The organism is Comamonas thiooxydans, assembly GCF_002157685.2.
Lineage (GTDB): Bacteria > Pseudomonadota > Gammaproteobacteria > Burkholderiales > Burkholderiaceae_C > Comamonas > Comamonas testosteroni_H.
In genome coordinates this window covers 3086932-3144602 of the sequence record NZ_AP026738.1, presented here as the reverse complement: position 1 = coordinate 3144602, position 57671 = coordinate 3086932, and the positions used below count along the sequence as shown (strand labels likewise).

The 57671-nt window shown below is 55.4% G+C and carries 53 protein-coding genes and 2 pseudogenes (2 of these 55 only partly in view); 30 read left to right on the top strand and 25 right to left on the bottom strand.

The window, feature by feature from the left end; translation table 11 throughout:
• Together CTR2_RS14420 and CTR2_RS14415 are read right to left on the bottom strand one after the other, a co-directional pair.
• Positions 1-485, bottom strand: the 5' end (the start) of a protein-coding gene (locus tag CTR2_RS14420; protein WP_087083214.1) for a DUF1329 domain-containing protein. 892 nt of this gene lie to the left of the window's left edge; only the first 485 of its 1377 coding nucleotides appear in the window; its start codon is at positions 483-485; the stop codon falls past the left edge of the window.
• A gap of 185 nt (positions 486-670) precedes the next feature.
• Positions 671-2146, bottom strand: coding sequence for an amino acid permease (locus tag CTR2_RS14415; RefSeq protein ID WP_087083215.1), 1476 nt, complete (start codon positions 2144-2146; stop codon positions 671-673).
• Positions 2147-2273: 127 nt separating this feature from the next.
• Here CTR2_RS14415 and CTR2_RS14410 point away from each other — a divergent pair, with 127 nt between their 5' ends.
• Together CTR2_RS14410 and CTR2_RS14405 are read left to right on the top strand one after the other, a co-directional pair.
• Positions 2274-2492 (top strand): hypothetical protein, encoded by a 219-nt coding sequence (locus tag CTR2_RS14410; RefSeq protein WP_087083216.1) that lies wholly within the window; start codon positions 2274-2276, stop codon positions 2490-2492.
• Between the two features lie 145 nt (positions 2493-2637).
• Positions 2638-3250: pseudogene (locus CTR2_RS14405) on the top strand (MFS transporter); the annotation flags it as partial.
• Here CTR2_RS14405 and CTR2_RS14400 read toward each other — a convergent pair.
• Positions 3222-4112, bottom strand: a complete 891-nt coding sequence (locus CTR2_RS14400) for a LysR family transcriptional regulator (protein ID WP_087083217.1) — start codon at positions 4110-4112, stop codon at positions 3222-3224. The pseudogene CTR2_RS14405 and the gene CTR2_RS14400 sit on opposite strands and share 29 nt — an antisense overlap.
• Before the next feature lie 198 nt (positions 4113-4310).
• Here CTR2_RS14400 and CTR2_RS14395 point away from each other — a divergent pair, with 198 nt between their 5' ends.
• Positions 4311-5777 carry an MFS transporter gene (locus CTR2_RS14395; RefSeq protein WP_087083218.1) on the top strand — a complete coding sequence of 489 codons (1467 nt, stop codon included), beginning with the start codon at positions 4311-4313 and terminating at the stop codon, positions 5775-5777.
• 74 nt (positions 5778-5851) lie between these two features.
• Here CTR2_RS14395 and CTR2_RS14390 read toward each other — a convergent pair whose 3' ends face one another.
• The 4 genes from CTR2_RS14390 to CTR2_RS14375 form a co-directional block, all read right to left on the bottom strand.
• On the bottom strand, positions 5852-6646 hold the full coding sequence (locus CTR2_RS14390; protein ID WP_003064901.1) for an ABC transporter ATP-binding protein: 795 nt from the start codon (positions 6644-6646) through the stop codon (positions 5852-5854).
• Positions 6647-6669: 23 nt separating this feature from the next.
• Positions 6670-7554 (bottom strand): ABC transporter permease, encoded by an 885-nt coding sequence (locus CTR2_RS14385; RefSeq protein ID WP_034366890.1) that lies wholly within the window; start codon positions 7552-7554, stop codon positions 6670-6672.
• Between the two features lie 117 nt (positions 7555-7671).
• Positions 7672-8640 carry an ABC transporter substrate-binding protein gene (locus tag CTR2_RS14380; RefSeq protein WP_087083219.1) on the bottom strand — a complete coding sequence of 323 codons (969 nt, stop codon included), beginning with the start codon at positions 8638-8640 and terminating at the stop codon, positions 7672-7674.
• Between the two features lie 542 nt (positions 8641-9182).
• The gene (locus CTR2_RS14375) at positions 9183-10886 is read right to left on the bottom strand and encodes an electron transfer flavoprotein-ubiquinone oxidoreductase (RefSeq protein WP_087083220.1); all 1704 of its coding nucleotides are present in this window, start codon (positions 10884-10886) and stop codon (positions 9183-9185) included.
• Positions 10887-11143: 257 nt separating this feature from the next.
• Between CTR2_RS14375 and CTR2_RS14370 the strand changes: the two genes are divergently transcribed.
• From CTR2_RS14370 to CTR2_RS14340, 7 genes are all read left to right on the top strand, one after another.
• Positions 11144-11566: an acyl-CoA thioesterase gene (locus CTR2_RS14370; RefSeq protein ID WP_087083221.1), complete on the top strand. Its 423-nt coding sequence runs from the start codon at positions 11144-11146 to the stop codon at positions 11564-11566.
• Positions 11567-11875: 309 nt separating this feature from the next.
• On the top strand, positions 11876-13171 hold the full coding sequence (locus CTR2_RS14365) for a dicarboxylate/amino acid:cation symporter (protein ID WP_087083222.1): 1296 nt from the start codon (positions 11876-11878) through the stop codon (positions 13169-13171).
• Between the two features lie 62 nt (positions 13172-13233).
• Entirely contained in the window at positions 13234-15102 is a 1869-nt protein-coding gene (locus CTR2_RS14360; RefSeq protein WP_254913330.1) for a sensor histidine kinase, read from the top strand.
• A gap of 13 nt (positions 15103-15115) precedes the next feature.
• Entirely contained in the window at positions 15116-16438 is a 1323-nt protein-coding gene (locus tag CTR2_RS14355) for a sigma-54-dependent transcriptional regulator (RefSeq protein WP_087083224.1), read from the top strand.
• Positions 16439-16532: 94 nt separating this feature from the next.
• The gene (locus tag CTR2_RS14350) at positions 16533-17645 is read left to right on the top strand and encodes a saccharopine dehydrogenase family protein (protein WP_087083225.1); all 1113 of its coding nucleotides are present in this window, start codon (positions 16533-16535) and stop codon (positions 17643-17645) included.
• Entirely contained in the window at positions 17645-18190 is a 546-nt protein-coding gene (locus CTR2_RS14345; RefSeq protein ID WP_087083226.1) for a DUF4166 domain-containing protein, read from the top strand. Before CTR2_RS14350 ends, CTR2_RS14345 begins: the two co-directional genes overlap by 1 nt.
• Positions 18187-18576 carry a thiol-disulfide oxidoreductase DCC family protein gene (locus tag CTR2_RS14340; RefSeq protein ID WP_087083227.1) on the top strand — a complete coding sequence of 130 codons (390 nt, stop codon included), beginning with the start codon at positions 18187-18189 and terminating at the stop codon, positions 18574-18576. Before CTR2_RS14345 ends, CTR2_RS14340 begins: the two co-directional genes overlap by 4 nt.
• A 64-nt stretch (positions 18577-18640) precedes the next feature.
• Here CTR2_RS14340 and CTR2_RS14335 read toward each other — a convergent pair whose 3' ends face one another.
• Positions 18641-19213, bottom strand: a complete 573-nt coding sequence (locus tag CTR2_RS14335) for a hypothetical protein (protein WP_087083228.1) — start codon at positions 19211-19213, stop codon at positions 18641-18643.
• 75 nt (positions 19214-19288) lie between these two features.
• Between CTR2_RS14335 and CTR2_RS14330 the strand changes: the two are divergent.
• A pseudogene (locus CTR2_RS14330) lies at positions 19289-19692 on the top strand (RtcB family protein); the annotation flags it as partial.
• Positions 19693-19739: 47 nt separating this feature from the next.
• Here the strand turns inward: CTR2_RS14330 and CTR2_RS14325 are convergent.
• Positions 19740-20548 (bottom strand): IS5 family transposase gene (locus CTR2_RS14325; RefSeq protein WP_085960112.1). Its coding sequence is split into 2 segments (ribosomal slippage): positions 19740-20218 and positions 20218-20548, totalling 810 coding nucleotides; the frame shifts between segments, so codons are not numbered across the junction.
• A 389-nt stretch (positions 20549-20937) separates the two neighbouring features.
• Between CTR2_RS14325 and CTR2_RS14320 the strand changes: the two genes are divergently transcribed.
• Genes CTR2_RS14320 through CTR2_RS14305 form a run of 4 tightly spaced genes read left to right on the top strand, consistent with a single transcriptional unit; the run spans position 20938 to position 26019 of the window.
• Positions 20938-22122, top strand: a complete 1185-nt coding sequence (locus CTR2_RS14320) for a tyrosine-type recombinase/integrase (protein ID WP_140401025.1) — start codon at positions 20938-20940, stop codon at positions 22120-22122.
• A gap of 9 nt (positions 22123-22131) precedes the next feature.
• Positions 22132-23748 (top strand): hypothetical protein, encoded by a 1617-nt coding sequence (locus tag CTR2_RS14315; RefSeq protein WP_140401026.1) that lies wholly within the window; start codon positions 22132-22134, stop codon positions 23746-23748.
• Entirely contained in the window at positions 23745-25625 is a 1881-nt protein-coding gene (locus tag CTR2_RS14310) for a tyrosine-type recombinase/integrase (RefSeq protein ID WP_080571260.1), read from the top strand. The genes CTR2_RS14315 and CTR2_RS14310 overlap by 4 nt, the downstream gene beginning before the upstream one ends.
• Positions 25618-26019, top strand: coding sequence for a TetR family transcriptional regulator (locus CTR2_RS14305; protein ID WP_140401028.1), 402 nt, complete (start codon positions 25618-25620; stop codon positions 26017-26019). The genes CTR2_RS14310 and CTR2_RS14305 overlap by 8 nt, the downstream gene beginning before the upstream one ends.
• A gap of 609 nt (positions 26020-26628) precedes the next feature.
• Here CTR2_RS14305 and CTR2_RS14300 read toward each other — a convergent pair.
• Positions 26629-26904, bottom strand: coding sequence for a helix-turn-helix domain-containing protein (locus CTR2_RS14300; RefSeq protein WP_019042577.1), 276 nt, complete (start codon positions 26902-26904; stop codon positions 26629-26631).
• Positions 26905-27209: 305 nt separating this feature from the next.
• Between CTR2_RS14300 and CTR2_RS14295 the strand changes: the two genes are divergently transcribed.
• The 5 genes from CTR2_RS14295 (at position 27210) to CTR2_RS14275 (ending at position 30021) form a co-directional block, all read left to right on the top strand.
• A complete protein-coding gene (locus tag CTR2_RS14295; RefSeq protein WP_140401029.1) occupies positions 27210-27635 on the top strand; it encodes a hypothetical protein in 426 nt (141 codons plus the stop codon).
• 63 nt (positions 27636-27698) lie between these two features.
• Complete coding sequence (locus tag CTR2_RS14290; protein ID WP_140401030.1) at positions 27699-28025, top strand: hypothetical protein; 327 nt, start codon at positions 27699-27701, stop codon at positions 28023-28025.
• Between the two features lie 81 nt (positions 28026-28106).
• Positions 28107-28649, top strand: a complete 543-nt coding sequence (locus CTR2_RS14285; RefSeq protein ID WP_310220555.1) for an HAD domain-containing protein — start codon at positions 28107-28109, stop codon at positions 28647-28649.
• 268 nt (positions 28650-28917) lie between these two features.
• On the top strand, positions 28918-29388 hold the full coding sequence (locus CTR2_RS14280; RefSeq protein WP_087083232.1) for a hypothetical protein: 471 nt from the start codon (positions 28918-28920) through the stop codon (positions 29386-29388).
• Positions 29389-29691: 303 nt separating this feature from the next.
• Entirely contained in the window at positions 29692-30021 is a 330-nt protein-coding gene (locus CTR2_RS14275; RefSeq protein ID WP_019042581.1) for a helix-turn-helix domain-containing protein, read from the top strand.
• Between the two features lie 145 nt (positions 30022-30166).
• Here the strand turns inward: CTR2_RS14275 and CTR2_RS14270 are convergent, their stop codons facing one another.
• The 13 genes from CTR2_RS14270 to CTR2_RS14210 all read right to left on the bottom strand — a co-directional run bounded on the left by CTR2_RS14270 (position 30167) and on the right by CTR2_RS14210 (position 44460).
• A complete protein-coding gene (locus CTR2_RS14270; RefSeq protein ID WP_254913332.1) occupies positions 30167-30346 on the bottom strand; it encodes a hypothetical protein in 180 nt (59 codons plus the stop codon).
• Positions 30347-30607: 261 nt separating this feature from the next.
• Complete coding sequence (locus tag CTR2_RS14265; protein WP_087083233.1) at positions 30608-31066, bottom strand: chromate resistance protein ChrB domain-containing protein; 459 nt, start codon at positions 31064-31066, stop codon at positions 30608-30610.
• Between the two features lie 22 nt (positions 31067-31088).
• Positions 31089-31703, bottom strand: coding sequence for a superoxide dismutase (locus CTR2_RS14260; protein ID WP_019042584.1), 615 nt, complete (start codon positions 31701-31703; stop codon positions 31089-31091).
• A gap of 63 nt (positions 31704-31766) precedes the next feature.
• Positions 31767-32960, bottom strand: coding sequence for a chromate transporter (locus CTR2_RS14255; protein ID WP_087083234.1), 1194 nt, complete (start codon positions 32958-32960; stop codon positions 31767-31769).
• A 24-nt stretch (positions 32961-32984) separates the two neighbouring features.
• Complete coding sequence (locus CTR2_RS14250; protein ID WP_087083235.1) at positions 32985-33947, bottom strand: chromate resistance protein ChrB domain-containing protein; 963 nt, start codon at positions 33945-33947, stop codon at positions 32985-32987.
• A 137-nt stretch (positions 33948-34084) separates the two neighbouring features.
• Entirely contained in the window at positions 34085-35128 is a 1044-nt protein-coding gene (locus tag CTR2_RS14245; RefSeq protein ID WP_087083236.1) for a DMT family transporter, read from the bottom strand.
• Positions 35129-35166: 38 nt separating this feature from the next.
• Positions 35167-35538, bottom strand: a complete 372-nt coding sequence (locus CTR2_RS14240; protein WP_019042592.1) for a hypothetical protein — start codon at positions 35536-35538, stop codon at positions 35167-35169.
• 59 nt (positions 35539-35597) lie between these two features.
• Complete coding sequence (locus CTR2_RS14235; protein WP_087083237.1) at positions 35598-38741, bottom strand: efflux RND transporter permease subunit; 3144 nt, start codon at positions 38739-38741, stop codon at positions 35598-35600.
• A 15-nt stretch (positions 38742-38756) separates the two neighbouring features.
• Positions 38757-39875, bottom strand: coding sequence for an efflux RND transporter periplasmic adaptor subunit (locus CTR2_RS14230; RefSeq protein ID WP_087083238.1), 1119 nt, complete (start codon positions 39873-39875; stop codon positions 38757-38759).
• Positions 39872-40255 carry a hypothetical protein gene (locus CTR2_RS14225; protein WP_254913333.1) on the bottom strand — a complete coding sequence of 128 codons (384 nt, stop codon included), beginning with the start codon at positions 40253-40255 and terminating at the stop codon, positions 39872-39874. The genes CTR2_RS14230 and CTR2_RS14225 overlap by 4 nt, the downstream gene beginning before the upstream one ends.
• Before the next feature lie 221 nt (positions 40256-40476).
• Positions 40477-41661 carry a TolC family protein gene (locus tag CTR2_RS14220; RefSeq protein WP_087083239.1) on the bottom strand — a complete coding sequence of 395 codons (1185 nt, stop codon included), beginning with the start codon at positions 41659-41661 and terminating at the stop codon, positions 40477-40479.
• Positions 41662-42436: 775 nt separating this feature from the next.
• A complete protein-coding gene (locus CTR2_RS14215) occupies positions 42437-43771 on the bottom strand; it encodes a heavy metal sensor histidine kinase (protein ID WP_087083240.1) in 1335 nt (444 codons plus the stop codon).
• Positions 43768-44460, bottom strand: coding sequence for a heavy metal response regulator transcription factor (locus tag CTR2_RS14210; protein WP_019042599.1), 693 nt, complete (start codon positions 44458-44460; stop codon positions 43768-43770). The genes CTR2_RS14215 and CTR2_RS14210 overlap by 4 nt, the downstream gene beginning before the upstream one ends.
• A gap of 278 nt (positions 44461-44738) precedes the next feature.
• Between CTR2_RS14210 and CTR2_RS14205 the strand changes: the two genes are divergently transcribed.
• Entirely contained in the window at positions 44739-45086 is a 348-nt protein-coding gene (locus CTR2_RS14205; protein WP_087083241.1) for a hypothetical protein, read from the top strand.
• Between the two features lie 70 nt (positions 45087-45156).
• Here the strand turns inward: CTR2_RS14205 and CTR2_RS14200 are convergent, their stop codons facing one another.
• Positions 45157-46800 carry a phosphoethanolamine transferase gene (locus tag CTR2_RS14200; protein WP_140401031.1) on the bottom strand — a complete coding sequence of 548 codons (1644 nt, stop codon included), beginning with the start codon at positions 46798-46800 and terminating at the stop codon, positions 45157-45159.
• Between the two features lie 727 nt (positions 46801-47527).
• Between CTR2_RS14200 and CTR2_RS14195 the strand changes: the two genes are divergently transcribed.
• From CTR2_RS14195 to CTR2_RS14165, 7 genes are all read left to right on the top strand, one after another.
• Positions 47528-47824, top strand: a complete 297-nt coding sequence (locus CTR2_RS14195; protein WP_019042601.1) for a CnrY/NccY family anti-sigma factor — start codon at positions 47528-47530, stop codon at positions 47822-47824.
• Positions 47770-48267 carry a periplasmic heavy metal sensor gene (locus tag CTR2_RS14190; RefSeq protein WP_303661112.1) on the top strand — a complete coding sequence of 166 codons (498 nt, stop codon included), beginning with the start codon at positions 47770-47772 and terminating at the stop codon, positions 48265-48267. The genes CTR2_RS14195 and CTR2_RS14190 overlap by 55 nt, the downstream gene beginning before the upstream one ends.
• Positions 48264-48836 carry an RNA polymerase sigma factor gene (locus CTR2_RS14185; protein WP_087083243.1) on the top strand — a complete coding sequence of 191 codons (573 nt, stop codon included), beginning with the start codon at positions 48264-48266 and terminating at the stop codon, positions 48834-48836. Before CTR2_RS14190 ends, CTR2_RS14185 begins: the two co-directional genes overlap by 4 nt.
• 110 nt (positions 48837-48946) lie before the next feature.
• Positions 48947-50242: a TolC family protein gene (locus tag CTR2_RS14180; protein ID WP_310220543.1), complete on the top strand. Its 1296-nt coding sequence runs from the start codon at positions 48947-48949 to the stop codon at positions 50240-50242.
• Positions 50239-51417, top strand: a complete 1179-nt coding sequence (locus tag CTR2_RS14175; protein WP_087083244.1) for an efflux RND transporter periplasmic adaptor subunit — start codon at positions 50239-50241, stop codon at positions 51415-51417. The genes CTR2_RS14180 and CTR2_RS14175 overlap by 4 nt, the downstream gene beginning before the upstream one ends.
• Positions 51414-54647: a CusA/CzcA family heavy metal efflux RND transporter gene (locus CTR2_RS14170; protein WP_019042607.1), complete on the top strand. Its 3234-nt coding sequence runs from the start codon at positions 51414-51416 to the stop codon at positions 54645-54647. The genes CTR2_RS14175 and CTR2_RS14170 overlap by 4 nt, the downstream gene beginning before the upstream one ends.
• 44 nt (positions 54648-54691) lie before the next feature.
• Positions 54692-56032, top strand: coding sequence for an MFS transporter (locus CTR2_RS14165; protein WP_029158417.1), 1341 nt, complete (start codon positions 54692-54694; stop codon positions 56030-56032).
• A gap of 54 nt (positions 56033-56086) precedes the next feature.
• Here the strand turns inward: CTR2_RS14165 and CTR2_RS14160 are convergent, their stop codons facing one another.
• Positions 56087-56512 (bottom strand): hypothetical protein, encoded by a 426-nt coding sequence (locus tag CTR2_RS14160; protein WP_140401033.1) that lies wholly within the window; start codon positions 56510-56512, stop codon positions 56087-56089.
• A gap of 155 nt (positions 56513-56667) precedes the next feature.
• Here CTR2_RS14160 and CTR2_RS14155 point away from each other — a divergent pair, with 155 nt between their 5' ends.
• On the top strand, positions 56668-57402 hold the full coding sequence (locus CTR2_RS14155; RefSeq protein ID WP_019042610.1) for a HupE/UreJ family protein: 735 nt from the start codon (positions 56668-56670) through the stop codon (positions 57400-57402).
• Between the two features lie 10 nt (positions 57403-57412).
• Positions 57413-57671, top strand: the 5' portion of a protein-coding gene (locus CTR2_RS14150; RefSeq protein WP_034399422.1) for a hypothetical protein. The gene runs 419 nt beyond the window's last position; 259 of the gene's 678 nt are visible here — the first part of the coding sequence; its start codon is at positions 57413-57415; the stop codon falls past the right edge of the window.

Sequence of the window (57671 nt, the reverse complement as noted above, 5' to 3'; positions counted from 1 at the left end):
GGCAGCGCGCCCATGAAGCCCTTGACCCCATTGCCGTCGTTGACTACCTCGGCCTCCAGTGCATTGCGCTTGATGACGGCGCAGATATCGTCGTCATAACGGAAGTCGCGGTGGCCCGGATAGACGGGAATGCGCATGGTGGTGGGGAACTTGCTCAGTAGTGCCTTCTGGCCGGCACTGAGCTTGTCGCCATATTGCGCCATATTGGCGGCCGTGATTTCGAACAGCGGCTTTTCGTTGGCGTAGATATCGGGCTGGAACTGTCCCACAGACTTGGTGAACTTCACGCCGGGCGGAACGCCGAGGATCTTGCCCGTGAATGGCGGGATGCTGCCGTCGGCATTGCCGGCTTTGATGGCGCCGGTGCAGGTCAGCTCCTTGCCCAGCTTGTCGGCTTCCGCGGCGGGAACCTTGGCACAGGCGGCACCTGCGCTCAGCAAACCTATGCACAGCATCAGTGCTGTGCTCATCGTCTTGTGTTGCATTGCTCTTGTTTTCCTAGTGAAAAAACCTTGCAGGCCGTTGCCTGTGAGCATTCATTCTTCAGATATTTGTCATGACATGAATCGTCTGTTGGGACTAATCGACAGCATTCGAGGCAAGCTCAGGACGCAAAAAAGGCAGCGCCGTTGCCGACGCTGCCTTGGGCGGGATCAAAAATGACTAGGTATTAACGCGAGCCGTTCAGATCCATTTCCGAGTATTTGACGATCTTGGTGCCCTTGACCCATTTGTAGCCAAACCAGATGGCCAGGAAGAGAGGCAGGCCGATGTAGGTGGCGATGGCACCGACCCAGTCGATCTGGTCCTTGATCAGATTCTCGTAGTTCTGGCCCAGGGTGATGATCAGGCACAGCACAAAGGCGAAGATGGGGCCGAAGGGGAAGGCCGCTGCCTTGTAGGGCAGCTGGTTCATATCGTAGTTCTGCACTTCGCAGCCCTTGCGGAAACGGTAGTGGCTGATGGCAATGCCCAGCCAGGCGACGAAGCCGCACATGCCGGACAGATTCAGCAGCCAGATGTAGACCACTTCGGGGCTGAAGATATTGGTCAGAAAGCACAGGGCGGCAATCACGGTGGTGGCGATCAATGCCAGCACGGGCACGCCACGCGTGTTGACCTGGGCGAACACCTTGGGCGCCATGCCTTGCTTGGCCAGCGCATACAGCATGCGGGTGGATGCATACATGCCGGAGTTGCCGGCCGACAGCACGGAGGTCAGCACCACGGCATTCATCACGGCGGCGGCGCCCAGCAGGCCGGCACGCTCGAACACCAGTGTGAAGGGGCTGACGGCGATATCGCCCAGATCGTTGCGCAGCAGCTTGGGATCGGTATAGGGAATCAGCAGACCGATGATGAGGATGGCAAAGACGTAGAACAGCAAAATGCGCCAGAACACCTTGCGCACGGCCTTGGGCACGTTCTTGGCGGGATCTTCGGACTCGCCGGCGGCGATGCCGATCAGCTCCGTGCCCTGGAAGGAAAAGCCCACCACCATGGCCACGCCGATCAAGGCTGCAAAACCACCAGCAAACGGCGCGTCGCCTGTGCTCAGGTTGGCGATATTGCCCCAGATACCGTCAGGCGCGCCACCTTGCAAAATACCGAAGATCATCAGCACGCCGATGGCGATGAAGACCAGCACCGTTGTGACCTTGATGGCAGCAAACCAGAACTCGGACTCGCCAAAGCCCCTGGCGGACAGTGCATTCAGGCCGAACATCAGCGCCAGAAACAATGCACTCCACAGCACGCCGTTGGTGCCCGGGAACCAGTACGCCATCACCAACTGGGCCGCAACCAGGTCCACGGCGATGGTCACGGCCCAGTTGTACCAGTAGTTCCAGCCCAGCGCGAAGCCGAAACCTTCGTCCACGTACTTGGCGCCATAAGTGGCGAAAGAGCCGGAGACGGGCATGTGTGCGGCCATCTCGCCCAGACTGGTCATCAGGAAATAGACCATCAGGCCCACGATCATGTAGGCCAGCAAGGCGCCGCCTGGGCCTGCTTGCGAGATGGTTGCGCCGGAGGCGACAAAAAGGCCGGTGCCGATGGAGCCGCCGATGGCGATCATCGACATATGTCGGGCCTTGAGGGAACGGTGCAACTGGCCGGTTGCTGCGGTGGATTCGCTGTCGCTCATGAATACGAGGTTTTCTGGCAGGCCATGACAGGGGTAGACAGGCTGGCTAAGGCCGTTGTCATGGCTTGCATTATTGTGGTTCTGCACGGCCGTCCCTGGGGTAACAACGCGGCGTGCGCGATCGGCGATGACACGCATTGCCGTTCAGTGGGTGCAGATTGTGAGCGATTTATGGCGGGTGCGCGCGCTTCGGGTTGTCATGAAGTACGGGGAATCGGCCGAGCTTTTTGCCAAGTATTTGTTTTGTATGGATTTATGCGCTGCTGCCGATGCGGCCGCTTGTGGGTGGCATGTGCTCTGCATCGACCTGAGGCGCGCAGATGGTGGCGAGGATGCAACGGATTGAGGCAAGGCGCGGTCCGGGAACGCTTTCATTTTTGAATTCAGTTCAAGAGAATTTGGTGAATAAATGGCTCCATCCGCAAAGATGGAGCGGGCATGCTGGTGTCGGCCTATGCCTTGGGTGTCATGCGGGGAGCTCGTTTCATGACGCTGCTGTTCACCTTGGGCAATCTATCGGCGGTGTGCCTGCGGCGACCTGGATCGGCCAGTAGGTGGACTGGCATCTAGCCTTTGGCGGCACGGCCGTTCAGGGCCTGATCACCATTGCCGCGCGGCCCCAGGGCGATCCGCGAACACGCCCCGACGTGCGCCGCGAGCGGAAGGTGCTGGCCTGCCCCGAAGTGCTGCTGTCGGTGCTGGGGGCCGGTGCCATGTCTGCGCTCCAAACCTGTGTGGCGCCTGTGCTGGCCGAGATCACGCATGCCAGTCCCGGCTTCGTGGCCTTCGCTCTGGTACTGATCGGCATAGGTTTCACATTGGCCGATTGGTCGCTGGACGGTGCTACCAAGATCATTTTGGCGTTGCTGGCCATCGTCACGGCCCTGCTGCCGCTGCTCATGACCACGCACCCGGCGCAGCCATCGGTCTGGTGGTCTGGGCGCGGCGGCCTTTGGCCTCGTGCTGCCCGTGCAGATGCGGGTCATGCAGGCTGCGGGCTTCATCGGTCAATGTGGGGCATTCAATCAGGGCAATGCGGTGGGTGCTGCCTCTCTGCGCGGTGTCGGCTTGCCGCTTACCAGCGCGCCTGCTCCAGCAGCATCTGGGCCAGCGCCTTGACCTTGGGCGAGGCATGGCGGGTGCGGGGGTAGACCAGGGACAGTTCGCGGCTGCGGCCTTCGAGTTGCGTCAGCACGGGGATGAGCCGTGCGCTGGCAATATGCTCACGCACGGCAAACTCCATGACCTGGGCCACACCCAGACCGGCCAGCGAGCCTTCGATCAAAGGATCGCCGCTGTCGAAACTGATGGACTGCGGAGGCATCCAGTCCAGCGGTTCTTCGTCTTCGGCCTTGAATTGCCAGGGCACCTGAAACCCTTGGTAGTGGTTGTAGACCGAGAGGCAGCGGTGCCGGGCCAGCTCTTGCAGCGTACGCGGTGCGCCATGGGCTTGCAGATAGCTGGGGGCGACCACGGTCACCCAGCGCAGCGGCGGCAGGCTGCGTGCAATCATGCGGCTGTCGGCCAGAGGGCCTATGCGCACGGCAGCGTCAAAACCTTCGTCCACCATGTCCACCACCCGGTCGGTAAAGCTGGCGTCGATCTGCAGATCCGGGTAGCGGTCCATCAGCGGCCCCAGCAACGGCGTGAGCACTACCCGTCCCAGCACCGAGGGCGCGGTCATGCGCAGCACGCCACTGGGTTCGCAGCGCCGGTCCAGCATCAGCCGGCGCGCTTCATCAAGCCCGGCAATCAGCGCGGCGCTGCGGTCCACCAGGGTGCAGCCATCAGGCGTGAGCGAGACATTGCGCGTATTGCGATGCAGCAGCCGGGTGCCCAGGTCGGCTTCCAGCTGGGCAATCGCCCGTGAGATGCGGGACTGCGTGGTTCCCAGGCTGTGCGCGGCCTGCGTGAAGCTCTTGCACTCGGCCACCTTGACCAGCATGTGTACGGCGTTCAGATCCATGGTGATCAGGCTTGATTGATGCGTATATGCATAAGTTAAACATGATTTTCATATTTATCTACATCCTTGAATTAAATACGATGCCTGCCTGACCGGTCATTCACGCTGTACCTGCAATGCAGCACGCTTTGGAGCACTCACGCCCGCCGCGGCGGCGAGGCGAGCAGCCGCTCCTTTTCGAGAATGAGGACCGATGTGATGGATCAAGAGAAAGACAAGTTGCCAGCCCTGCCCAGTCTGCGCTATCCGCGTGCCGCGCTGGCCCTGTTGTCGCTGGCGCAGCTGATGATTGCGCTGGATGCGACGATCGTGTTTGTGGCGCTGGACGCCATGGGCATGCATCTGCAGCTGCCTGCGCACCATCTGCAATGGGTGATCAGTGGCTATAGCGTGGCTTTCGGCGGCTGTCTGCTGCTGGGCGGGCGCTGCGCCGATCTGCTGGGCCAGCGCCGCATGTATATAGCAGCCATGGCCTTGTTCGGACTGGCGTCGCTGGCCGGCGGCTTTGCCACGGAGGCCTGGCTGCTGATCGCGGCGCGTGCGGCGCAGGGCGTTGGGGCGGCACTGCTGTTCCCGGCCACGCTGGCCATGATCAACACCTTGTATCGCCCCGGTGCCGAGCGCAATCGGGCGCTGGCCGTGTGGAGCATGGCAAGTGCCGCAGGGCTGGCGGCGGGGGCCTTGCTGGGCGGTGTGCTGACCCAGTTGCTGGGGTGGAACTGGGTGCTGTGGGTGCTGGTTCCGGTTGCCTGGCCTTGCGCGCTGGCGGCACTGCGCTATCTGCCCGCCATGCCCAGCGTGCCGCGTCATCAGCGCCGCTTTGATGTGGCCGGTTGCATCAGCGTGACGCTGGGCAGTTGTCTGCTGGTCACGGCCCTGGTGCAAGGTCCGCAATGGGGCTGGCTGGACGGGCGCACCCTGGCCGTGATGCTGGCGGCCTTGCTGGCGCTGGCGACATTTCTAGCCATTGAAAGACAGGTGGCCGCGCCGCTGATGCCGCTGACCATGCTGAGGATGCGCGGACTGCAGCACGCCATGCTGCTGACACTGCTGTTCATGAGCTGCTATGGCGTGCAGTACTACTTCCTGGGTCTGTACTTTCAGCAGGTGCTGGGCTGGAGCCCGTTGCAGGCCGGGCTGGCCTTTGTGCTGCCCACCATTGTCTGCACCGTCGGTATTCGCTGGGCCGAACGAGGTCTGGCGCGTCACAGCGCCCGCATTGTGCTGATGGCCGGCTGGACGGCCGGCCTGGCGGGCCTGGTCTGGACCGCCGCCCTGCTGCCGTTGGCCGGCAATTACTGGTGGCTGGTGCCGGGCTTCATCGTGATGAGCATAGGCCAGGGCGCCAGCTGGACCGGAATGTGGGTATTGGTGGGCGAGGGCATCGAGCCGCTGCAGCAGGGGGTGGCCTCCGGTGTGGCTGCCACGGCCCAGCAGGTGGGGGCGGCACTGGGGCTGGCCGTGCTGGTGATGGTGGCAGCTCGGCCTGTGGCGCAGTTGCAGGCCACAGGCTCTGCAAGTGCCCAGGCTCTGCAGCAGGCCAATGCCCAGGGTCTGCAGAATGCGGAATGGGGCACGGCGCTGATTGCCCTGCTGGCCGTGCTGGTGTGCGCGGCCATGGGGCGCAGGCCGCCGGTTCAGGTGCTGAAGCCTCAGGCTGGCTGAGTTGATTTGATATGAAATAGCTGCCAACGCTTATGTATAAAGCGTTAGCAGCTATTGTTTTGATGATTTCTGGCTTAGCTCAGCAGCAATGCATCATCGGCCAGCTTCTCGCCACGTACTTTCTCGAACATATGCAGCAGGTCGGGCACATCCATTTTGGAGCGTTCTTCGCCGCTGACGTCCAGCACCACATTGCCCTGGTGCAGCATGACGGTACGCGTGCCCACGTCCAGAGCCTGGCGCATGCTGTGCGTGACCATCATGGTGGTGAGATTGGCTTCCTGCACGATGCGTGCGGTCAGTTGCAGCACAAAGTCCGCGGTGCGCGGGTCAAGAGCGGCCGTGTGTTCGTCCAGCAGCAGAATGCGTGAAGGCTGCAGCGCTGCCATCAGCAGGCTCACGGCCTGGCGCTGTCCGCCAGAGAGCAGGCCGATACGGTCGGTCAGGCGATTTTCCAGACCCAGGCCCAGCGTGGCCAGGCGGTCGCGGTACAGCTCGCGATTGCTGGCCTTGACTGCCTTGGACAGGCCGCGGAGATTGCCGCGTTCGTGAGCCAGCGCCATGTTCTCTTCGATGGAAAGGTCTTCACAGGTGCCGGCCATGGGGTCCTGAAACACGCGGGCCACCTGCTTGGAGCGGGACCATACCGGCATGCGCGTCATGTCGATGCCGGCAATTTCGATCTTGCCCTTGTCCACGCTCTGGTCGCCCGAGACGCAGTTCAGAAATGTGGACTTGCCTGCGCCGTTGGAGCCGATGACGGTCACAAACTGACCGTCGGGGATGGACAGCGACAGGCCGCGCAGGGCGCGGGTTTCGATCGGCGTGCCGGGATTGAAGGTGAGTTCGAGGTTTTGTGCGTTCAGCATGGTGTTCTCCGCCGTCCTTCTTCTTACTTGCGCTTGCTCAGCTTTTTCTTGATTTGCGGAATCACCAGTGCGATGGTCACCAGCACTGCCGTCACCAGATTCAAGTCCTGTGCCTTGAGGCCGATGGCATCGATATTGAGGGCCGCTGCGATGAAGAAGCGGTAGACCACGGCGCCAAGCACCACGGCCAGCGTGGCCCAGATGATCTTGCGCGAGGGCAGGATGGTCTCGCCCACGATCACGGCCGCCAGACCGATGACGATGGTGCCGATGCCCATGGAGATGTCGGAGCCGCCCTGCGTCTGCACGAACAGCGCTCCGGCCAGGCCGACCAGGCCGTTGGAAATTGCCATGCCCAGCAGAATCATGGCGCCGGTGTTGACGCCCTGAGCGCGGGCCATGCGGGCGTTGGAGCCCGTGGAGCGGATGGCCAGACCGCGTTCGGTGGCAAAGAACCAGTCCAGAGCCAGCTTGGCCACGATGACGAAGCCCAGCATGATCAGCGGACGCATCACATAGTCTTCAATGTTCGCCGGCTGCAGCATGGTGAACAGTGTGGGCTCGTTGATCAGCGGCACATTGGGGCCGCCCATGATGCGCAGGTTGACCGAGTACAGGCCGATCATCATCAGGATGGAAGCCAGCAGGTCCATGATCTTGAGCTTGACGTTGAGCCAGCCTGTGATGAAGCCGGCCACGGCTCCGGCTGCCGTGCCGGCCAGCGTGGCCAGCCAGGGGTTGGTGCCCGTGGAAATCAGAATGGCGCACACCGCACCGCCAAGGGGGAAGCTGCCGTCGACCGTCAGATCGGGGAAACGCAGCAAGCGAAAGGAGATGAAGACGCCCAGCGCCACCAGGCTGAATATCAGGCCAATTTCAATGGCACCGAGGATGGAAAATAGAGACATAGAGAGAGCGACAGGCGCGGCAAACGTCTAAAAAAATCGGCAGGGCCATGTTGCCACGGCACCTGCCGCTGTGCTGGCACCGCCTGAGAGCGGCGGTGCTGGCGACAGGGAGTGGGATTACTTGACCACGGTCGCGGCGGACTTGATCAGCGCGTCGGACAGCTTCACGCCTTGCTTTTCAGCCGCAGCGGGATTCACGAACAGCTCCATCTTGGTAGAGACTTCGGGCTTGATGTCGCCAGGCTTTTCGCCCTTGAGAATGCGCACAACCATGCGGCCTGTCTGTTCGCCCAGATCGCGGTAGTTGATGCCGTAGGCAGCCACAGCGCCGCGCTTGACGGAGTCGGTGTCAGAAGCCACCAGAGGAATCTTGGCGTCCTGGCCCACCTTGACCAGCGATTCGTAGGCCGACACCACGTTGTTGTCTGTGTTGGTGTAGATCACGTCCACCTTGCCCACCAGCGAGCGAGCGGCGCTGGAGACGTCCACCGAGCGGGGAGCCGCAGCCGTTACCAGAGTCCAGCCCATCTTGGGCAGCAGGGCCTGAAGTTCCTTCACGACTACGGCGGAGTTGGCTTCACCGGGGTTGTAGACCATGCCGATGCGCTTGGCATTGGGCACGACCTGCTTGACCAGATCCATTTGCTTGTCCAGGGCCAGCAGGTCGGAAACGCCGGTCACATTGTTCTTGGAGGGTTCCCAGCTGGCGACCAGCTTGGCGGCAACGGGGTCGGTCACGGCAGAGAACACGACGGGCACGGTCTTGGTCGACGCGATCACGGCCTGCGCGGAAGGAGTGGCAATGGCGACGATGGCATCGGGCTTGTCACCCACGAACTTGCGCGCGATCTGGGCGGCCGTACCGGTATTGCCCTGTGCACTCTGGTATTGCCACTTCAGGGACTTGCCGTCTTCGTAGCCGGCTGCCTTCAGGGCGTCCTTGACGCCGTCGCGCACCGCATCCAGGGCGGGGTGTTCAACAATGGCGGTCACGGCCACGGACTTGGTGTCGGCGGCATAGGCACCCGACATGGCGGAAATTGCCAGGGCCAGTGCGCCCATGCGGGCCAAGGACAGCTGCTTCATGTGTATCTCCAGCGTTTGTTGTGTGTTGCAGGTGAATTAAGACGGCAGTGCGTGATGCGCGTCGCCTCGCGGCAAAGTCTACTGCACCGATCTGGCTGTCTTCGCGATTGAGATAACCTTGTTTATCCCTATACGATGATTGCGAAAAAATGGCATGAAAGCTGCGCAAAGCGCTAATTGGCAGGAGTTAGTGTGTGTGGAAGCCGGGCAATGGCGCGCAATATTGCGTTGAGTGAGGCCCGATTTCGGTTTTGCGCCGCATTTTTCCTGCGCCTTATGCGATATGAGCAGGCATATTGATGCAATTGCCTGTTTTTTGAAAATTGCCCTTTCTGCGCTGGCAAGCGATCTTCATTGAGTGATTCGCGGCGATTGCGGTGGCATGCGTTTTTTCTGTGATGCTGCAAATTTGTGGGCATTTGGCAGCCTGCGTTGCTAAAAACATTCAGTCCATGAAAAAAGCCTGCGCAGCAGTGGCTGGCGCAGGCTTTGTGGCGCAGCATCCGGAGCAGTTGCCGCCGCCGAATGCAATCGTGGACGGATTACATACCTGAGTAGTTGGGGCCGCCGCCGCCTTCGGGTGTCACCCAGACGATGTTCTGTGTCGGGTCCTTGATGTCGCAGGTCTTGCAGTGCACGCAGTTCTGTGCGTTGATCTGCAGGCGCTGCTTGCCGGCATTGACTTCGTCCTCCACGAATTCGTAGACGCCTGCGGGGCAGTAGCGCTGCTCGGGACCGGCGAACTTGGTCAGGTTCACGTCGACGGGAACGCTGGCGTCCTTGAGCGTCAGGTGAGCTGGTTGGTTCTCTGCATGATTGGTGCTGCTGATGAACACGCTGGAGAGGCGGTCGAAGGTCAGCTTGCCGTCGGGCCTGGGGTACTCGATGGGCGCGCAATCGGCTGCAGGCTTCAGATAGGCATGGTCGGGTTTGTTGCGATGCAGTGTCCAGGGGATGTTGCCGCGCAGCACGAACTGCTCCAGGCCGTTCATCACTGTGGCCGTAGTCAGACCCTTCTTGAACCAGGCCTTGAAGTTGCGCGCCTTCCACAGCTCCTCATAGAGCCAGCTGTTCTCGAACGCATAGGTATAGGCCGTCAACTCATCGCCCTGGCGACCGGCGACGATGGCGGCGTAGGCAGCTTCGGCGGCCAGCATGCCGGTCTTGATCGCGGCATGGCTGCCCTTGATGCGGCTGACGTTGAGGAAGCCGGCTTCGCAGCCCACCAGCGCGCCGCCGGGGAAGACAAAGCGGGGCAGGCTGGAGATGCCGCCAGCCGTGATGGCACGGGCACCGTAGCTGATGCGCTTGGCGGGCTTGATGCCGTTGGCTTCGTCGCCTTCCAGGTAGTAGCGGATATTGGGATGGGTCTTCCAGCGCTGCATCTCCTCGAATGGAGACAGATAGGGGTTGGAATAGTCCAGACCGGTGATGAAGCCCAGCGTGACCAGATTGTCTTCCAGGTGATAGAGGAAGGCTCCGCCGTAGGTGTCGCTCTTCATGGGCCAGCCTGCGGTGTGCAGCACCATGCCGGGTTTGTGACGCTTGGGGTCGATCTCCCAGAGTTCCTTGATGCCCAGACCGTAAGTCTGCGGGTCGCGGTTGGCGTCCAGGGAGTACTTGGCGATGATCTGCTTGCCGAGGTGGCCGCGCGCACCCTCGGCAAAGATGGTGTACTTGCCGTGCAGTTCCATGCCCAGTTGGAAGTCGCCCGTGGGCTCGCCTTCCTTGCTGATGCCCATATTGCCGGTGGCTACGCCCTTGACGGAGCCGTCTTCGTTGTAGAGCACTTCGGCGGCCGTGAAGCCAGGGAAGATTTCCACGCCCAGGGCTTCGGCCTGTTCCGCCAGCCATTTGGTGACAAAGCCCAGGCGAACAATGTAGTTGCCTTCGTTATGGAAGCACTTGGGCAGCAGCCAGTTGGGCGTGCGCAAGGAACTCTTCTCGCCAAGGAAGACCATGGCGTCTTCGGTCACCGGCTGGTTCAGGGGAGCCCCCTTTTCCTTCCAGTCGGGGATCAACTCGGTCAGCGCGCGAGGATCCATGATTGCGCCAGACAGCGTGTGCGCGCCGGGCTCGGAGCCTTTTTCCAGCACGACTACGGAGACATCCTGACCTTTTTCGGCCGCCAGCTGCTTGAGGCGAATGGCAGTGGCTAGGCCACCGGGGCCACCGCCCACCACCACCACGTCATATTCCATGGCCTCTCGCGGGCCGTACTGGGCCAGGATCTCTTCGTTTGTCATCGGGAAAGTCTCGCTTGATATTGGATTGGGAAAACTGGCGTGCGCGGCCTTGGCAGGTGCGTCTGCAAAAACCGCGATGCGGGCGATTCTATGCTGACAGCCCGGCACGACCGTGCAGATTTGGCGACAGCGCATCAATCGGTGTTGCGGCAAAGTCCATAGGCTAGTGATCGCCCCAGGGCGTGCCATCCCTCAAAGAAACTAGAACAAGGTGATGATGCAGTTGCAAACCTTGTTCAATCAGGAGACATACCGGCATGAAAATCGAGCTGCCCGAGCTGAAGAAGCAGGTCTATGAAACGCGCTTTCCCATACGCTGGGGCGATATGGATGCCATGGGGCATGTCAACAACGCCCAGTACTTTCGCTACCTGGAAACTGCCCGTATCGACTGGATGCATGGCATGGGCCTGAATCCGGACCCTGCGGGGCAAGGGCCGGTCATCGTCAACGCCTTCTGCAATTTCTATCAGCAGCTTGCGTATCCGGACGAGGTGCTGCTCAAGATGTTTGTCAGCGATCCCGCGCGCACCACCTTTGAGACCTGGGCCACCATGGAGCGTGTGGCACAGCCGGGAGTCATTTGTGCAGCCGGCGGAGGCACCGTGATCTGGGTGGATTTTCCCCGGCAGAAAGCCGCTGCGCTGCCGGACTGGATACGTTCAGCAGTAACTGCCTGAGTCATGTTCGGAATTCCGTACATCAATCCGGATGGCGTCCGGAAATCCGATTGTGGTTATGCGGAAAAGTATTTTGAATATAAGCAAATCAAAGACTTGGACGTGATTTTTTGACTGGCACGGTATGTGCTTAAAGGACGGCACGCCGCTTCACTGCGGCTGACCAAGTGAGACTGGGGCTGGACCTTGCTGACGAAACCTCGGTTGCGTCGGCGGTCCGTCTCGGTTTGTTGTCGCTGCCAGAACCCGGTGCCTGCATGGCCTAGAGTCAGGCAGCGGCTCAAACAACGCATACCAAGATTCCAAGAAATGAAATCCAACCGCCTGACCATCATGGTTCTGCTGGCCATGGTTCTGGGTGTGGTTGTGGGCTATCTCGTCCACGCCAACGCCGCGACACCGGAGACAGCCAAAGACATTGCCGGCTATTTCGGCATTCTCACCGACGTATTTCTGCGCATGATCAAGATGATCATCGCGCCCCTGGTGTTTGCCACGCTGGTGGCGGGGCTGGCCAATATGGGCGATGCCGGCTCTGTGGGCCGAGTGGGTGGTCGTGCGCTGGGCTGGTTTATCGCGGCATCGTTCTGCTCGCTGTTTCTGGGGCTGGTTTTTGCCAATGTGTTGCAGCCCGGCCATGGCCTGACGGTGGAGCTTCCCACCAATGCCGAGAGCCTGGGTCTGAAGACCGGTGCGCTGAATTTCAAGGATTTCATCACCCATGTCTTCCCCAAGAACATCTTCGAGGCCATGGCCACCAATGAGGTGTTGCAGATCCTTGTGTTTGCGCTGTTCTTCGGTATCGCTCTGGGCTACCTGAACCATCAGAAAAAGCACATGCTGGTTGATCTGATGGAAGAGACCTCGCATGTAATGCTGCGCGTGACCGAATATGTGATGCGCTTTGCACCCGTGGGCGTGTTCGGCTCTGTCGCCGGCACCATTGCCACCCATGGCTTGGGCATGCTGCTGGTGTTCGGCAAGTTCCTGTTGGGCTTCTATATTGCGCTGGCCGCGCTGTGGGTGCTGCTCATCGGCGCCGGCTATCTGGTGCTGGGCAAGGATGTCTTCCGCCTTCTGTCGCTGATTCGCGGTCCGGTACTGGTGGGCTTTTTCACGGCCAGCAGCGAATCCACGCTGCCCAAGCTCATGGAGCAGCTGGAAAAATTCGGCATCAAGCCGCGTATCACAGGCTTTGTGCTGCCTCTGGGTTACTCGTTCAACCTCGATGGCTCCATGATCTACACCACCTTCCTGGCCATCTTCATCTCTCAGGCCTACGGCATCGAGATGACATTGACTGCTCAGCTGACCATGCTGCTGGTGCTGATGATCTCCAGCAAGGGCATTGCCGGCGTGCCTCGTGCCTCGCTGGTGGTGGTGGCCGCCGTGCTGCCCATGTTCGGTTTGCCGGAAGCGGGCATCCTGCTGATTCTGGGCATCGACCACTTCCTGGACATGGGCCGTACATTGACCAATGTGCTGGGTAACGCCATTGCCACGGCCGTGGTTGCCAAATGGGAAGGCAACGAAGAGCCGGAGTCGTGCGCAGATCTGGCTGTCGAGCCACAGCTGATGCCCGAGCCCATTCGCGTTCGAGCCTGATCTTCCCGTTGCCCGGATTCCTGTCCCCTGCGGTGCCGGGCGCTGCTACCATGGTTCGCACCATGTTAGCTTTCCTGCCCCCGCGCCTGCGTGCTGTTTTGCTGATCCTGCTCTGGCTGGCTGCAAGCAGCCTGGGCGGCTGGCTGGGCTATCAGGGCTTCGTCAAGATCGGTCTCGAGACCGTCGTGGCTGCCGGCAACAACCGCCTCGATCTCTATGCTGCCAGCCTGCGGCGCGAGATCGAGAAATTTGCCTTTCTGCCCGATGTCGTGGCCTTGCAGCCCGAGATCCTGTCGCTGCTGCAATCGCCGGGCGACGAAAGACTGCAGTCTCGCGCCAATCTCTATCTGGAGGAGCTGAGCCGTCGTGCGGGCACCCTCAGCGTCTACATGCTCGATCACGACGGTCATGTGCTGGCTGCCAGCAATTGGCGCCGCGCCGACAGTTTTGTGGGCGAGAGTCTCGGTTTCAGGCCCTATGTCCAGCAGGCATTGCGAGAAGGGCGCGGGCGCTACTTCGGCGTGGGCACCACTCGCGGCGAGCCCGGCTATTACCTGACCACTACCTTGGGGCAGGGCGAGATGCATGGCGTGGTGGTGGTCAAGGTCGGGCTGGCGCAGCTCGAGCAATCCTGGGCCAGTGCGGAGTCTCCGGTACTGGTCAGCGATGAAAATACCGTGGTCATTCTCAGCAACATGCCTGCCTGGCGCTTTGCCACCTTGCTGCCGTTGGATGAGGCAAGACGTGCCGAGCTGGAAGCTTCGCAGAAATACAACCGCCTGAGCCTGCGGCCTCTGGGGTGGCGTGGCATGAGCAGTGGCAGTGTCACGGGCGTCAGGCAGGTGAGCATTCCCGATGTCAAGGACGCTGCGGCAGACCAGAGCGCTGGCCGCTTTCTGGCCCAGTCCAGACCTATGGCCGGCACACCCTGGCAGATTACCGTGCTTTCCCCCTTGAGCGTTGCATTGCAGTTGGCGGCCAGTCGCGCCTGGGTGACGGGGGCGTTGATTGCGTTGATGCTTTTGCTGGGAGCTTTGCTGTATCAGCGGCGCAGACATGTGCGTGAGCAACTGGCGGCCCAGCAGGCGCTGAAACAAGCCAACGAGGTGCTGGAAAACAAGGTGCAGCAGCGCACGGCCGATCTGCAGAGTGCCAATGTGGCGCTGCAGCAGGAGGTGATGGAGCGCATGCAGGCCGAGACCACGCTGCGCGCGGCGCAGGACGAGTTGGTACAGGCAGGCAAACTAGCCGTCATCGGTCAGCTTTCCACGGAAGTGGCCCATGAGTTGAATCAGCCCCTGGCGGCCTTGCGGGCGCTGGCCGGCAACAGTCAGCGCTTTCTGGAACGCGGTCAGAGCGAGATGGTGCAAAGCAATCTGCAGCGCATGGCCGAGCTGACCGAGCGTATGGGGCGTATTACCGGGCAGTTGCGCAACTTTGCCCGCAAGTCCGCCGGCCAGCCCGAGCCGGTTGAACTGGCCAAGGTGGTCGATGGCGCTCTGTCCCTCATGGAGCCGCGTATTGCCCAAAGCGGCGTCATGGTCGTGCGACAGCCCTCGGATCTTGAGTTGAGCGCCTGGTGCGATGCCAATCGCGTACAGCAGGTGTTGATCAATCTGTTGAGCAACGCGCTGGACGCTGTGCAGGGCGGCAACACGCGGTGCGTGGAAATTGCCTGCAACCGTTCCGGTGCCTGGGCGCAGATCACGGTGCGCGACCATGGTCCGGGACTCAGCGATCAGGCGCAAGCGCGACTGTTTGAGCCTTTTTTCACGACCAAGCCCGAGGGACTGGGCCTGGGTCTGGGCCTACCTTTGTCGGCCGAGATCGCCCAGGCCGCAGGCGGCAGCCTGACGGGCGGCAACCATCCGGAAGGCGGGGCCATCTTCACGCTGAGCCTGCCCTTGGTGGATACTCGGCCGCTGTCCTGATTGCCTGCAGCCCATGAACCCTTCCCTCAAAGTCCTGATCGTTGAAGACGATGCCGATGTCGCCATGGCCTGCGAGCAGACCATGCGCCTCGAAGGTCTGGACTGCATCTGCGTGAGCAGTGCCGAGCAGGCGCAAAAGCACCTGTCCCCGGATTTTGCCGGCATCGTGGTCAGCGACATCCGCTTGCCGCAGATGAGCGGCCTTGGGCTGCTGGCCGCCGTCCGCGTGCTGGACGCCGAACTGCCCGTGATTCTCATTACCGGGCATGGCGATATCTCCATGGCCGTGCAGGCCATGAAGGATGGTGCGGCCGATTTTCTGGAAAAGCCGTTTGCGCCCGAGCGCCTTGTGGAAGCCGTGCGCCGTGCGCTGGAGCGCCGTCGCCTGGTGCTGGAGGTGCGCAGCCTGCGCCAGCAGCTACAAAGTCGGGATGTGTTGCAGCACCAGTTGCTGGGGCGCTCGCTGCCCATGCAGCAGCTGCGCAGCACATTGCAAAGCCTGGCGGCCAGCGAGGCTGATGTGCTGATCTGGGGGGAAACGGGCACCGGCAAGGAAAGAGTCGCGCGCAGCCTGCATGAATCCAGCCGGCGCAAGAGCGGCAATTTTGTCGCCATCAACTGCGGCGGCCTGCCGGAGACGCTGTTTGACAGCGAAATGTTCGGCAGCGAGGCCGGGGCCTTTACCGGCGCGGGCAAGAAGCGCATCGGCAAGATCGAACATGCCAGCGGCGGCACCTTGTTTCTCGACGAGATCGAAAGCATGCCCCTGCCCATGCAGGCCAAGCTGCTGCGCGTGCTGCAGGAAAGAGTGCTGGAGCGTCTGGGCTCGAACACGCTCATTGCCGTCGACTGCCGTGTGATTGCTGCAACCAAGGTCGATTTGCTGGAACTCAGCCGTCAGGGCCTGTTTCGCTCCGATCTCTACTATCGTCTCAATGTGGTCGCCGTGAACCTGCCCCCGCTGCGCGAGCGCCGCGAGGATGTTGCACTGCTGTTCGAGCATTTCGCGTTGCAGGCCGCCGCCCGCCACCAGCGGCCCGTGGCAGAGCTGACGCCGCAGCGTCTGCAGGCGCTGCTTGCCCACGACTGGCCAGGCAATGTGCGCGAGCTACGCAACACGGCCGAGCGCATCACGCTGGGGCTGGATGCCGGCCTGTCCCCACCCGGTACGGCGCCCGAGGCAGCGGCTTCGTTGGCGGCAACCATGGAGTCCATAGAGCGTTCCCTGATTTCCGAAGCCTTGCGCAACAACGAAGGTAGCCTGACGCGCACGGCACAGGCGCTGCACACCCCCAAGACAACGCTGCACGACAAGATTCGCAAGTACGGGCTTTGACCCTGCTGTGACCGAGCCATGAACGCGGCTGAGCAGGCTCGCCGCTGCCGGGCTTGCGCTCCAGAGCGAAACCCGCGTCCCGCTACACTGCGGCATGCGTGAATTCAAGGTCATGGTCGTCGGTGCTTACGGCTTCTTCGGCAGCCGGCTGGTTGCCAGGCTGGCCAGGCAAAGCGGTTTGCACATCGTGGTGGCAGGGCGCTCGGCCTCTGCGGCGCAGGCGCTGGTTGGAAGTCTGGCTCCGGGCGCTTGCTCAAGCCTGAGCCACGCGGTGCTGGACGTGATGGTGCCCGGTCTGGAGGACAGGCTCAAGACGCTGGAGGTGGATGCGCTCATTCACACCTCGGGCCCGTTTCAGGGGCAGGACTACCGCGTGGCCCGAGCCTGTACCCACGCCGGCGTCCACTATGTGGATCTGGCCGATGGGCGTGACTTTGTCGGCGGCATCGATGTGCTCGACCCGCAGGCCAAAGCTGCGGGCGTGCTGTTGCTCAGCGGTGCCAGCTCGGTGCCTGCGCTGTCCTCGGCGGTCGTGGATGCGCTAGCTTCGGCCATGGCTCGCGTCAGCCGTATCGACATAGGCATCAGCCCGGGCAATCGTACGGATAGAGGCCTGTCCACCGTCGCTGCCATCCTCAGCTATTGTGGCAAGCCGCTGCCTGGCTCCCGGCAGCAAGCCGTGATTGGCTGGCTGCGCAGCTATCGGCATGACTATCCGGCACCTGTTGGACGGCGGCTGCTGTCGGCCTGCGATGTACCGGATCTCGCACTGCTACCGCTTCGCTATGAAGGCAGTCCTTCCATCAGATTCGGTGCTGGGCTTGAGTTGTCGTTTTTGCAGCGCGGGATGAATGCCATGGCCTGGCTGGCTCACAGAGGGCTGGTGCAGGACTGGTCTGCACATGCGCGCAGGCTCAAGCACATGGCGGACTGGTTCAGGAACTGGGGCAGCGATGCAGGAGCCATGCATGTCACGGTCAGTGGCCTGGATGCAAAGGGGCAAGCCTACCAGCGCCGCTGGGTGCTTATGGCGGGCTCGGGCGACGGGCCTTATGTTCCCACGCTGGCTGCCAGTGCGCTGGTACGCAAGCTGGCTGCGGGTGCACCGCTGGAGCCAGGCGCTAGGCCTTGCGTGGGGCTGCTGACGCTGCAGGACTTTGCGGACGAAGCGCAGGGACTGGATATTCAGATGCGGGAGCTTGCTTGATGATGCGGAGTGCCTCTTTGTTTCAGCAGGCCATGGGCGATGAGTTCTGCAAGCTCGATGTCGCCCTGCAGCGCTTTCACGGCCTGCAGGGTGAGCATGAGCTTCAGGGCAGGGTACAGACCGGCGCCCCCCGGACTCTGGCGGCCAAGCTGTTGGCGCTGGCTCTGGGCACGCCACGCACCGCCAGCGAGGGGACGATTCATTTCGAACTGCAGGCCAGTCCCGAGGTGGAAACCTGGATTCGCATCTTCCCCTCGCAGCTCATGCGCTCAACCATGCAGTTGAACAATGGCCACCTGACCGAGCGCCTTGGCCTGGCGCGACTGTGCTTTGCCTTGCAGGCGGTGGATGGACGGCTTCTCATGCGACTGCGGCGTCTGTATTTTCTGGGCTTCCCATGCCCGGGCTGGCTGGCACCGCGCATCGTGGCCGAAGAAACCGGAGCCGGCGAGCATATGCAATTTCATGTCGAAGCGGCCGTACCCCTCATTGGTGTAGTGGCCAGCTATCGTGGCTATCTGTTGCTGCCCGAGGAAAAAGAATGATTGTGGTCTTTGATGCGCAATGTCTGTTGTGCAATGGCTGGGTGCAGTTCTTGCTCAAGCACGACCAGCAGGGCATTTTTCAGTTCGCCGCCATACAGGGCGAGGTCGGCGGCAAGCTGTTGGCCGATGCAGGCTTGCGCATAGAAGGTCTGCAGACCCTGCTGCTGGTGGACGGCTCACGCTCCTGGCAGCACACGGATGCCATCCTGCGCGTGCTGCACGCACTGGGCTGGCCCTGGCGACTGACAGCGGTGATCAGGTTGATACCCGCTGCATTGCGCGATGCGCTCTACCGCATGATCGCCAGGAACCGCTATCACTGGTTTGGCAAAAGCGAGCAGTGCATGATGCCGGATCCCGCTGTGGCTGCCCGATTTCTGGATTGAATTTCGGATGAAAAGCGGTATCGCTCAGCGAATATGGGGATCGAGGCGATGGATGGATACGCAATCAGGCATGCTCTGCCGGCATGGGCGGAATATTCAATAAGGCCTGGTACTTGTTCTGCAGATCGCCAAAGCGTTGCAGCGTCGGCAGCACAGCCTGCATATTCAACGCCTTGTGCAGCAGCGGCAGCTGCTGCATGCCGAGATTGCTCAATGACTGGCTTGCCTCGTGAAAGCAGGCTTCGCCTTTTTCATCTTCGTAGTACAGCTGCTCCAGTTCGCGCCAGCCCACGTAGTAGCCGTAGTCAAAGAATTCCTGAAAGTTCTCGGCAATCACCCAGCTCAATTCGTTCACGCAGGGCAGTGTCATGACGATGGGGCTGACGCTATCGGGCAGGCGCTCATCGACCAGATAGCTGTAATGAACGCTGTCGCAGCCCGTGGTCGCAAACGTCATCACATTGCGCGGCGTGCACCAATCGATGTAGCTGGGCACGGGAGGGATCTCCAGCCGCAGGCCGCAGTCTCCAAAAACGGTTTCGGGCGACAGGCCGAACTGCGGGCCTAGGGCCGCGGCTGCGTCATACAAAGTCTGCAGTGGTACGGGAATCTGAAAGGACCGAATTGCATTGCGCATTGCAGCATATTAGCAACGCCGGTTAGGCGGCCCGGCGCTTACTCATTAGAATAAGCCTCTTATCAGTCCTTCTTGATGCTGCTGCTCGAAGGTGCGTTGCATCTCCCAGATTCGGAGATGCGCTGTTGCGTACCTGTTTTTTCAGCATCATGCCGCACTCTTCCGGGAAGCTTTCCCGACTGCAAAAAGCTCTGTCACGTCAGGGCATCCAGGTCTCCTACCGAGACAATATCTATCAAATCCATAACGAGCAGGCAGCAGCCACCATTTTGTTGCCCGACAGCCTGCCGCTGGAGCACAAAGCCGTTAGTCAACTGCTGGACTTCGCCTCGGTTGCCGACCCGCAAGGCCATGGCGAGGTCTGCAAAGCCTGTGCCACGCCGGACTTTCACCCCGGCAGCATTGCGCCCGTGGGGGCGGTGGTGGCCACGTCGCCAGACTTCGTGATTCCTGCGGCCATCGGCACGGACATCAACTGTTCTTCCGACATAGACTTGTTACTCAGCCGATCTCACACTTAGACTGGCTAACACCACCTATCCACGAAGCGTGCGCAGATGATCGCTGCCGCCAACTTCAAGAGCGCTTCGTGGATATTCAGCCGTCGTTCAAAGCGGATTCGCAGCTTGCCAAAGCCTGCAAACCAGCTGTGCGTCCTCTCCACCACCCAGCGGTGCTTGCCCAGCCGCTGGCTGCTCTCAACGCCTCGTCTGGCAATCCGGCCGATGATGCCCCGCTGCCTCAGGTGGGTTCGGCATCGCTTGAAGTCGTAGCCTTTGTCGGCGTGCAGCTTGGCTGGTCTTTTACGGGGATGCCCTGACAAGCCTGCAATCGCAGGAATCGCGTCCACGCACCTCTCGAACATCTTAGAGTCGTGCCGGTTCGCGCCGCTGACCAAGATCACCAGCGGGATGCCTCTGGCATCTACGACGATGTGTCGTTTGGAGCCGAGCTTGCCTCTATCCGTGGGGTTGGGGCCCGTTTCCTGGCCCCCCGGGGGCTTGGTACCGAGGAGCCATCAATGCTGGTCCGGCTCCAATCGATCTGGTCGTGTTCACGCAAGCGCGTCAGCATGGCCTGGTGCAACTGCTTCCAGACACCAGCGGCATTCCAGTCACGCAGGCGCCGCCAGCAAGTCATGCCGCTGCCGTACCCAAGAGATTGGGGAAGGTCCTCCCATGGAATGCCTGTTTGCAGCACGAACAGGATGCCGTTGAGGGCGGCTTCGTCGCTGACCGCGAGCTTGCGCGCACCGCCTTTGGCAGAAGGCACGAAGGCTGGGATCAGGGGTTGTAGCTGTCGCCACAGTTCTTTGCTAACGGGTCGTCTTGCCATGAGGGCCGCAAGCATAACTGCTCTGCGAGGGGCTATGACGAAGTGATGTTAGCCCCTCTTAGGGCATCCCATGCGTTTGCAGGCGAGGGCTTAGCTGTTTGGTTGATTCAAAGCCGGCATTCTAGAAGGCAAAACGTAAGCCCTTATCAAGGTCGTTCGCATAAGACTTCATTTCATCATCAGATTCTCTTGCCTTATTCGATACATGGATTCCCGCCGTGCAAGAGCGACTTAGCCTTTCAGTGGCCCTCCTGTAAGAACGATCGTTCTATAAATTATGGCGTGCTCGCTGACTTCAATTTGCGCGAAAGGCGTGCAAAGCAAAGTGTAGACGACCTTGTAGACTTCCAAAGGACTTATTGTGGTCTGGGTTCGGTGGCAGGAATCAAGTGGCAAATGGAGAAAAATCTGTGAGGCTTTATCTCAGTGACTCCAGCTTTGAGGTTGGCGGGCAATCCTATGAAGGATTCCCGATTCTTGTTGACTCCAAAGGACACATAGTCGAGGTAGCGCTCCGGTTTTTTGTGGATTACCTGATTGGCCGGGTTGGAGCAGAAGACTTAAAGACCTGGGAGGCCTATGGCCGCCACCTCTATGATTATTTCGGTTATCTGGAACCTAGAAAGAATCTAAGCTGGGATCGAATTCCTGTCGAAGGAAGTGGTGACGTATCATCACTTGCCCACTATGTACATTGGTGCAAAAAGAGCGTGGGTAATAAGGGGCGCTACATCAATGAAAAAAGAGCAACGGTAGAGCGCTTCTATACATGGGCACTTCAAGTCGGGTTAGTTACCGAGATGCCTAGTATGCGTATTGATATACGAGCACATAAAAATCGTGGAATATTCTCCCATAATTCAGCAGAGGGCGAGATACGGAAGATTTCTAGTTTGAGTTTACCTGAGCCAGATGAGCCATTATTGGTTTTGACTAGAGGCCAAATTGAAACTGTTTTGTCGGGTGCTAATAATCCTACTCACAGGGCGGTGCTCTATCTCGGATTGAATACTGGCTTGCGTGCGGAGGAGCTTGTTTCATTTCCCAAGAAATACGTTGTTGATTGCAGTAAATTTTCATCGAAAGTAAAGACTGTCTCTGTAAATCTCGATCCTTCCGATATGAATGTAAAGAATAACAAGAGGAGGACTGTTCGAGTATCTGTGGGTTGTATGAATATACTCTGGCAATATCGGGAGGGAATCCGGCCAAGATTGCAACGTCTAGCTCCTGATAGTAATAATTTATTTCTCAATAGGTTCGGAAAACCATTTGTTGATGATGGGTTAGTTGCGCCTCTTGATCGGCTTGGTCGGCGAATAGGATTTCATATTCACCCTCATATGCTTCGTCACACTTTTGCGACACACACTCTTTCTTCGCTTCAAGATTTAAAAAGTGCCGGAAAAATTCGTAGTTCGCCGTTGATTATTTTGAAAAACTTACTTGGACATTCGTCAATCACCACAACATCGCGCTATGTGGATCACCTCGATGCGATTGATGATAGTTATGGGACAAACTATCAGTCAGAAATTGATGCCCTAGTGCTCGGATATCTTAACGAGAAGTGAGGTGTTAAGATGGCCAAAAAGAAAGACTTCAAAGTAAATGGGGAAGATCTCATTCCTATTACGCCAATTTTTCCGAATGCCAAGCCCGATTTGAAAAGTAAGTATGCGACATTGTCGCTTGAGCTTCCTAACGGACGTGAAGTCAACTATGATTATGGAGAGTATTTTGGATTTGGTTTCGATGATAGTATTTCTGCAATTGTGCAGGAATTGAGGCTGATGTCGCTTCAAGGCGTTCCGGAGCCTTATGCACTTAACACCATCGCAAGTTCTGGAATTAGATGTTGGTTTCGGTTTTGCATTGAATCCGCGCAGTATGGCAATCCGCCAACCTTGGGGAACATTAACTCAGAGTTGATTGAGGTTTTCTGCGGATGGCTTAATACGCGAGTGAAAAAAAATGGAGAGGTCTGGTCAAGGAACACCTCGCGTACGGTATATCAGAAAGTCAAGACAGTGCTTGAAGCGCTCGTGGATCGTCGACTCATTTTGGCGAAAGATTTGTTTCGTAGAAATCCATTCCCTGGTGCTACAGATCCGAAAAATCGTCGTCACTACATCCAGCCACTCTCTGATTCCGAGCGGGAACGTATTCTCAGGCCACTGTCGATCGAGGTTGCACAGGTTTTCGACGGAACACATCCTGCATGGGCAGAATCTACTCGCCTTGGGTTATGCATTTTTGCAATTTTTCTAAAAACAGGCATCAATCCAACTCCCCTTCTTGAAATGTCCAGGAACCTAGAAAGGTGCTTCATTAATCATCCACGGGTGAATCGGAAAATTTTGATTACTTTCAAGCGACGCGCTGATGCTTTCAGCAAGACTCCAATTGAGCCTTCTGAAACAAGGATTGTCTCATTAGATGTCTTTAAGCTCTGTGAACGCGTGGTTCATCTTTCTGCAGCCGCTGCAAAGCGTGCTATTGGAACTTCTCTCGAAGACAAACTTTGGGTTTATGAGCGCGATCAACGGGTTTTGGGTTTGGACACTGGGACACTCAGTTCCATTGCAGATCAATTTACCGACCGGCACTGCTTACTTCGGGATGATGGAACTCGATTAAAGATGACTAGTCAGTTGTTCCGCAATACCAAAATAAACAGGATATGGAGGGCATCGCGCGGAGACCTACTTGCCACGGCAAGGAGCGCATCCAGTACCCCAGGTTCAGTTGAGAGGTATCTTGCCGTGACACCTGAAATGCTTAAAGAACACCGACTAGCGGGCGAGGTTCTTGTTGAAACTCTTTCTGGGGCCTCAGTTAAGCGTGATGCTACACCACACTCAGGTTGTCGAGATGCGTTGAACGGTGAGTTGGCTCCTGGAAACGGTGAGCCGTGTGTAGACTTTCTGTCATGTTTTCGATGTAAATCTCAAGTAATCGTCCAAGATGATTTATATAAGCTTTTCAGCTTTTATTGGGCTCTATTTTCGCTGAGAAGCCGCATTGGACCTGATGCTTGGAATAAGTTGTTCGGGTGGGTTGTAAGAGTTATTGATCGCGATATTGCACCTAGGTTTGATGCCAGTGTTGTTGCGCAAGCGAAGGATTTTTCTCGATTGGAGCCCCATCCTATGTGGCGTTCCCCAAGCGTGCTGGAGGCATTGAGGTCCATCCTATGATTAGCCAATCCTATCAAGCATGTTCGGAGCCTATGCACTTGGCTCCTGAAAAATTAGATAAACTTGTTGTTTCATATATACGCCTCTCTAATGGCGACGAAGTGCCCCTTTCATTTTACGGAGATAAAATCTGGAACTACACGCCTTTTATGCCACATCCAGATAGATCCAGGGTTGAGAAAGAAATCGATTGGAACAAGACGCCAGTCGAATGGCTATCCTGCATGAAGAGTGCTATAGCAGCTTTTACATTTAGGAAACCTCTGGGAGGAATCCAACTTGATCCGGCTACTATCCCAAAAAAAAGTATTAATCTCAATTCGTTTGCAAAATGGTGTAATGCAGCTGGAGTAAATGGATTTAGCCGTGTCACCGCGTTTGATTTGTCTAGATATATCCAGTTTTTGCGAGATAGCGGTGTCCGTGATCGAACATTAGCAACTCATATTTCACTGCTACGTAAAGTCTATGATTTAAGGCATGCAATGATTGAGAGCTTTTCAGCTGACGCAGTTACTGCGCTTAGATTTGAAATAATAGGACCAACCTGGGAGCCAGGAGCGAATGAAGAACGTAAAACTGAGCTAATTCCCCTGGGCGAGGCCGCTAGATTGTTTGGTGCCGCCATATTACAACTTGAAGATGCACCCCGCTTGCTGAAACTCAGAGATGAATTGGAATCGAAGTGGGGATTGGCCGAGGGAGATATTACCAGAAAGCAATGGGGGGCAACTGTTAAGCGTCGTGCTGTGCGCGCCGCTGGGTTCAGTTCTTCATTTAAATTTGAAACGGCGTTAGCTGACATTCGGACTGCTGCTTACATTATATTGGCAATGACGACTGGCTGCAGAGTACACGAGCTTGGAGATCTGCGTGTTGGATGCATCTATCCTGAAGTAAAAGACGGAGAGACCTATTGGTGGCTAAAATCGACAACTCGGAAAATTGGTGATGGCCCAGCACGATGGCTTGCTCCCGAAATTGCAAAGATGGCCGTGGATATTCTGGAGCATCATTCACTACCTATTCGTCAAGACTTAGCTAACCAACTAATCACGACACGAAGGAAGCTCTCCGAATCGACGGATTTGATTTCTCGTGGGCAACTAGCAGCGGAAGTCCTTGAGCTTGAACGCAATGTCGATAGACTATTTTTATTAGAGTCTCCTGTTGAAAATTTCTCCGTCACAACTCGGTCGCACAATAAACAGTTAAATGCCTTTGCTGTTCGTAAGGGAATACTATTGAAGTCGCCATTGAGCACGCATCGGTTTCGGAGAACGTATGCGGTAATCGTAGTGCATCTTAATAAACGAGTACGTATTGATTTGGTCACTTTGCAGCATCATTTTAAGCATGCTAGTGTGCTGATGACCGATTGGTATGCATCTCTTTCGGATACGGATCGCGAACTTTATGAGCTCATTGAAGCCGAAGAAGATTATTTTGACCTTGCGCTAGTGGACCATTGGATGGAGGCTTCTACGCCTCTTGCTGGTGGCCTTGGTAAGCGCATTCGTAGTTATGCGGGAAAGCATCATCAACCCATTTTCTTCAAAAGTAGGCGTGATTTTGTTGATAGCATCAGAGAAGGCTTGCATATTCGTAGCACCGGCCATAGTTGGTGTCTTGCAGAAGCACAAGACTGCGGAGGCTATGGACTATTTGACGCGCCTACGTGTGCGAACTGTGGAAATGCAGTTATTGATAATAGTTTCACGGAAGTATGGGGCGGGCTTCGTGCACAGCATAATGAGCTTCTAAATGCTACAGACATTGGTCCAGGAGGATTGGCAAAAGCTGCAAAAGGGCTTGCTTTGGCAGAGGAAGTCTTATCGCAACTTATAGACGCAGAAGGAGGGTTGCACAATGCCTGAGTCACGTACTACGCGGGAGCGCCTACAGTTGGCTTTCAAAAAGCTTAAACGCGATGCTGATCGGGTAGGAAAAAATGGACCATCTATTAGCGCTGTTGCACGTGAAGTAGGTGTAAGTCACACCCTCATACACACTAAATATTCGGATATTGCTGATGAGATTCGAAACGCCAGTGGGCGGGGGCCGAAACAGCAGCTTGAGGTTAAACGGTCCGCAATTAAGAAAGCACAAAATCGGGCTGATGAACTTCGCACAGAAGTAAAAGAGCTACGTGTGCAAAACAGAGGTCTAGCAAGTGAGAATGCTCGTCTTGTTCTCTTGGTCGCTAAACTTGAGGGAGTAGTGGCTTCATTTGGGGCAGGAGTCAATATTTTAAGGCCCTCAAAAAAATAATTAATCAGACCAGCTAGTTTTCATGCATGTGGATTAGAAAATGAGTTTAAGTCGGTCTAGCTAGATAGTTATCAACTTCTAAGATCCGGGTCAGGTATCTTAGGTCGTGCGGAAAGCTACGTACTCGCAATCGGTGGGTCTGTGCTTGGTGAGACAACAAGGTTCGTGGCTCAAGGAAGCTCACTGCTAGGCAAGGCTGGTGACACGTGATAGGTCATTGCAAGCACATCGCAGGCCGTCGTGGGAGGTCCGATGTTTACGGACTTTGCGCTTGTTGTGGCCGACCAGGTTCTACATGCCCGGCCGTTCCAGGTTGGCGACAGCGTAGTCCTGCCTAAGAAAAGTCCCAAGCTGGCATCTTCGAACGACTCGTGATCACCGTCGATCTCTCCCCTGATATCAAGTGAGACAGCTATGACAGCGACTTGGCCGACGTCATTAGAGCGATGAACGAGGCCCTGTAGATTCATCCCTGTGCGCCAGGGATAACCTAAGAATCGCTTTGCTGACAAAGCTGAAATTGGGTGGCGTAGCTAAGGCAAGCTTGTTTCAAGCTGTAGAGATGGCGGCTCCAAATAGACGCTAAAGCCTCTGTCGAACCGGGGGCCATCATTCTTTGGCTGGCGGCAATTGATTCGGAATGGATTCCTCGAGCAGATCACGAACAGGGACGTTGAGGGCCGCTGCAAGAGCCTCTAAAGTTTCGAGGGTCACGTTGCGTTGTTTGCGTTCAATGTGGCTAACAACTGTTCTGCTTAGTCCCGCCAGGTAGCTGAGATCCTCTTGGGACATCTTACGTTCAGCACGCAGATACACAAGATTCTTGGCGAGTAGCTCCTTCGTAGAGACAGTCGTTTTTTGCTTTGGGAGCTTCGGAACATACATGATCACATGTTCCTGTAACACCTCTTGCACGTCGACTTCTTATGTGACTACTTCTTATATGGCACTGACATATATGGCACAATTTGACTAAAGCTATCGTTGTGCCTCCTCAGTGCACTAGCTGCATTGAGTAGCATTGGCCTTGGCGTGCCAGCTCAATGACAGAAGCTGAAGAAGCTATTTAACGAAGCAGATCATGGATTGTTGAGAGAGGTTGAAGCCAGCTTGCTGCTGGCAGAGCTGTGCCGCAGGCTCGGCATCTCCGAAGCTATCTACTACCTTTGAGTTCATAGAGAAATACAGCGATGTCAACGACAGCAGAGCACTCGGTTGGTCTAACTTACTCAGAGGCTCTAAGCAAAATGCAGGCGAAAAATTGGCTGCATCAGCCCCTTGCAAACTTCACGTTGGATGAACTTGCTGCGCTTGCTAAATGCCTTCCAAATTTGCAAGGGTTCGACAGCGTCTCATTGTTGAGAGGTAACCTAGGACGAAATGCCCTTGCCCCAGTAGCAATGGTTTTCGCGCTCTTATGGAGACACCCGTCTCTAGCAAATCTTCGTCCTGCATCGCCGAAATTACTTGAGGAGCGGTATATCGACGAAGGGCTGAAGTTGTTCCATGCATATGTGGATGCAGAAATCTTGTCTCGTCGTCAAGGAATTCCTAATCACTCTGGTTATGCAACGCTTATTGAGAAGTTCGAAAATATTCTTAGAAGTGGCGTGTGAGGCGTGACTTCAGGCGCTATGCACGTTGAATTCAGAAGCTCCACTTACAGACAGATCTAAATCATGAACAAAGTACCCTCAGATTTTCCGAGGCAGCATAGTTTCAGCGCACTCTCTGGCGCACAGCCAAAATTAAGTGTTGTCAAAATTGATGGTCGTTACTATCTTGATCAGCCTGATGAAGATGAGATTTATCAACGTTATGATGTCTGCAAAGATCTTGTAGATCAGCTTGTGACCTATTGTGAGCGGAAAAAAGAACCATCGCATTCTTGGGAGGCGCTTCTTAAAGCAGTTGCACAATCGTTGTCCCAAAAGCCTTGGGGTCTAACTGCAGACGAAAATTTGTGGATTATGGGTAAGTTAAAAGATCACTTTAGATCTCTGTAGGTCAGCTGGAGAGCCTGAAGTATTGAGGGCCTGATTGTCGGCTGCTACTGAAAAATTGCACTTTTCCGAAGAAGATCTGCCATGACGAACATGTACATCAATAGGTCAGAGTCTTTAGGTTTGTCTGGTTGCGGGCCGGTACTGTACCTCGATTTCGACGGGGTTTTACATCACCATAATGTGCTTTGGTCAGCGTCAAAAGGGCCCTACCTAGACGCATCTTCTAGAGACAGGTTATTCGAACATGCTCCTCTGCTTGTCGAGCTCTTGGAGCCTCATCCCGCAGTCCGCATCGTCCTGTCTACTTCCTGGGCCATGAAGTACGGTTGTCATGGTGCCGCGCGTCGTCTGCCTCTTGAGCTTCGCACTAGGGTCGTCGGGGCAACCTTTCACAGTCAAATGAATCGGGCCGAATTCGAATCAGCTTACCGAGGTATGCAGGTCTGGGCTGATGTGTTTCGTCGTCGTCCATCTGATTGGCTTGCGATTGACGATGACTATTTGCAGTGGCCCGCTTGGTGTCGTAACAAGCTTGTCAGATCACATCCTGAAAAAGGTCTGGCGGATCCGGCAGTTGTAGAGCAGGTTCGACTTGGTCTGCAGCGGATCACCTTCGCCCTATGACGCTGTGATCTCAAGCCGCCTTCAGGCTCACCAGGTGCCAACGACGCAGCGTCTCAGGGGCGGCGTCAGCTGTCCATGAGCTGCTTAAACGGGCTCCACTAACCTTCGGCTTTCCATCGCGACTCGGCTCTTGATATGAGCGAGCCGCTGATCTTCAGTAGATGGTATGGATCTATCGATCCAGAAGGGATCACGTAGCGACAGGAGAGCGCTTCGGGATATGCGTAAATAAGTGTGCCCTGGATGCACGCTGCAAGGGGGATGAAAAGTGGGTCAGTCGCTGAAGGAAGTCATAGGTCTTCTATATAAACCACCATCAGGCGTTCGCCAGGCAATTGCTGTTTCAAGACAGGTGGCAGAACAACTTCCACCGCTCGGTACAGTGGCGATGATTTCGATCACTGCTCCTGAGCGAGCCCTTGCTGAAGTACATGGATTTACCCAGCTTTTGCGGCTGAGCTTTGCCGACGTCGATTTTTTGGACACGGAGATTTCTGCGCGAGCGAAGGCAAAAATCAAGGACGGTTTTACGCTCCAGCAGGCGAAGGATATCCATGCATTCGTGCAGGCTCTGGCGCCGGAGATCAGGACCGTGGTTGTCCATTGTGAGGGCGGCTATTCGCGATCATGCGGCGTTGTCTTGGCTTTACACAATATCTACGGCTTTGCTGTGAGCGCGAGCAGTCTCAATCAAGCCAATCGGTCTGTTGTGACGACCATGGAGGTTAGTAAGCGTTGATTTGATGCTGCAGTCAAGTGAAGTTAAAGCTCAGCGTTGAATCGCACCTGGTTTCGCAGAGGCTGTTTGGTTTAAGCCTTGCCCCGAAGACGCATCTGCCGCTTACTGTGTATGTAAATTTGCCTTTAATTGTTATTTATATGGTTTGCATATCATTTAAAGGGAAATTTGGTGCAGCCTCCCTTCCAGCCAAGATGCGAGCACAAGGCAGGTTTCTGCCTAAATTGAATCAATAAACTTTCCTTTAAGTGGTAAAAATTAGACTTAATTACTATTTAAAAGGTAATTTTTTCCACATAGCTTATGAAAAAGTCCTCCGACACCGCGATGCTGCCCCTTGAGTCAGAAGATGCCGCACTGCTTATGGGAAAAAAGATCAGAATGGCTCGTCGTATTCGAGAGATGACCCAGCAACATCTCGCCGATGCCACTCAGATGTCTTTGAACACCGTCGTAAAGATGGAGGCCGGCCACCCAGGGGTGCAATTTGGGTTTTACCTAAAGGCACTATGGGCTTTAGAGCTCGTTGACGACTTCATCAACCAGTTGGGGAAGGTAGGCATTAACGAAACTGAGTTCTCTCTAGTGGAGTCGAACCTACCAAAAAGAGTCCGCCAAAGATCAACGCGATGAGCAAGATGACGAAACCAGTGGATCTCGCTACCCGGTCAAGCCGCCCCGTTGGCGCCACTCGACCTCCCGTAGAAAACGACCACGATAGTAGCGATTTCCTGTAACGGAGGATATGGAGAGAGCGCATGCATGCCCTCATTCAGCCTTACTCACTTTTGGGCATGGGCTTCACCACGCCACGGAACGCCACATAGTCGCTGTCATCTAAGTATTGCAACTCTTGCCCGTCGCGCACCACGCGGTAGCAGATCGGCTCGACCTTGCTGATCTCAGGTTGAAGCAAGCACAGCCGGTCGTTTTTTATGGACCAGCGTGCTGACTTCAATCGCTCGTTCTCCAACCGCTCAACGCGTCCATTGGGAAAGTATTTGTGACACCCAATGGTGTTCGTCGGTCACGTACTTGCCGACGATTGCTGCGTGGATCTGCGAGCCGGTGAGCTCGCCATGTCCAACTGATGGTGAAGCAGCGGCCAAGCTCATGGCCTGGACACATGTGGCGAGGACGAGTCGGGAGCTCCAGGCGTTATGACGGACCTGGGACCGTAGGGAGAAGGCAAACATTTTGATAGTCACGGTCCAGGTGGTCAGTCGGTCAGGGTTGGCGGCCAACGGTGTGTCTCGGTCTGGCAAGAGCGGCACCATGTATAGAGCGCGTCGTACATCACGAGCCCATGCTTGAGCATTTCGTGATCGTCATCGAAGTTATGGGATAGACCCAGCGATAGCGCATAGAGCCCGGCCGACTGCGGTGTTAGGTCGAGTCGAGATGTGTCGGCACCGCGCACGATCTCAGCCAGCTGGCGCAATGCTGGTGAATCCAGGCCGTACTTCGCCATAAAGGCATCAAAGCTGCACAGCTCCCCCACATGGCTTAGCTCGACATTTGGGATGTCATAGGGGATGGCACCCGTGGCTCTGGCGGAGTTCAATACCTCGCTAGCCGGCACATAGAGAAACTCGGGCTCTTTATCGATAAAGCGCGCAATCAGCCAGGGGCAGGCGATGCGATCGATCTTCGGGCGTTCTCGGGTTATCCATTTCATGGTGCTACTCCTTTGCTTCCCACTAGACGCCAGTGGTACGAGAGACCTCTGTTGCGGCTCTGAAGTTACGTATCACCGCTTCCCAGTGGATGTTCTGCATGAATGCGTCTACATAGGCTGCAGCCTTGGCGCCGAAATCCATGTGATACGCATGCTCGTACATGTCCAGGGCCAATATGGGCGTGGCGCCAGCCACTAGATGCGTGTGGTCTGGAGCCCAATGGGTGATTAGCTGGCCCTCCCGGGAAGACCACGACAACAGCGCCCAGCCCGAGCCTCCCCCCATCGCCTTGGCCAGCGCGGAAAACTCTGCCCGCCAACGGTCAACACTGCCGAAATCACGTGCTATGGCGGCTGAGAGCTCTGAATCCGGCAGCACTCCGTTTCCACCCAGGATGTCGAAATACAACTCATGCAACCAGGCCGAGTTGGCGGCGATAAGCTCCTCGCGCTTCAAGCCGTTAATCGTGAACACGGGCGCCGATGGCCAGTCCAGCTGCGACAACTGCTGGCGGATGGCATTCAAGCGTTTGACAGCGCCGGTGTAGTTGTTCGCATGATGGCTAACGATCAACTTTTCAGACAGACCATTGAGCGAAGCTGGATCGATGGTGAGCGGGCGCAGTTGAAGAACCATGGGAATGCTCCTCGGAGGTTGGCGGATGTGGGGTGGCAAATTCAGCTGAGATCCAGGTGAGCATTAGCCGTGTGCGACCAGCGGATGGATGACCAAGCCTATAAGTGCTGCCGCAACCACGATGACGGGTTCAGGGAGTTTCTTGAAGCGCCACAGGATGGCTGCGGTGGCAATTGCCAATGCGGCGGTGATCCAGTCGGAGATAGAGCGCTGGCCAATGACGATTACAGCGCCCCCGATGGAGCCGATGGCGGCGGCAGTGACGCCATCCACAAAGGCGATAACGTCAGGGCGTTTGCCGTATTTCTTGAAGTACGGCGCAGGGATCACCGTGAACAAGTAGCAAGGCACGAACGTAGCTGCAGCTGCTGCTACAGCACCCCAAAAGCCCGTGACCAGATAGCCGATGAAGCCAGTGGTGATGACCACAGGACCGGGCGTGATCATGGCCACGGCCACGGCATCTACGAATTGCTGATCTGTTAGCCAGCCATACTCCTTGACGACGCCACCATAGAGGAAGGGAACGATCGCCAGGCCGCTACCAAAAACGAAGCTACCGGCATAGGCGAAGTAAAGGATGATCTGTTTGAGCTTGGTCCAGTCGACGGTGCTGAGTGCGAACATTCCGACCAACGGCATAGCAACGCCATTGAGGCCGCTTTTACGGGTCAGCCAGGAGGGAGGTGCTCTCCAGAGCCATACGAGTACACCCGCACCAAGAAAGAGCCAAATTTCTTCCGACTTATTGATCACTGTGACGGCGGCGCTGATCAGGAAGATGACCCAAAGCAATTTGTCCTTGCCAACGCTCTTTGTCGTCAGCTTGTAGGCACTCATGGCGATGATGCCGATCACCGCAGCCCCTACGCCATAGAAAACCGACTGCATCCAGCCAATGCCACCGTAGGCCACGTAGGCTGCACCAAGAGCTACGACCATGAAGAAAGATGGCAGGACGAACGCGATCCCTACCAGAGAGGCACCTAGAAACCGAAAGTGGACATAGCCTAGGTAGATCGCCAACTGTGCGGCCAGCGGACCGGGCATCAACTGGGCCAGGGCCAAGCCTTCCTTGTAGTCGGCATCGGTGATCCACTGGCGCTTTTCGACCAGATCGCGGTACATATAACCCGCTAAGGCCACGGGGCCTCCAAAGCCCCAGGTTCCTAGAGCCAGCATGTAGCGCACGAGCTGCCAGAGTGTGTAGCCAGGGGGGCTGGTATCGGCTAATACCGTTGTGTTGAGGTTGTTCATGTTCGTTTCTGAAGTGCTTGAGTGCTACGGCTTGCGTGGGCTGGAAAAATGGGCGTGAAGCGAGTCCAGTACCCCGCCTATGTCTGCAAGGAGTGAGTCGTCGTCGGGCCAACGTTTGCGGGCACCTGCAAGCACAGCCTCGAAGCCCGCAGCCTCGGCCGTGGATGTGCCTCCCACATCAAGTGCATGCACCATGGCGCCCAGTTGGGAAAGTCCTCGATCACTGTCGAGGCCAAAGCTCGACAGCAGCACCTCAAAGGTCACCCGGTCGCCAACGTGCGAAAAGGTCGCGCCATCAAAGTCGAAACCCAGCGCATCAGGTGGGCAGTCAGCCGGGGTGTCCAGCCATTGAAAGCGTGCGTGGGGATCAATGAAGCGCTGGATCAGCCAGGCACTGGCCACGCGGTCTACCCAGAGATTGCGGCGTGTTGCCCAGAGACGCCCCTGGTGCTGCATGCGATCACGTCGGGCAATGTGTCCGGCGATTGCCTGTGGCTCACCCGGCGATTGCAGGGCTTCGATGGCGTTGTTGAAGTCCCGCCACTGGGCTTCGGCGCGGATCGAGGTTTCTGCAGGGAAGAAGTCGATCCTGCGGATGGCTTCATAGGTCCGCGCGTGCTTGCGCTGCAGACGCCCCAACTCGGTCGCGCTCATGACGGAGAGTGTCTGGCGCGCTTGCGCCAGTTCTTCCAGCCAGGGGGCGTAGTCGACCGTTCGGTCGAACAGCGCCTGGAAAGTGGTTTGTTCGGCTATATCGCGCGCTTGCACCTGCAGCAGCCAGGCTTGGCCACCTTCCTGCAGCGCATCGTCGGCAAGGGCTTGCAATTGCGCAGCTTGCTCAACTTGCGCTGGAAGCAGATAGGCACCATCGCGCAGGGCGGCACAGCCCAATGCCTTCACGGCGCGCCAAATCCGCATGCGCGGCGTAGCGCTTGAGGCGGGGAGGCTGATGATCAAAGCCAGCCAAGAGTCCGAAGTGAGAGTCATGGCAGCAGCTTAGAGTGCTGTCATGAATGCTGCAATGCTGTAGCGATCTCTACAAAATCATTCCGAACTTCATCAAAAAAGCCGTTGTAAAAGCAACGGTTGCCTGAGAGCAGATAGCCCCGAAAATGCCTCAAACATCAATGTTTGTGCTGATGATGAATATCTGGAAAGTGCTCATGGCTGTGTGTCATAGGCTCATGAGTGTGCAAATGCGTGTGCTTACCAGTTGGCGTCGACCCGTCCGCATGGACATGCTGATGATGTTCATCATGTTCGTGCTCATGGCTATGCTCTATTTGCTCATGGGTGTGCTCGTGCTGATGGGTTTCAGTAAGGTGTAACCAAACCCCGATTCCCATCAGAACGCCTGCGATGAGCAATCGAGGCGATGCCGGCTCTCCCAGGAGAAAAATCGCCAGAATGGCTCCAAAAAACGGTGCGATAGAAAAATATGCTCCAGTGCGAGCAGTGCCCAAGTAGCGCAAGGCGATCACGAACAAGACCAGGCTTGTGCCATAGCTCAGGAAGCCAATCACTGTGCCTAAGGCCACGACTCCTGGTGACGGCCAGACAGCACCAGTTGCCAAAGCCAGCAACAAGTTGGTGGCCCCCGCAGCCAAGCCCTTCATCATTGCAATGAACGAGGCATCCGCAATCGACACCTTACGGGTCAGATTGTTATCAATGGCCCAGGACAGACAAGCACCGAGCACTGCAAGCGTGGGCCAAAGACTCGCAGAGCCCGTTTGACTCGGCCAGCTGAGCACGACCGCACCAGCGACGATCGCCACCATACCCAAGGCGATACGGCGATCAAAGTTTTCTTTGAACACAAACCAGGCCAGAACAGCCGTCAGCACCCCCTCTGCATTGAGTAGCAAAGAGGCATCGGTTGCTGCCATCCCGGACAAGCCTGTCATCAAGAGCAGCGGACCCATCATGCCGCCTGCTACGACGGCTCCGGCCAACCACCCCATCTCACTACGTTTCAGGGTTACGGCAGGAGCTTTCGTCACCAGCCTGTAGATCAGCAAGCCGATGCCAGAGCCGAGGTAGAGAATGCCTGCCATCAACCAGGGACTGGCATGCTCCAGCAGCATCTTGACTGCTGGTGTACCTGCTCCAAATAGAACTGCTGCGCTGAGTGCGGCGACAACTCCACGGTTTGCCAAAACATTCATAACTACCTCGTCTTACCTATGCTTAGTCGAGCTGGGTATTACTTCACCGAAAAGCGCACGGTGACAGTTTGGCCCTCAACGCCGGTGATGGTCGCAACGACTTTGCTGCCTTTGGCAACCTTAATACCCGTTGCTTCAAGTTTGTTGCCACCGGCAGGCTTGATGTCGGCTTCAGATTTTTCCGCACCATTGAGCGCAGTCAGTTTGCCGCCCATCTTGCTCACGTCAGCAGGATCGTCGTGATCGATTACGTAGATGGCAGCACCATTGGCTTGTGGAACCAGCTCAAAGGACAGATCGCTGGCCGATTGGACAATGCCTCCGTGCTGAGGCTTGGCAGTGCCATGAGCCATGGCGTTCATGCTGATCAGAGAAAGGCCCAGGACAGCTGCAGACAGCAGTTTTTTCATAACTATTCCTAGCTAAAGCGAGGCGCATCAAGGGCTGCGCCTCAAAGCCCGTAATTGCTTTAAAACGCTTCCTGTTGCTCAGGCGTGCCTTCGGCATCTGGATTGGGAGCCAGAAGCTTCTCGGTGGCTTTTCGGCCAAATGCCAGGTACATCAGTGGAGTCAGCAGTGTGTCGAGGAGTGTGGAACTCACCAAGCCACCGAAGATGACCACCGCGACTGGGTGCAAAATTTCCTTGCCTGCAGCATCTGCCGACAGCAACAACGGCGTCAGGGCAAACGCAGCTACCAGCGCAGTCATCAGCACAGGCGTCAAGCGCTCCAGCGAGCCTCGGACAACCGTGGGTTGGCCGAACTGCTCCCCTTCAAACTTGCAGAGGTTGATGTAGTGGCTCACCTTGAGGATGCCGTTGCGAACTGCAATACCCGTCAAGGTAATGAAGCCAACCATGGAGGCCACGGAGAGCGTGATCCCTGAAAGCCACATGGCAATCACACTGCCTACCAGTGCCAAGGGAATGTTGGCCATGATGATCAACGCCAGCGTTGTCGAGCGATAGCGCGTGTACAGCACCAGGAACACCAATGCCAGCGACATCAGAGAGAGCCAGATAATCTTTTGCGTCGCCTGCTCCTGAGCTTGGAACTGGCCTTCCAGGGAGATGGAATTGCCGGTCGGCAGCTGGGTGCGATCGATCACCGCACGAATGTCACGCACGATACGACTCATGTCTGAGCCGTCCGTGTTGGCATAGACAACGATGCGACGGCGGCCGTTTTCCCGGCCGATCTGGTTGGGTCCATCTGTCTCGGAAACCGTCGCAATAGCGGAGACAGGAATCCGGCCAGCCGGCGTGTCGATCAGGGTTCGAGCCAGATCTTGCGGGCTGCGACCTTCATCAGGCAAACGCAACACCAGCTCGTAGCGACGAGGGCCATCCACGATCTGTGCACCATGAGCACCGTCCGTCAGCGCTTGCAGCACCCGAATAGCCTCTCCGGGAGCCAGCCCCACCTGGGCAGCCTTCTGATGATCAAGACGCACAGTAATCTGAGGAATCAGCACCTGCTTCTCGACAGTCAGGTCAACCAGGCCAGGGATGGTTGAGAGGCTTTGCCGCATTTGCTCGGCCAGGCCACGCAGCGTGTCGGTATCGTCACCGGAGATCTTCAGGGCGATCTGAGCCCGGACACCGGACAGCAAGTGATCCAGGCGGTGAGAAATCGGCTGGCCTACGGCGACTTGTGCGGGCAGCACGGACAGCTTGGCGCGAATATCGGCCATCACGGCTTCACGGTCGCGTTCGCTGCGCTTCAGGTCCACGTCAATTTCGGCAGAGTGAACGCCTTCTGCATGCTCGTCCAGCTCGGCTCGACCTGTTCTGCGCCCGACCTGAGTAACCTCCGACACTTCCATGATCAAGGTCTCAGCCAAGGAGCCCATTCGATTGGCCTCTGCCAATGACGTCCCCGGATTGAACACCATGCCCAGAACCAGAGAGCCTTCGTTGAAGGCTGGCAGGAACGCTCTTGGGAAGAAGGGAACGCTGGCTAGTGCAATCACTACTGCGGCCAAGGCCGCAGCCATCAGCGCCTTGCCTCTTGGGAAAGACCAGGCCAGCAGCTTTTCATCCCAGTGCTTGAGGCGTTTGACGATGGGACTGTCCCCATGATCGATGCGCTTCATCCTTGGCAGGAGGTAGGAGCACAGCACCGGCGTCACCGTCATCGACACCAGCATGGAAGCCAGGATGGAGATGATGTAGGCGATCCCCAGCGGTGAGAACAAGCGGCCTTCAACCCCTGGCAGGGCAAACAGCGGCACGAACACCAGCACCACGATGGCCGTGGCATAGACGATACCGGAGCGGACTTCCACGCTGGCTTTGCGGACAACCTCAAGCGTCGGCACCGGGTGCTCCAGCTCTCGGTTTTGCTTGAGTCTGCGCAGAATGTTTTCTACGTCCACCACCGCATCGTCAACCAGCTCGCCAATGGCAATGGCAAGTCCACCCAAGGTCATCACATTGATTGATTGGCCCAGCCAGTGAAATACCAATGCCGTGGCAGCCAGTGACAGCGGGATGGCGACCAGTGAGATCAACGTGGTTCTGGCTGAAAGCAGGAAGGCAAACAGCACGATGGCGACCATGACGGCCCCGTCACGCAGTGCTTCCGTCACATTGCCAATAGAGGCTTCAATGAAGTCGGCCTGCCGAAACAAGGCTCTGGGTTCATTGATTCCTTCTGGGCGGCCCTTACCGAGCTCGCGAAGGGCTTGCTCGATGTCGCGGGTCACACGAACCGTATCGGCTTCAGGCTGCTTCTGAACGCTGACGATGACCGCAGGAGAGCCGTTGTAACCACCGTCACCGCGTTTCATGGCCGCAGCGAAGCGGACATTGGCAACTTGCTCCAGGCGGATCGGACGGCCATCGCGCCAGGCCACTGCAGCGGACCGCAGGTCCTCGACCTTGTTGGTACGCCCAATGTGGCGGATCAGATATTCCTTGCTATTGAGGTCGATGAAACCACCGCCTGCGTTGCCAGCAAACCCCTTGAGAGCCGTTTCAAGCTGAGAAAGGGTGACGCCGAACTGAGCCATCCGGGCGGTGTCAGGCTCCACACGCAATTGACGTACTTCACCCCCAATGGGAATGACTTGCGAAACACCTTGGACAGCCAACAAGCGGGGGCGCAGCACAAAGTCTGCATACTCCCGAGCCTGCATGGGGGTTGCGGCCGATGCGCCTTTTTCGCTCACATTCAAGGGCAGGGCCAGCAGCATGACCTCACCCATGATGGAGGACACAGGGCCCATCACCGGCACCACATCAGCGGGAAGTCGCTCGCGTACGAGCGCAAGCCGCTCCGCCACCAACTGGCGATTGCGGTAGATGTCAGTTCCCCAGTCAAACTCGGCATAGAGAATCGACAAACCGACCCCGGACATGGAGCGCACGCGAGTGACCCCCGGCATGCCATTCAATGCTGTTTCAATGGGGAAAGTCACCAGCTGCTCGACTTCTTCGGGGGCCATGCCCCCGGCTTCGGTCAAAACAGTGATCAGAGGTTTGTTGAGGTCCGGGAAGACGTCAACAGGCGTTTTGACCGCCGTGATGATCCCGTAGACCATCAATATCGCAGCGAACGCCAGCACAAACAGCCGGTTATGCAGGCTGTTGCGAACAATCCAGTTGAACATGTGTCACCTCACAGTTCAGCGGATTTGTGCGATCAGCGCCGCACCTTGAACCACGACCCGGTTTTCATCGCCAAGCCCCTTGGTGACAACGATCCTGCTCGCATCCAGTGCTTGGTACTGCACGGGTTGCGGGATATAGCGCTCTGCTCCTGACTTGATCCAGACGACAGGCTCATTGGCCGGATTGCGGGTGATCGCCTGTGCGGGAAGAACAAAGCCTTTGACACTTTGCTTGGAGTTGGCGATCACGGTGACAGGTTGGCCAATAGCAATCGGTAGCTGTTGCGTACCATCGGACGCGACCGCCTTGAAAGTCAGCGGCAATACTCCATCACGCAAGCTACGACCAGCGCCAATGAGCTCCAAACGGACACCTGGCGTCGCTTTGATCGTTGCTGCACTGATGTTGGCTGCTAGAGCAGGATCGGCCGTTGTCGCTTCCACCATGACCTTGGCTGGATCGGTGATCTCAAACAAGACATCCTTGGATTCGACAACCTGGCCAAGCACTACGTTGGCGCTGGCGATTACACCTGAGACGGGAGCCGCTACGCTTTCCTTGGCAGCAAGGCCGCCACCGATTGCGCTTTCACGCGCCCTCAGGCTTGAAAGTTCTGTCTGAGCTGCTTCAATCTCTTTGCGCGGGACAGTGCCTTCAAGCCCTTTAAGCCGCTCCACACGCTTTTGTGCAATTTCTCGGGCACCTCTGAGCTCGGCCAACTGGGAACGTTGCCCAGATAAGGCCAGGGGGTCAGCGTGATGGGCCACAACCGCTAAGACTTCCCCTTTGCGTACAGTCTTGCCAGCGAACGGCAAGCCTTGAGCTCCGGCCTCAATCTTTCCGCCCACAACCGTCTGAACCAGGCCACTGGCATTGGGGTCTGCAATGACTTTGGCTGGCAGTTCGATGGTTGCGCTTGCTTCGGACATCGAGGCAATTTCCGTGCGAATTGCCAATCGACGCTGGGACAGCATGGGCACATTGACGCTGCCATCAGGCAGGCGACTCAAACCTGCTGCCGATGGAGTGGCCGAGGCCGTATCCAGATGCTCTCCGTTGGGACCATGAGCGCCGGGAGAAGCCTGAGCCACAGATGTGATTGCAAGTGTTGAGAGGAGGATAAATCGCTTCATTGGGCATCTCTCTTTGCAGTGTTGTTGCGAGAGGCGCTGCCAATAAGCCAGCCGAGGCCACCTGTCAACATAAGTGCTACAAACATCAAACCACCCAAAATCAGGGCGTTATCGCCGGTATGTGAATGTGCTGGTTCATGCATTGCAGCATTCGCAACATTTAAGGTCCCATCTAGAAGGTCAGAGTCACTGCCGTCCAGAATTGTTATTACCAGCGCATGAGCACCTTTTTTTCTCAGTTCTGCCAGAAACTTCTCGTCAGCCACGGCATAGTCGCCCTGGTCCGAGTTATATGGCGCGGGGGCTTTCAGTTGGCCTAGCTCGACTTCCACCTTGGCTTGATCTACAGGCTCATTGGTGGCGAATCGGTTGATGAACATGGAGAGCTCGCCGTCTTGGAGACGCCCAACCAGTTCATAGCTTTCAGACTTAGCCTCAAACCGTGGTGCAGAGGAGCTAGCTCCAGCGGTTGGGGCTGAGTCCAAGTGTTCGCCATTGGGACCGTGTGCGCCAGGGGCTGCGAGAGCGACCCCCGAAGAAAGAGCGAGGCTGCTCAGTAAGAACAAACGTTTAGCAACGCGAGGAATTGAAAGCGGGGAATTCATGGCAGTTGTCCGTAGGCTTGTTGAAGGCGTGCACGTGCGAGGCCAAATGCGGCTTCCTGGCGAGCAGCGCTGTAGTCGGCTTGAGCAGCAGCACTGGCGGCGCGCAGGAGTTCTGGGAGAGATGTTTCGCCTGCATTGAAAGAGGCTCGAATCAACTTGGCTCTCTCGTTGAGCAAAGTGGCTTTTTCACTCCCTTTTTGCAGCTGCAACTGGCTTGCTTGTGCTGCAGCTTTTGCGCTCTCCATGCGAGCAGACAACTGAGCTCGAAGCACTTGTTCCTTACTTTGTGCCACCTCCAGCTCAGTCCAAGCGGCAGCTTGCAATGGCGCGTTTCTATCGTCTGTGCCGAATGGAATACGGACTGCTAGGCCTAAGCTGTAGGCTGAGCCCTGGCTGCGGCCTGGGAGGTCCTGCCTGAGTTTGGTGATCAACTCTGGAGCACTTCGATTTGATTTGAGGACCAAATTCAAACGCTTTTGAGCCAGGTCTACTTGCTGCTCCACACGCAGTATTTCAGGGTGCTTATCCAGCTTGCGAGGAGATGCGCTTTCGACATTCGACAAGGTCGCGTCGGGCGTCTGAGCCAGGCCGGTCAGAGCTGTCCACTGGCGCTTAGCGGCGTTCAGCTGAGTCTCTGCCTGCGACTCGGCAGCTTGTGCACTTAGTAGCTCGCCTTGGGCGGCCAAGGCATCTGCTTTCGCCAGATCGCCAGCTTTGACACGTTTATCCACGTCGGATGCGATGGCCGCAAAAATGCTGGTCTGTTGTTTCGACAACGTTTGGCTGGCCTGCAGCTCCGCAATCTGCCAATGCAGCTCACGGACTATCTCTGCAATACGTAGCTTCCCTTCGGCCTCAGCAGCTAGAGAGAGTGATGACAGCGAGTCTGCGGCCAACTGCTTGGCACTTTTCTGCCCGGGGAGCCAGATAGGGACTGCCAGCGCTACTTCCGTTTCGCGGACGCCGTTGTTGTTTTGCAGGCGATCGTTTCGGTGACTCAACTCAACTGAGGGTGGTGCAGCCCAGAGCGTGCTTGACGCTTTCTGTTCAGCGATAGCCTGCCGAGAAATGCCTGCCGCCTCAGCAGAGGCTACGGCACGGCTCCAGGCTGCCTCAACGGCAGACGCCAGGGTTGTATTTTGAGTGTTGCCGCTCAAATTTGACGCAGCAACGCCTTCCATTGGCTGTGCATATGAAGGGCACGCCAATGTCAGCCCTGCAAGAATGCAGAGCCTCCATTTGAATTTGGGGTTCACAAAGCCTCTAGATGCTCTGAGTGCGATGCAATACCTCGCAAGATACCGCGATGACTAAAGCACGCACGAACGAAGGAGTGACTTCAAACTATTGAAGCCGACCTATGGTGAAAGTGAGCTAGGCTGTCTGTTTGGGCGGGCGCCGCAGACCTTCCAGGATGGGATCTGGAATGAGAGATGCAGGAGTCACGTCTGGCGGGATGTTTTCCCAGTCAGGCACTGGAACACCCACTGAACTTGCTTGAAAAGCCCCTAGCGGCATCGCGTCGGCCATCAAGTGCAATCTAGAGTTCGAGGAGTCATCGAACTCTAGCTCGCCATCATGATGATGGTAGTGGCCTTCCTCTTGAAGGTGCATTGCAGCGTGTTCAAGTTCCTCGTGAGAGGCGAATACGGGCAGTTGGCCAGCCACCGAAAGGGCTTGCCAAAAGATACTCAGCATTACGCACATTAAGGCCAGACGGCGGGGCATAGTCGAAGAATTATAGGGTCGTGAGATTCCCCAACTTCTTTGTGGATGCTGTGCAGCTTTTTGGTGTCTGAAGGGACTGTTCAATGTCAGAGCAGGCTTGCATCAGTCTTTCTATGTTCCGGCTTGACGTCTAATTCCCCCTTATGAACTGCGTCTTGAGCTCGGAGGGGCGCTCGCTAAGCGGACCCCTAGACAGCCAAGCTCGTCAAGCAATTGATTGTGTGAGCTTCAAGAGAAGCTGACTCCGATCGTGGTGGTTCTGTTGCTCGAAGTGGCGAAAGTAGTTCCACCATGCATTCGAGCAATCGCCGCTACGATAGTCAAACCTAAGCCATGGTTGTGGTTCGCTTGAGTGCGGGAGGAGTCTGCCCGATAGAACCGGTCAAATAATCGAGGCAGATGTATCGGGTCGATTTCAGTCCCATTGTTGATCACCGCGATGCGAATCGAGCTGTCTACATTGCTGCGCGCAATTTCAACTTGAATTGTCGAACCTCTTTCTGCATAACGAGTTGCGTTGCCCAGGAGGTTGGACAGTGCTCGTCGCAGTAATCGTGCATCCACTGTGGCGGAGGCATCGCCCACAATCACAACTTGAAGTTGAGCCTCTTGTATTGCCGCTTCGTGGAACTCTGCCACTTCGAAAGCAAGCTCTGCCAAGCTGTCCACGTTCGTGCGTCTTGCTTCAACCCCTCGGTCTGCATTGGATAGAAATAGCATATCGGCGACGATACCGGCCATCCGTCGCAGGTCCTCAAGGTTTGAAGCTAGTGCCTCTTGCAACTCAGGCCCACTACGTGGTTTACGCAGGGCAAGCTCACTGCTGCTTATGAGGGTCGTCAGAGGCGTATTTAGCTCATGTGCTACGTCCGCATTGAAAGCTTCCATTTGCTGATATGCCTTAGCCAACCTATCTAGTAAAGCATTGAACTGCGCTACCAAAGGCCTCAGCTCTTGAGGTTGATGACTGTCATCAAGGCGCCGATTTAGGTCGTTTGCGGATAGGTTGCGCGTTTGCTCCACCAGCGAGCGCAAGGGCTTTAGACCAACTCTTACTAGCCATGTGCTTGCAAGTGACACAAGCAGTCCCCCCGCTACAGCAGCGAGTCCAAGAGTCCATCCAAGACGGCTGAGCAATCGCTCATCTGGTCTGCGGTCGAGAAGCAAAATTGCCTGCATAGGCTCTACACCGCGACCCTCCGCAATAACGTTCACCGTGAATCGGCGCGACAAAACATGGCCAGCATTTTCAGATCCGCGTGGAACTTCAACAATGTTATCTCCTGCAACGGAAACGAGCTTTAGAGATAGCTCATCATGACCCGTGAGATAGTCTTTGAGCAAATGTTTGATGGCTTCGGAAGAATGCAGCGCACGACCTTGTTTCAATAGGATTTCAATCGCTGTTTGTTTGTGATCTAAAGTGTCTTGCTGCCGTTCAGTCAATGTGATTGATATGACCAAGTAGACAGCGATACAGACAAGTCCGAGGCCTACGATGGTTTGAAGTGCAAGTACACGAGCTAGGCGGCCAGCTAAGTGTGGTACTGATTTGGTATTCATACAGGACGAGACTCAAGCACATAGCCCATTCCACGCACAGTGTGAAGAAGTGGTCGTCCAAATGGCTGATCCAGCTTCAGTCGAAGACGGCGTATAGCGACTTCAACAACATTAGTTTCACTGTCGAAATTCATGTCCCATACTTGCGATGCCAGCTCAGTGCGTGACAAAACCTCTCCCTGTCTGCGAAGTAGTAAGCTGAGAAGATTAAACTCCTTGGCGGTAAGCTCAAGTCTCTGTCCCGAGCGAATGGCTCTGCGACGAACTAAATCCATCTCTAGATCGGCAAAGACTAGGTTAGTCGCTTCAAAGCTTCCTGACGTCATGTGCAAATTACTTCGACGAAGCAAGACATGCATGCGTGCCACGAGCTCGGAGAATGCGAATGGCTTCACCAAGTAGTCGTCGGCACCGCTTTGGAGTCCCTTTACCCGGTCCTCTATCTGACCGCGAGCTGTGAGCATCAGAACGGGTGTCGGCTTCTCGCGCTTTAGGGCGGCTAAAACAGCTAATCCATCAATGCCGGGAAGCATTCCATCGAGAATGACAAGATCATAGTCAAGTTCTATTGCTAAATGTAAGCCGTCGATCCCGTTGTGAGCTGTATCGACGACGAAGCCTTCCTCTGCAAGCCCTTTGACAAGGTATTCTGCGAGCTTTACTTCATCTTCAACAACTAGTATCTTCATAATCAGTATTTTTAAGAATCTTTTATATTAGAAAATGACGAATTTATCATTTTCTTGTAAGAATTATGTTGGTTCTGACCATTCATAATATTTGGCGGAGCTCTTTAAGTATTAATTTCTCAGAGGGTTGCATGCATGTAGATTGTTATTAATCTCAAAGATGACTACATTGTCATAATAATGACTGAAATATGTAATTTGGCTCGCTATAAAATTTTTATATCTTCCTTGACGGAATAAGCCTTCAGGAAGTATGTAATTTTTATAGGAGCTTTATAATGTTACGTCGTAATTTGTCAACGACTTTTATCACTTCGGCAATGATCACAGCCTCCTTGCTAATACCAGGCATTGCATCGGCAAGTGAATATTGGCATTCTGCAAACAATGAAAGCGGTGTGGTAACTCATCCCGAACACTTTAAAAGTGTGAAGTCTCGCAAAGAAATAAATGCAGAAGCCGCTCAGGCAGTTGTTGAGGGAGGTGACTCCCGGATGCGTTCAGGGAAGTACCCCGGTAATACACCGGTATCAAGCTCAGAGAAAGCACGACAGCAGATCATTGATGAGTTGTTGAAGGAGTCTCCCGAGCAGCGTGAATCCCGCAATCGAGCTATGGCAGGGTAACACTCAAAGTTTTTAGTTGGCGTGAATATGTGCATGCACATATTCACGCTTTTCTAAATCTGATAATTATTTAGTGTTTTATTGCTTCTGTCATTGAAGATTTGATCTCCGGGGGGTGAAATTTGTACTCTTTGGAGAAAATGTTCCTTGATTGAATTTTTCCATCCCATTTTAATGACAATAAATCGGAAACTGTCCAAGCAAGCCAATCAGCTCGGAATGAAATATTTGACATTTCCTGAGAAGTGCTGATCAGTTCATCTGAAACCCAAAATACCGCCGGTATCTTGTAACCGGACTCTGTGCTCGGACTATGTCCCACTCTATTCGTTGAGTGTCCTACCTCTTGGCCGTGGTCGGAAACGTAAACTACTGATCGGAAATCTGCAGAGGGAAAATTTGAACTTGTCGCTTTTTCGAAAATAGAACCCACAATTTTGTCCTGGTATAGGATAGCGGAGTCATATTCATTCCGGAATTCTCTTACCCAAGCAGGCTTTTCTGCTTCAGCCATTTTCCTCGTGATACTGTCTTCATTGAATGAATTTTGATCGTTAGGAAATCTGAGTCTGTAATGTGGATGAGCTCCAAGCATATGTAGGATGATTAATTTCCGAGGAGTGAGATCTTGCAATGCAGCTTCGTATGGAGGAAGCAAGACCTCATCCAATGAATTACTTGATCTTCCGGGTTTATTGTTTTCCATTACAACTACGTCCGAAAAAGCGGCTAGCTTCTGTGCTACCGCTATATCGTCATGGTTGCTTATCCACCAGGTCTTATAGCCCGCAGCCTTTGCTAACGCAATCAAATTAAGTTTCTCATTGGCGTTACTTGATTTGAAGTTCATCATGCTATCCAGCGAAGGAATAGTTGTCGCTTCAGTCGACCAAGCATTTTTGATAAAGAAAAAATTATTACCTAATGAGCTTTGTAAGGATTTGAGGTTTGGTGTGGTTTGCCTTTCATATCCATATAGGCTCATATTGTCGCGATTTATACTTTCAGATATTACAAGGACAATCGTTGAGCTACCCATCCGCTCAACCTCTGGGTTCTTTCCTTTGGCGAGTTCTAACGCATCTTTACGAGCCTGATCGTAGGTTCTCCAGCTTTCTTTTGTCTCTATTGCCGATTCTACAAACTGACTCCAGAATATAAATGGATTAATTCTTCGCCAAGGCTTACTAGCATAAGCCACCATAGAAATGCAAATAGCTAAGATAAGAATGAATTTATGTATCTTCGATGAGCGATGCTTATTTCTGATACCTTGTTGGGTGATTTTGAATGAAAATAATGCTATGATTAGAAATATAGATAATGATGCCCAAAAATAGCGAGACTGAGAAAAAATATATTCTCTTACTTCTTCTTTATTTGTATTTGCAACTGCTCCCACAATCATGGAGCTATCTGGTGCTGCGTCGTAGTTCGAAAAAAGATGTATTCTGACTATTGAGTCAAGTATAAAAATAAGAAAAATAATCCATACAAAAACTTGTCTTATTAAGTTAATGTGATTACTTTTTATTGGAACCAGTAAGAGAAGTAAAGTTGGGGTAAGGAGCGCTGTAATCTGAAATATTTTTCTTCCGTCGTATCCAAAACTGGCAGCCGCGATTTCAATTATTATTAAAAGAGCGATTGCCACCCAAGCTTTTTTTACCTCTGGAGCCATCTCATAGGATTTGTTGGATAGGCTTGTTTCCATTTTTAGTGATTTCTGCGTATATTGAATTTTTACACTTCTTATTCGAGAATTTAATCTTGAGGAAAGAAGCTAAAATTACTGTAGATACGCAGAGATAACATGAGGCTGACATTTATATTACATTTTTGTAATCTGGTCATTCAATAAATTAATATTTTATTTCGACCGAAGATACCATTTATTTATTTGTTCGCTTCTAAAATTTAGAAATTTTATGTTGAGATATATCGTATTTTAAAAGAGCTATAAATTCTATTATTTTAATATTAATTATATTATATAAATAATATACTTCTTTATATCGCTTTTCGTAATTTTTAGGAAATCTGCATCAATGGTTGTGTTCACTAAATCTTCAGAATAATTCATGAAATGAGCTGCGGGCTTATGTGGCTCGATGACTGGGAAGCGATAAAAAGTTAGAAACGCTTTGTCAAATAGATATTTGAGGTGCTTGAAATTTATTGAGATATTGTTGAGGATTGGAGGGGCAGGTGCTGAAGCGTTATGGAGCTACCCGCTAGCTTCCTCCAGAGGACTTCAAAAACATGATTCTTCATCGACGAAGATGGCTAGGGATGCAGGTTCCAATCGAACTCATCAGGCTCGTAGAGCTCGGTATGCGACGCTCGTGTTTAGCCTTCGCAAAAATTTTTATTATTTTTTGAGGGGGGAAGGGCTTTGTAGCCGTATAAGGATTGAAGATCGGCTTCAAAGGAGGTCTGCCATGGTAGACGTTGACAAATGGCTTGCGGATGCGGCCAATTTAACCAAGCGGGAAGTGACGCCCATTGACAGCGACAAGGTGATGCAGCAGATCGGTTTCATCTCGTCACCGGCGTCATCCTCCCTTGCTCTGGCGAGACTTGATGCCCGGCTAATGATGTTGTGTGCGGCAGTAGCTGCGATTGTGGCTTTGGCTGGTTTGGATTCCATCGCTTCGAAGGCATTAGAGCAGCCTGTCACAACATGGATCGCTGCTCCACCTGCTGCGTCGCCGTTTGGTTTGCTCGTGGGGGAATGATGGCTACAAGATTACGACGCTTTGCTCTTGCAACGATCGCAGGGGCGTTGATCGGTGTATTTGTGGCTGGTGCAGTCGTGATGGTTCGTCATAGCGCTCCTCGCCCTGAAACAGACCTTCACGAAATGCTGCATCGGGCCGTTCCTCTTGATGCGAATGAAAAGCAGATTCTCGAAGCCAAGGAGCAGTCTTTTGCACAAAGACGTCAAGAAATAGAGAAGCGGTTACGTGCGGCGAATGGCCAGTTGGCGGATGCCATTTCCAAAAATCCAACTTGGTCACCAGAAGTGGAGTCAGCCATCCGCGAAGTCGAGAAAGCTGCGGGCGATTTACAGCGGGCTACGCTTGTGCACGTGTTTGAGATGCGGGCTGGGCTTAAGCCAGAGCATCGACCAGCGTACGACAATGTGTTGGTGGAAGCGCTTCGGCGTGGGTCGCAGTGATTTCCGTAGATTCGGACGTCATCTTAGCCAAGCGCGCAGCGCAAGGCGATCAGCGAGCTTTCAAAGTGCTCGTTGACCGTTATGGCGTATCCGTAGCGCAGGCTGCGCGCAGTTTTGGCATCCCTGAAACTGACATCGACGATGTAGTTCAAGAAACGTTTGTGGCCGTTTGGAAAGCGCTGGGCGATTACGACGAAAATCGTCCGTTTCGTGCTTGGCTGTTTGGCATTGCCATGAACAAGATGCGTGATCTATTCCGCTTCCGCAAGGTACGTAGTTTTCTGTTCGGTGCGCTTGATCTGCTCAGCCCAGACACGCCAGAGCAAGCGGACCCCGCACCTGGCCCAGAGCGTGAAACGGCCGCGCGCAGGGAACTGGCCAAAGTCACGCAAACGCTTTCTATGCTGCAGCGTGAGCAGCGGGAAGTCATCGTATTGACAGGCATTGTGGGCCTGACTCAGCCTGAGGCTGCTGCAGCCCTTGGCATCACGCTCAAAGCGCTTGAGGGCCGCCTCACACGGGCCCGCGGCAAACTTTCGCTGCTTATCGCACGCGACAGCAGTGTTTGAGCCTCCGCCTTTCCGGCAGGCTTAAGTCGATGGTCAATAGGCCCTTGATCTCCCAGTAAAAATTTTTTTGAAAGAGCAAGGGGAAGTGCTCGGTAGAGCCGTATTCCTATTTGACTCCTTCGAAAACGCTGGAGTGCCGACTGCCTGAAAGGAGGCCCACCATCATTTCCGTATTCTTCTATCGACGCGCTATTGTGGTGCTCGGAGCTGCAGTGCTGAGCGTTGCCAGTGCAAGCGCAGCCGACGCTCCCGTCTATGTCAAATTGTTGGAACAGGCACTGTCGCAAGCACCTGTCTTGGCCCAGCAACAAGCAAATGTCGGAGCTGCTGTCGCAGATGCGCAGCAATCCAAGGCGTTGCTTAACCCTCGCATCGACACTCTTTTCGAAAACCTGGGTGCTCCAGCCAGTGGAGGACAGAGTCAGCGTCAAAGTACCTACTCAGTAACCCAGCCGTTCGAGGTCTTTGGCAAACGAGCTGCCCGCATTGAAGCCGGTGAGCGCACCTTGGGGTTGGCTCAGACACGCCGTCGCCAAGCGCAGGTTGACTTTGCCGCAGAGCTTGCAGTTGCCTATGCCTCCGTGGAGGCAGCGCAGGCGCTAAAGAACCTCGCTCACGAAGATCTGACCCGTGCCAATGATGACCTAGGGGCTGCACAAGCGCAGGTCAGAGCAGGCAAGGAGGCCCAATTGAGACTTGCTCAAGCGCAAGCGAGCGTCTCAGCAGCTCAGGCTCGTACACAGTCCAGTGCAGCAGACCTTACCCAAGCTTTGGAACGCCTATCGGCTCTGGTGGGATCAGACATCGCCTACTCGGGGGTAAGTGGTTCCCTGCTGGATGCAACCGGCGAGGGATCGGTTTCTTCAACCGAGATTCCTCCGGCAGTCGCAACTGCCCGTGCGGAGCGGGATGTATTTCAAGCGCAAGTCGTTGTTGAGCAGAAAAAGTGGGTGCCTGAAATTGGTATCAGTGCGGGATTAAGGAGGTACGCCTGGTCCGGTCAAAACGGGTATGTCCTGGGCGTCAGTGCAACGATTCCATTGCTTGACCGTAATGAGGGTGGCATCTCTGCGGCTCAGCAACGGGTCATAGCGGCGGAGTCACGGCTAGAAGAAGCTCGTCTGATGGCTCAGGCCAATCAGCGCATTGCATTAGCCCAAGTACAGGCTGCGAATCAGCGTCTGACCGCTGCCTCGACTGGAGAGGCTGCTGCGAATGAGGCCTATCGACTTGGGCGCATCGGATATGAGTCGGGCAAGACATCCTTGATCGAGTTGTTAGTGATTAGACGTGCTCTGTCCGAGGCCCGAGGAACCACTATCGAGGCTCGTTTGGCGCGCGTACGCGCATTGTCGGCAATGGCACAGGCAGAAGGGCGCCTGGCTTTCGGAGAAGAAATCAAATGACTGAGAACCGTCGAACTATCCCTTGGCTGCTGGTTGCAGGGGTTGCGAGTGCCGCTGCTGCAATAGGCTTTGGGGCCGCACAGGTAGGAAAGCCTGCAGCCACGCCCGTAGTTGCTGCTGCGACGAATCCGGATCCAACCAGCGAGTTGGAGGCCCCCTCCGGAGTGGTTTCGATACCGGATGAGTACATTAAGGCAGCTGGTATCGCCGTCGAAGCCGTGACGCCAGGTGACGTAGCCCTTGAAATTCTCGCTCCCGCCACAGTTACTGCAGCCCCCGGAGGCGAGGCGGTATTGGTGGCTCGCGCGACCGGAACGATTCAGCGTGTGGGACGACGACTGGGTGATGCGGTCAAGGCTGGTGATGTGCTGGCATCGGTGGACAGTCTGGATGCTGCAGCCATGGCGGCAGACCGTCGTGTAGCCCAGGCCAAGGCTGAACTAGCACGCAAATCATATGCGCGCGAACTGGAACTGTTCCAGCAAGGGGTCACTCCACGCCAGGAGATGGAAGCGTCCAAAGCAGGACTAGATGTCGCAGAGGCTGAATCGCTTCGAGCAACGTCTGTGGCGCGCGCTGCCCAAGTCTCGGAAGATGGACGTGCAGTCGCAGTTATAAGTCCGATTTCCGGTAGCGTCACAGCGGTGAATGCAGTTGTCGGAGCCTATGTGGCGCCCAATACCGAGCTATTTCGAGTCGCTGCCCCTGGTGCCTTACAGATTGAAGCGGCTGTAACGCCAGCGGAAGCGGGTCGTATCTCCGTTGGCGAGCAGGCGACCATCATTCCTTCCAGCGGCAACCCTATTGCTGCTGTCGTGCGTTCCATGACACCGACTGCGAGCAGCGCATCGCGTTCAGCCACTGTTGTGCTTACTCCCAGTGAGCCTAAAGTAGCCTTGGTGGTGGGTGAGGGCGTTCAAGTGAGACTTCATGCCCGCAGTAGTGGATCGGCAGGGCTTACGGTTCCGGAAAACGCTGTTCAAAACCTGGATGGACGCGATGTGTTGTTCGTCAAGACAGATAAAGGTTTCCGTGCGCAGCCCGTGCTTGTCGGTGCCCGTAGTGGTGGTATTGCCCAGGTGATTTCGGGTGTCGCCGCTGGAGACCGTGTCGCCACACGCAATGCATTTCTCATCAAGGCAGAAGCCAAGAAGAATGCCGGAGATGACGAATGATCAATGCAATTCTCTCCGCATCGGTTAGGCAACGATGGCTAGTACTTTTTCTAACTACTGTGCTGGCAGTAGTTGGAGCCTGGCAGCTCAACTTGCTGCCCATTGATGTAACTCCAGACATCACAAACAAGCAGGTCCAGATCAACACGGTTGTGCCCACATTGAGCCCTGTGGAGGTTGAGAAACGCGTGACATACCCTATCGAGACAGCCTTGGCGGGTCTCAATGGTGTAGACAGAACACGTTCTTTCTCGCGTAATGGCTTCAGCCAGGTTACCGCAATCTTCAAGGAGGATGTAGACATCTACTTCATGCGACAGCAGGTGTCCGAGCGGCTAGCTCAAGCGAGAGCAAGCTTGCCAGACGGAGCCGAGCCGCGCATGGGGCCCGTGTCAACAGGGCTGGGTGAAGTCTTTCACTACAGTGTGGAGTTTGAGCACCCTGACGGCAAAGGCGCGTCCGTCAAGGACGGTGAAACTGGCTGGCAGAGCGATGGAAGTTTCCTCACGGATGAAGGTGAAAAGCTCAAGGATCGCGTAAGCAAGCTTGCATATCTGCGTACAGTCCAGGACTGGATTGTCAGGCCTCAACTTCGCACCACGACAGGCGTGGCCGACGTGGACTCGTTGGGTGGCTATGTCAAGGAATTTTTGGTCGAACCGGATGCAGCAAAGATGGCAGCCTTCGGCATCTCCTACGCCGATGTGAATCGTGCACTCGAGGACGCCAACCTCTCAGTAGGGGCCAATTACATTCAGCGTTCTGGAGAGTCCTATCTTGTGCGTGCCGATGCACGTATACGCACCGTAGATGAAATCGCACGTGCCGTAGTGGCTCAACGTCAAGGCGTTCCTGTCACGATAGGGCAAGTCGCGGCTGTAAGTGTCGGTGGTGATCTACGTACAGGCGCGGCCAGCCGTGATGGTCAGGAAACTGTGGTCGGAAGTGCACTCATGCTGGTTGGCGCGAACAGTAGAACTGTCGCACAGGCCGTGGGGGATAAGCTCCAGGAGATCTCCAAGACGATGCCTCCCGGCGTCGTGATTGTCCCAACGTTGGATCGGTCTCAGCTCGTGGTTGCGACCGTGAAAACGGTGGCGCGCAATTTGACCGAAGGTGCAATATTGGTGGTGGTCATTCTGTTTGCGTTGCTGGGAAACTGGCGAGCGGCAGTGATTGCTGCCATGGTCATTCCCCTCTCGCTGCTGTTCAGCGCCATTGGAATGAACTCCCTGCATATTTCGGGCAACTTGATGAGCCTGGGCGCATTGGATTTTGGCTTGATCATTGACGGCGCCGTCATCATTGTTGAAAACGCTTTACGCCGGCTGGCTCATCGGCAGCAACAGCAGGGCCGACTGCTTACCTTGTCGGAGCGCTTAGAGGAGGTAATCGCATCATCGAAAGAGATGGTTCGTCCGACTATCTACGGCCAATTGGTGATTTTCCTGGTGTTCCTGCCTTGCCTGACCTTCCAAGGTGTTGAAGGCAAGATGTTCTCACCTATGGTGATTACGCTGATGCTTGCTCTTGCTTCAGCCTTTGTGCTCTCGCTGACGTTCGTCCCAGCCATGATTGCGGTGCTTCTTCGTAAGGAAATCTCCGAGAAGGAAGTCAAAGTCATCGTTGCGACCAAGCAGCGCTATCTTCCCTTGCTTACAAGGGCAGTTCAGAACCCCATGCCTTTCGTGGGTTCTGCTGTAGCTGTTTTGGCTTTGGCAGTATTCGCATTCTCCTTTGTGGGTCGGGAGTTCATGCCCACGCTCGATGAGCAAAACCTGAATTTGTCGTCGGTCCGTATTCCATCGACCTCCATTGAGCAATCGGCTGCCATTGATCTACCTTTGGAACGTGCTGTACTGAGCTTGCCGGAAGTCAAGACCGTTTACTCCAAGGCTGGTACGGCCAGCCTGGCTGCCGATCCGATGCCTCCTAATGCTTCCGACAACTACATCATCCTTAAACCCAAGAATGAATGGCCCGAAGGTGTGACGACCAAGGAACAGGTTGTGGAGCGCATCCGTGAGAAAACAGCATTCCTTGTCGGCAACAACTACGATGTGACGCAACCCATCGAGATGCGATTCAATGAGTTGATTGGTGGTGTCCGAAGCGATGTGGCGGTCAAGATTTATGGCGAAGATCTCGACCAACTTGCGGCTAGTGCGCAACGTGTGGCTGCGGTGTTGCGCAAAACGCCGGGCTCATCCGACGTGCGTGTGGCTCAGACCACCGGCTTTCCCACCTTCGATATCAGTTTTGACCGTGCTGCAATCGCACGTTATGGGCTGACGGTCAAAGAGGTTGCCGACACTGTAGCCACGGCGCTTGCGGGTAAGCCTGCCGGTCAGGTCTTTGAGGGGGATCGACGCTTCGATATCGTTGTGCGCCTGCCTGGAGAGCAGCGCGGCAATCTCGACGTGCTTGGTGCACTGCCCGTGATGTTGCCTGAAGTAGCTGGTCAGCCTCGAGCATCTGTTCCCCTGCGTCAACTGGTGGAGTTCCGTTTCACTCAAGGTTTGAACGAAGTCAGTCGTGACAACGGTAAGCGCCGCATTTATGTGGAAGCAAATGTGGTCGGGCGTGACTTGGGCAGCTTTGTCGATGACGCCGCTGCACGAATTGCGCAAGAGGTCAAACTGCCTTCAGGCTCATGGATTGAGTGGGGCGGTCAATTCCAGAATCTGCAGGCGGCAACCAAGCGCTTAGCCATCATCGTCCCTGCCTGCTTTGTCCTCATTGCTGCTGCGTTGTACATGGCAATTGGCAATGTGGCGCTGACGGCCACGGTGCTCACCGCTGTCCCTCTGGCATTAGCTGGTGGAGTTTTTGCCTTGGCCCTGCGAGGTATACCGTTCTCCATTTCGGCCGCCGTAGGCTTCATCGCGGTCTCGGGCGTCGCGGTGCTTAACGGCTTGGTGCTCATTTCCGCCATTCAGTCTCGGCTTGAGGAAGGGCTGAGCGCTAACGTGGCGGTCATAGAAGGCGCAATGGAGCGGGTGCGTCCCGTGCTCATGACTGCTTTGGTTGCTTCTTTGGGCTTTGTTCCTATGGCTATAGGTACAGGTACCGGATCGGAAGTTCAACGTCCTCTCGCGACTGTGGTTATTGGGGGGCTCATTACAGCGACGATCCTGACACTGTTTGTCCTTCCTGCGGTTTGCGGAATGGTCCTGAGAAGGCGGGAGAACATGCAAATACAGCCCAAGCAGGTTGCTGCGACACTCTAAGGCAGTGCTGTACATAAAGGCCCTGTCCCTCTAAGGAGCATCTGATGCTTGAAGTATTGGCAAACCGAACTTACCGCCATCTGTTCCTGGCGCAAATTATTGCGCTAGTGGGAACGGGGCTCGCTACTGTGGCGTTAGGTCTGCTGGCCTATGACATTGCTGGGCCCAATGCGGGCAGTGTCCTTGGCACCGCGTTGGCAATCAAGATGGTTGCCTATGTGGGCATAGCACCCATAGTGGGGGCCTTTGCCAATCGTCTGCCGCGGCGCGCATTTCTGGTTGCAATGGATCTTGTGCGCGCCGCGGTTGCAGTATCCCTGCCTTTCGTCAGTGAGGTTTGGCAGGTATACCTCTTGATCTTCCTTTTGCAGTCTGCTTCCGCAGCCTTTACCCCTACCTTTCAGGCGACGATACCGGACGTCTTGCCTGAGGAGAAGGATTACACAAGGGCTCTTTCCCTGTCTAGGTTGGCCTACGACATGGAAAGTTTGCTGAGCCCGATGCTCGCGGCGGCGCTGTTGACCGTGATTTCCTTTCATGGGCTTTTTGCGGGAACCGTCGTTGGCTTTATCTGTTCAGCACTTCTGGTGGTGTCTGTAACGTTGCCGCAAGCCAAAGCAGTCGTTCAACACGGAGGTATTTACGCCAAAACCTTCCGTGGAATGTCCATCTACCTTCGGACTCCTCGTTTGCGGGGTCTGCTAGCTTTGAATCTGGCTGCTGCTGCGGCCAGTGCAATGGTCATTGTCAACACCGTGGTCTATGTTCAAAGCAAGCTTCAGCGGCCAAGCACCGATGTTCCCTTTGCACTCGCTGCATTTGGCGGTGGCTCGATGTTGATGGCTTTGTGGCTTCCAAAGATCTTGGAAAAACGTCCTGATCGACCAGCAATGCTGTGCGGTGCAAGCATTATGGGGGGCGGCCTATTTGCAGGATTCCTTATCGCTACTGTCGGGGGTAGTTATGAATGGCCAGCGTTCCTATTGCTGTGGTTCACCATCGGCTTGGGATACTCGATGACACTGACTCCAAGCGGACGATTGCTGAGGCGATCGGCAGCGGCCCATGACCGTCCAGCAATATTTGCTGCACAGTTTTCCCTGTCTCATGCGTGCTGGTTGCTTACCTATCCACTAGCCGGCCAACTGGGGGCAAGATTCGGCATGCCTGCTGCGTTTTTGGCCCTTGCGGGGATCACTGTCATTGGTCTAATCCTTGGCTGGAGGTTGTGGCCCAAAGCAGATGAAGATGAGATTGGTCATGAGCACCCAGATGATCCTGCGTTAGATGAGCATTTGAAAAGCGGTATCGCACTTGGTGGACGTAAGCACATTCATGCTTTTGCCATAGATGATTTGCATCCTCGTTGGCCGGATGCGCATTAAGTCAGTTTGAAAATTCAAGTTCTTCCTAGAGCAGCTAGAAGCTCGGCAACTGCTTCAACAAGGGTTGACGTCATTTGTGAGAAATGCGCCGATAAGGCGAAGGGGATCGGCAACGGCCACGGGGTGGTCTTGCCTGAGTACTTGTGGCTTTGATAGATACCGTGCATTTTTTAAATCAAAAGTTGCTGCATATGGCGGTGCTGTTCTTGATGACAGCCAGCTTGTTGCTGTCCAGCGTTGGCATGTTTCAATCGCACGGTATGGCTTTGCTCGCTGCTTCTGGACATGAGCCTCATGGTCAGGTTCACACTTCACATACGCATGATCGCGCACATGACGGCGAAGCGATGGAAGGATCTTCGGGATGGCGAAGCTCACCCAATGCGCACTCCCATGCAGCTGATAACAGTCAGCATGGACATAACCCACTTGACCATAGCCACGAAACGGCGAATCTGCCCCCTTTGATTTCTTTACCATCCGGGTATCTCCGCCATCGGATCGCAGCTATGCCGCCGGAGCCGTTTTTCAGTCACCAGCCTCAGCGTCTTGAGCGACCTCCATCGTTAGATCACTACCTCTAAAAGGTAGCCCACATCATGAATGTGGGTCGGTTAAATCTATTTGGAGTTTTCATGCTCAGTGAATTTTCGTTATTTCAGACGAGAGGGATAAATGTGCCCCTGCGTCTTTGTCTGTTGCTGCTTGCCATGCTGGCCTTAATGCCGGTTGATGTACTGGCACATGCTGTCACTGAGGGTGACAAAGGCTATATCCAGGAAATCTCCGGCATCAATTTGATTCCTTACACATACCTTGGGGCCAAACATATGGTGACTGGCTATGACCATATCTTGTTCCTTTTCGGAGTGATCTTCTATCTCTACCGACTCAAAGATATTGGCTTGTATGTGAGCTTGTTTGCCATAGGTCATTCGACAACGATGCTCATCGGTGTGTACTTTGATATTGGTATTAGCAGCTACGCCATCGATGCCATCATCGGACTGTCTGTGGTCTACAAGGCGCTTGACAACATGGGAGCGTTCGAGCGGTGGCTGGGTTTTCAACCTAATCCACGCATTGCTACCTTCGTATTCGGCTTGTGCCATGGCTTTGGCTTGGCGACCAAGATTCAGGAGTACGAGATGAGCCGTGATGGGCTGGTGCCTAATCTATTGGCCTTCAATATAGGCGTTGAACTGGGCCAGTTACTAGCCCTTGGTGCCATTCTTATTGCGATGGGGTACTGGCGCCGAAATGCCAGCTTTGGGCGATATGCCTATACAGCCAACGTTGCCATGATGACCGCCGGTTTTGTGCTTTTTGGCATGCAACTGACAGGTCTGTTTGTCTCCATCTCCAGCTAAATCTAATGTCATGAATACACGTAATACCCGTAACACTCGCCAAATCCCATCCTCTGCCGAGTTGCCGAGCAGCCAGCAGCTGCAGAAGTCCACATTTACTGCTCTTGCGATCGCCGCATTGTTGCTGGTCACGGTGGTGCTGCCTTCTGAATATGCGATTGATCCCACTGGTATCGGTAGAGCTCTCGGCCTAAATGAAATGGGAGAAATCAAGACACAGTTAGCCGCAGAAGCCGAAGCTGATCGAGCTGCGGCTCCTGCTGCTAGCG

Bases quoted from the DNA above. Each gene is read 5' to 3' on its own strand.
- CTR2_RS14245 (WP_087083236.1), bottom strand. From the start codon at position 35,128: ATGAATGTTTTGGCAAACCGTGGAGTTGTCGCCGCACTCAGCGCAGCA.
- CTR2_RS14175 (WP_087083244.1), top strand. From the start codon at position 50,239: ATGACTGAGAACCGTCGAACTATCCCTTGGCTGCTGGTTGCAGGGGTT.
- CTR2_RS14370 (WP_087083221.1), top strand. From the start codon at position 11,144: ATGAAAATCGAGCTGCCCGAGCTGAAGAAGCAGGTCTATGAAACGCGC.
- CTR2_RS14300 (WP_019042577.1), bottom strand. From the start codon at position 26,904: ATGTATGTTCCGAAGCTCCCAAAGCAAAAAACGACTGTCTCTACGAAG.
- CTR2_RS14275 (WP_019042581.1), top strand. From the start codon at position 29,692: ATGAAAAAGTCCTCCGACACCGCGATGCTGCCCCTTGAGTCAGAAGAT.
- CTR2_RS14360 (WP_254913330.1), top strand. From the start codon at position 13,234: ATGTTAGCTTTCCTGCCCCCGCGCCTGCGTGCTGTTTTGCTGATCCTG.
- CTR2_RS14160 (WP_140401033.1), bottom strand. From the start codon at position 56,512: ATGGTAAAGAAATCAAAGGGGGCAGATTCGCCGTTTCGTGGCTATGGT.
- CTR2_RS14165 (WP_029158417.1), top strand. From the start codon at position 54,692: ATGCTTGAAGTATTGGCAAACCGAACTTACCGCCATCTGTTCCTGGCG.
- CTR2_RS14255 (WP_087083234.1), bottom strand. From the start codon at position 32,960: ATGAACAACCTCAACACAACGGTATTAGCCGATACCAGCCCCCCTGGC.
- CTR2_RS14250 (WP_087083235.1), bottom strand. From the start codon at position 33,947: ATGACTCTCACTTCGGACTCTTGGCTGGCTTTGATCATCAGCCTCCCC.
- CTR2_RS14315 (WP_140401026.1), top strand. From the start codon at position 22,132: ATGGCCAAAAAGAAAGACTTCAAAGTAAATGGGGAAGATCTCATTCCT.
- CTR2_RS14410 (WP_087083216.1), top strand. From the start codon at position 2,274: ATGACACGCATTGCCGTTCAGTGGGTGCAGATTGTGAGCGATTTATGG.
- CTR2_RS14260 (WP_019042584.1), bottom strand. From the start codon at position 31,703: ATGGTTCTTCAACTGCGCCCGCTCACCATCGATCCAGCTTCGCTCAAT.
- CTR2_RS14220 (WP_087083239.1), bottom strand. From the start codon at position 41,661: ATGGAAGGCGTTGCTGCGTCAAATTTGAGCGGCAACACTCAAAATACA.
- CTR2_RS14375 (WP_087083220.1), bottom strand. From the start codon at position 10,886: ATGACAAACGAAGAGATCCTGGCCCAGTACGGCCCGCGAGAGGCCATG.
- CTR2_RS14205 (WP_087083241.1), top strand. From the start codon at position 44,739: ATGTTACGTCGTAATTTGTCAACGACTTTTATCACTTCGGCAATGATC.
- CTR2_RS14170 (WP_019042607.1), top strand. From the start codon at position 51,414: ATGATCAATGCAATTCTCTCCGCATCGGTTAGGCAACGATGGCTAGTA.
- CTR2_RS14400 (WP_087083217.1), bottom strand. From the start codon at position 4,112: ATGGATCTGAACGCCGTACACATGCTGGTCAAGGTGGCCGAGTGCAAG.
- CTR2_RS14200 (WP_140401031.1), bottom strand. From the start codon at position 46,800: ATGGAAACAAGCCTATCCAACAAATCCTATGAGATGGCTCCAGAGGTA.
- CTR2_RS14295 (WP_140401029.1), top strand. From the start codon at position 27,210: ATGTCAACGACAGCAGAGCACTCGGTTGGTCTAACTTACTCAGAGGCT.
- CTR2_RS14350 (WP_087083225.1), top strand. From the start codon at position 16,533: ATGCGTGAATTCAAGGTCATGGTCGTCGGTGCTTACGGCTTCTTCGGC.
- CTR2_RS14355 (WP_087083224.1), top strand. From the start codon at position 15,116: ATGAACCCTTCCCTCAAAGTCCTGATCGTTGAAGACGATGCCGATGTC.
- CTR2_RS14365 (WP_087083222.1), top strand. From the start codon at position 11,876: ATGAAATCCAACCGCCTGACCATCATGGTTCTGCTGGCCATGGTTCTG.
- CTR2_RS14310 (WP_080571260.1), top strand. From the start codon at position 23,745: ATGATTAGCCAATCCTATCAAGCATGTTCGGAGCCTATGCACTTGGCT.
- CTR2_RS14415 (WP_087083215.1), bottom strand. From the start codon at position 2,146: ATGAGCGACAGCGAATCCACCGCAGCAACCGGCCAGTTGCACCGTTCC.
- CTR2_RS14395 (WP_087083218.1), top strand. From the start codon at position 4,311: ATGGATCAAGAGAAAGACAAGTTGCCAGCCCTGCCCAGTCTGCGCTAT.
- CTR2_RS14385 (WP_034366890.1), bottom strand. From the start codon at position 7,554: ATGTCTCTATTTTCCATCCTCGGTGCCATTGAAATTGGCCTGATATTC.
- CTR2_RS14235 (WP_087083237.1), bottom strand. From the start codon at position 38,741: ATGTTCAACTGGATTGTTCGCAACAGCCTGCATAACCGGCTGTTTGTG.
- CTR2_RS14340 (WP_087083227.1), top strand. From the start codon at position 18,187: ATGATTGTGGTCTTTGATGCGCAATGTCTGTTGTGCAATGGCTGGGTG.
- CTR2_RS14380 (WP_087083219.1), bottom strand. From the start codon at position 8,640: ATGAAGCAGCTGTCCTTGGCCCGCATGGGCGCACTGGCCCTGGCAATT.
- CTR2_RS14210 (WP_019042599.1), bottom strand. From the start codon at position 44,460: ATGAAGATACTAGTTGTTGAAGATGAAGTAAAGCTCGCAGAATACCTT.
- CTR2_RS14225 (WP_254913333.1), bottom strand. From the start codon at position 40,255: ATGTTCATCAACCGATTCGCCACCAATGAGCCTGTAGATCAAGCCAAG.
- CTR2_RS14230 (WP_087083238.1), bottom strand. From the start codon at position 39,875: ATGAAGCGATTTATCCTCCTCTCAACACTTGCAATCACATCTGTGGCT.
- CTR2_RS14290 (WP_140401030.1), top strand. From the start codon at position 27,699: ATGAACAAAGTACCCTCAGATTTTCCGAGGCAGCATAGTTTCAGCGCA.
- CTR2_RS14215 (WP_087083240.1), bottom strand. From the start codon at position 43,771: ATGAATACCAAATCAGTACCACACTTAGCTGGCCGCCTAGCTCGTGTA.
- CTR2_RS14285 (WP_310220555.1), top strand. From the start codon at position 28,107: ATGACGAACATGTACATCAATAGGTCAGAGTCTTTAGGTTTGTCTGGT.
- CTR2_RS14390 (WP_003064901.1), bottom strand. From the start codon at position 6,646: ATGCTGAACGCACAAAACCTCGAACTCACCTTCAATCCCGGCACGCCG.
- CTR2_RS14195 (WP_019042601.1), top strand. From the start codon at position 47,528: ATGGTAGACGTTGACAAATGGCTTGCGGATGCGGCCAATTTAACCAAG.
- CTR2_RS14190 (WP_303661112.1), top strand. From the start codon at position 47,770: ATGGATCGCTGCTCCACCTGCTGCGTCGCCGTTTGGTTTGCTCGTGGG.
- CTR2_RS14305 (WP_140401028.1), top strand. From the start codon at position 25,618: ATGCCTGAGTCACGTACTACGCGGGAGCGCCTACAGTTGGCTTTCAAA.
- CTR2_RS14155 (WP_019042610.1), top strand. From the start codon at position 56,668: ATGCTCAGTGAATTTTCGTTATTTCAGACGAGAGGGATAAATGTGCCC.
- CTR2_RS14345 (WP_087083226.1), top strand. From the start codon at position 17,645: ATGATGCGGAGTGCCTCTTTGTTTCAGCAGGCCATGGGCGATGAGTTC.
- CTR2_RS14335 (WP_087083228.1), bottom strand. From the start codon at position 19,213: ATGCGCAATGCAATTCGGTCCTTTCAGATTCCCGTACCACTGCAGACT.
- CTR2_RS14265 (WP_087083233.1), bottom strand. From the start codon at position 31,066: ATGAAATGGATAACCCGAGAACGCCCGAAGATCGATCGCATCGCCTGC.
- CTR2_RS14240 (WP_019042592.1), bottom strand. From the start codon at position 35,538: ATGAAAAAACTGCTGTCTGCAGCTGTCCTGGGCCTTTCTCTGATCAGC.